The sequence below is a fragment of the Belnapia sp. F-4-1 genome, assembly GCF_000802185.1.
Lineage (GTDB): Bacteria > Pseudomonadota > Alphaproteobacteria > Acetobacterales > Acetobacteraceae > Belnapia.
In genome coordinates this window covers 1,178,545-1,232,685 of record NZ_KN676113.1, presented here as the reverse complement: position 1 = coordinate 1,232,685, position 54,141 = coordinate 1,178,545, and the positions used below count along the sequence as shown (strand labels likewise).

59 protein-coding genes and 2 tRNA genes (2 of these 61 cut by a window edge) are annotated in these 54,141 nt (G+C 69.1%); 29 read left to right on the top strand and 32 right to left on the bottom strand.

All coding sequences use genetic code 11. The annotated features are described in order from the left end of the window. On the top strand, positions 1-26 hold the 3' portion of the coding sequence (locus tag LH62_RS06045) for a tripartite tricarboxylate transporter substrate-binding protein (protein ID WP_043359953.1). The gene continues 958 nt to the left of window position 1, outside the view; 26 of the gene's 984 nt are visible here — the last part of the coding sequence; its start codon lies off the left edge, out of view; its stop codon occupies positions 24-26. On the opposite strand, the gene LH62_RS06040 is transcribed toward LH62_RS06045, so the two are convergent. Together LH62_RS06040 and LH62_RS06035 are read right to left on the bottom strand one after the other, a co-directional pair. Next, positions 23-301: a cupin domain-containing protein gene (locus LH62_RS06040; RefSeq protein WP_043359951.1), complete on the bottom strand. Its 279-nt coding sequence runs from the start codon at positions 299-301 to the stop codon at positions 23-25. The genes LH62_RS06045 and LH62_RS06040 overlap by 4 nt on opposite strands. A gap of 10 nt (positions 302-311) precedes the next feature. Next, positions 312-1,280 (bottom strand): hydroxyacid dehydrogenase, encoded by a 969-nt coding sequence (locus tag LH62_RS06035; RefSeq protein ID WP_043359950.1) that lies wholly within the window; start codon positions 1,278-1,280, stop codon positions 312-314. A 284-nt stretch (positions 1,281-1,564) separates the two neighbouring features. Here LH62_RS06035 and LH62_RS06030 point away from each other — a divergent pair, with 284 nt between their 5' ends. Then, a complete protein-coding gene (locus tag LH62_RS06030) occupies positions 1,565-3,154 on the top strand; it encodes a 2-isopropylmalate synthase (RefSeq protein ID WP_043359949.1) in 1,590 nt (529 codons plus the stop codon). A 64-nt stretch (positions 3,155-3,218) separates the two neighbouring features. On the opposite strand, the gene LH62_RS06025 is transcribed toward LH62_RS06030, so the two are convergent. The 3 genes from LH62_RS06025 to LH62_RS06015 all read right to left on the bottom strand — a co-directional run bounded on the left by LH62_RS06025 (position 3,219) and on the right by LH62_RS06015 (position 4,688). Continuing rightward, positions 3,219-3,485 carry a NepR family anti-sigma factor gene (locus LH62_RS06025; RefSeq protein WP_369796740.1) on the bottom strand — a complete coding sequence of 89 codons (267 nt, stop codon included), beginning with the start codon at positions 3,483-3,485 and terminating at the stop codon, positions 3,219-3,221. Positions 3,486-3,491: 6 nt separating this feature from the next. After that, the gene (locus LH62_RS06020; protein WP_052213759.1) at positions 3,492-4,100 is read right to left on the bottom strand and encodes a sigma-70 family RNA polymerase sigma factor; all 609 of its coding nucleotides are present in this window, start codon (positions 4,098-4,100) and stop codon (positions 3,492-3,494) included. A gap of 72 nt (positions 4,101-4,172) precedes the next feature. Beyond that, positions 4,173-4,688: a sigma-70 family RNA polymerase sigma factor gene (locus LH62_RS06015; protein ID WP_236552486.1), complete on the bottom strand. Its 516-nt coding sequence runs from the start codon at positions 4,686-4,688 to the stop codon at positions 4,173-4,175. A 69-nt stretch (positions 4,689-4,757) separates the two neighbouring features. Between LH62_RS06015 and LH62_RS06010 the strand changes: the two genes are divergently transcribed. The 4 genes from LH62_RS06010 to LH62_RS05995 all read left to right on the top strand — a co-directional run bounded on the left by LH62_RS06010 (position 4,758) and on the right by LH62_RS05995 (position 8,391). Further along, entirely contained in the window at positions 4,758-5,504 is a 747-nt protein-coding gene (locus LH62_RS06010) for a PhyR family response regulator anti-anti-sigma factor (RefSeq protein ID WP_043365263.1), read from the top strand. Positions 5,505-5,717: 213 nt separating this feature from the next. Continuing rightward, positions 5,718-5,882, top strand: a complete 165-nt coding sequence (locus LH62_RS29065; RefSeq protein ID WP_043359947.1) for a DUF1328 domain-containing protein — start codon at positions 5,718-5,720, stop codon at positions 5,880-5,882. Next, positions 5,879-6,547, top strand: coding sequence for a hypothetical protein (locus LH62_RS06000; protein WP_144404391.1), 669 nt, complete (start codon positions 5,879-5,881; stop codon positions 6,545-6,547). Before LH62_RS29065 ends, LH62_RS06000 begins: the two co-directional genes overlap by 4 nt. A gap of 2 nt (positions 6,548-6,549) precedes the next feature. Continuing rightward, on the top strand, positions 6,550-8,391 hold the full coding sequence (locus LH62_RS05995; RefSeq protein ID WP_052213758.1) for an ABC transporter ATP-binding protein/permease: 1,842 nt from the start codon (positions 6,550-6,552) through the stop codon (positions 8,389-8,391). Positions 8,392-8,484: 93 nt separating this feature from the next. Here the strand turns inward: LH62_RS05995 and LH62_RS05990 are convergent, their stop codons facing one another. Next, complete coding sequence (locus tag LH62_RS05990; RefSeq protein ID WP_043359945.1) at positions 8,485-8,721, bottom strand: hypothetical protein; 237 nt, start codon at positions 8,719-8,721, stop codon at positions 8,485-8,487. Between the two features lie 233 nt (positions 8,722-8,954). On the opposite strand from LH62_RS05990, the gene LH62_RS05985 reads away from it, so the two are divergent. From LH62_RS05985 to LH62_RS05960, 6 genes are all read left to right on the top strand, one after another. Further along, positions 8,955-9,998, top strand: a complete 1,044-nt coding sequence (locus LH62_RS05985; RefSeq protein ID WP_043359944.1) for a rod shape-determining protein — start codon at positions 8,955-8,957, stop codon at positions 9,996-9,998. A 55-nt stretch (positions 9,999-10,053) separates the two neighbouring features. Continuing rightward, a complete protein-coding gene (gene mreC / locus LH62_RS05980; protein ID WP_043359943.1) occupies positions 10,054-10,917 on the top strand; it encodes a rod shape-determining protein MreC in 864 nt (287 codons plus the stop codon). A gap of 6 nt (positions 10,918-10,923) precedes the next feature. Next, the gene (gene mreD, locus LH62_RS30155; RefSeq protein ID WP_043359942.1) at positions 10,924-11,457 is read left to right on the top strand and encodes a rod shape-determining protein MreD; all 534 of its coding nucleotides are present in this window, start codon (positions 10,924-10,926) and stop codon (positions 11,455-11,457) included. After that, on the top strand, positions 11,454-13,373 hold the full coding sequence (gene mrdA, locus LH62_RS05970; RefSeq protein WP_082012372.1) for a penicillin-binding protein 2: 1,920 nt from the start codon (positions 11,454-11,456) through the stop codon (positions 13,371-13,373). Before mreD ends, mrdA begins: the two co-directional genes overlap by 4 nt. Further along, a complete protein-coding gene (rodA, locus tag LH62_RS05965; RefSeq protein WP_043359941.1) occupies positions 13,370-14,524 on the top strand; it encodes a rod shape-determining protein RodA in 1,155 nt (384 codons plus the stop codon). Before mrdA ends, rodA begins: the two co-directional genes overlap by 4 nt. A gap of 55 nt (positions 14,525-14,579) precedes the next feature. Beyond that, positions 14,580-14,655 (top strand) — tRNA-Lys (locus LH62_RS05960). Positions 14,656-15,031: 376 nt separating this feature from the next. Here the strand turns inward: LH62_RS05960 and LH62_RS05955 are convergent. Further along, entirely contained in the window at positions 15,032-16,240 is a 1,209-nt protein-coding gene (locus LH62_RS05955; protein ID WP_144404390.1) for a hypothetical protein, read from the bottom strand. A 428-nt stretch (positions 16,241-16,668) separates the two neighbouring features. On the opposite strand from LH62_RS05955, the gene LH62_RS30150 reads away from it, so the two are divergent. The 3 genes from LH62_RS30150 to LH62_RS31010 all read left to right on the top strand — a co-directional run bounded on the left by LH62_RS30150 (position 16,669) and on the right by LH62_RS31010 (position 17,712). After that, entirely contained in the window at positions 16,669-16,950 is a 282-nt protein-coding gene (locus LH62_RS30150) for a hypothetical protein (protein WP_144404389.1), read from the top strand. A gap of 285 nt (positions 16,951-17,235) precedes the next feature. Further along, positions 17,236-17,436, top strand: coding sequence for a hypothetical protein (locus tag LH62_RS05950; protein ID WP_043359939.1), 201 nt, complete (start codon positions 17,236-17,238; stop codon positions 17,434-17,436). Positions 17,437-17,541: 105 nt separating this feature from the next. Then, a complete protein-coding gene (locus LH62_RS31010; RefSeq protein ID WP_160299778.1) occupies positions 17,542-17,712 on the top strand; it encodes a hypothetical protein in 171 nt (56 codons plus the stop codon). 98 nt (positions 17,713-17,810) lie between these two features. Here LH62_RS31010 and LH62_RS31005 read toward each other — a convergent pair whose 3' ends face one another. Next, positions 17,811-17,969, bottom strand: coding sequence for a hypothetical protein (locus tag LH62_RS31005; RefSeq protein ID WP_160299777.1), 159 nt, complete (start codon positions 17,967-17,969; stop codon positions 17,811-17,813). 280 nt (positions 17,970-18,249) lie between these two features. Between LH62_RS31005 and LH62_RS05945 the strand changes: the two genes are divergently transcribed. Beyond that, positions 18,250-19,224, top strand: coding sequence for a tripartite tricarboxylate transporter substrate binding protein (locus LH62_RS05945; protein ID WP_043359937.1), 975 nt, complete (start codon positions 18,250-18,252; stop codon positions 19,222-19,224). A 16-nt stretch (positions 19,225-19,240) separates the two neighbouring features. Here LH62_RS05945 and LH62_RS05940 read toward each other — a convergent pair whose 3' ends face one another. From LH62_RS05940 to LH62_RS05925, 4 genes are all read right to left on the bottom strand, one after another. Continuing rightward, positions 19,241-19,462: a biotin/lipoyl-binding carrier protein gene (locus tag LH62_RS05940; protein WP_043359936.1), complete on the bottom strand. Its 222-nt coding sequence runs from the start codon at positions 19,460-19,462 to the stop codon at positions 19,241-19,243. A 38-nt stretch (positions 19,463-19,500) separates the two neighbouring features. After that, positions 19,501-19,860, bottom strand: coding sequence for a DUF427 domain-containing protein (locus LH62_RS05935; RefSeq protein ID WP_043359935.1), 360 nt, complete (start codon positions 19,858-19,860; stop codon positions 19,501-19,503). 81 nt (positions 19,861-19,941) lie between these two features. Beyond that, positions 19,942-20,409 (bottom strand): dUTP diphosphatase, encoded by a 468-nt coding sequence (gene dut, locus LH62_RS05930; protein WP_043359934.1) that lies wholly within the window; start codon positions 20,407-20,409, stop codon positions 19,942-19,944. 59 nt (positions 20,410-20,468) lie between these two features. Next, a complete protein-coding gene (locus tag LH62_RS05925; protein WP_043359932.1) occupies positions 20,469-20,708 on the bottom strand; it encodes a hypothetical protein in 240 nt (79 codons plus the stop codon). Between the two features lie 349 nt (positions 20,709-21,057). Between LH62_RS05925 and LH62_RS05920 the strand changes: the two genes are divergently transcribed. Together LH62_RS05920 and LH62_RS05915 are read left to right on the top strand one after the other, a co-directional pair. After that, positions 21,058-21,402: an Hpt domain-containing protein gene (locus LH62_RS05920; protein WP_043359930.1), complete on the top strand. Its 345-nt coding sequence runs from the start codon at positions 21,058-21,060 to the stop codon at positions 21,400-21,402. Further along, positions 21,399-22,832 (top strand): sigma-54 dependent transcriptional regulator, encoded by a 1,434-nt coding sequence (locus LH62_RS05915; RefSeq protein WP_043359927.1) that lies wholly within the window; start codon positions 21,399-21,401, stop codon positions 22,830-22,832. The genes LH62_RS05920 and LH62_RS05915 overlap by 4 nt, the downstream gene beginning before the upstream one ends. A gap of 2 nt (positions 22,833-22,834) precedes the next feature. On the opposite strand, the gene LH62_RS05910 is transcribed toward LH62_RS05915, so the two are convergent. Next, entirely contained in the window at positions 22,835-23,707 is an 873-nt protein-coding gene (locus tag LH62_RS05910) for a LysR substrate-binding domain-containing protein (RefSeq protein ID WP_052213757.1), read from the bottom strand. A gap of 107 nt (positions 23,708-23,814) precedes the next feature. On the opposite strand from LH62_RS05910, the gene LH62_RS05905 reads away from it, so the two are divergent. Continuing rightward, positions 23,815-24,435, top strand: coding sequence for a pyridoxamine 5'-phosphate oxidase family protein (locus tag LH62_RS05905; RefSeq protein WP_043359921.1), 621 nt, complete (start codon positions 23,815-23,817; stop codon positions 24,433-24,435). A 4-nt stretch (positions 24,436-24,439) separates the two neighbouring features. On the opposite strand, the gene LH62_RS05900 is transcribed toward LH62_RS05905, so the two are convergent. Next, entirely contained in the window at positions 24,440-25,417 is a 978-nt protein-coding gene (locus LH62_RS05900) for an MORN repeat-containing protein (RefSeq protein ID WP_043359919.1), read from the bottom strand. Further along, positions 25,414-27,231, bottom strand: a complete 1,818-nt coding sequence (locus LH62_RS05895) for a serine/threonine-protein kinase (protein ID WP_052213756.1) — start codon at positions 27,229-27,231, stop codon at positions 25,414-25,416. Before LH62_RS05895 ends, LH62_RS05900 begins: the two co-directional genes overlap by 4 nt. A 371-nt stretch (positions 27,232-27,602) precedes the next feature. Here LH62_RS05895 and LH62_RS05890 point away from each other — a divergent pair, with 371 nt between their 5' ends. Next, entirely contained in the window at positions 27,603-28,655 is a 1,053-nt protein-coding gene (locus LH62_RS05890) for a glycosyltransferase family 2 protein (RefSeq protein ID WP_201445428.1), read from the top strand. Positions 28,656-28,707: 52 nt separating this feature from the next. Here LH62_RS05890 and LH62_RS05885 read toward each other — a convergent pair whose 3' ends face one another. Genes LH62_RS05885 through LH62_RS05860 form a run of 6 tightly spaced genes read right to left on the bottom strand, consistent with a single transcriptional unit; the run spans position 28,708 to position 34,603 of the window. Further along, on the bottom strand, positions 28,708-29,793 hold the full coding sequence (locus LH62_RS05885; RefSeq protein WP_043359917.1) for a glycosyltransferase family 2 protein: 1,086 nt from the start codon (positions 29,791-29,793) through the stop codon (positions 28,708-28,710). Next, positions 29,780-30,484 (bottom strand): GNAT family N-acetyltransferase, encoded by a 705-nt coding sequence (locus LH62_RS05880; protein ID WP_043359915.1) that lies wholly within the window; start codon positions 30,482-30,484, stop codon positions 29,780-29,782. Before LH62_RS05880 ends, LH62_RS05885 begins: the two co-directional genes overlap by 14 nt. Further along, positions 30,484-31,653: an acyltransferase family protein gene (locus LH62_RS05875; RefSeq protein WP_052213754.1), complete on the bottom strand. Its 1,170-nt coding sequence runs from the start codon at positions 31,651-31,653 to the stop codon at positions 30,484-30,486. The genes LH62_RS05880 and LH62_RS05875 overlap by 1 nt, the downstream gene beginning before the upstream one ends. 24 nt (positions 31,654-31,677) lie before the next feature. Continuing rightward, a complete protein-coding gene (locus LH62_RS05870) occupies positions 31,678-33,336 on the bottom strand; it encodes a serine aminopeptidase domain-containing protein (protein WP_052213753.1) in 1,659 nt (552 codons plus the stop codon). Between the two features lie 23 nt (positions 33,337-33,359). Continuing rightward, the gene (locus LH62_RS05865) at positions 33,360-34,298 is read right to left on the bottom strand and encodes an amino acid--[acyl-carrier-protein] ligase (protein WP_052213752.1); all 939 of its coding nucleotides are present in this window, start codon (positions 34,296-34,298) and stop codon (positions 33,360-33,362) included. Further along, positions 34,295-34,603, bottom strand: coding sequence for an acyl carrier protein (locus LH62_RS05860; RefSeq protein ID WP_052213751.1), 309 nt, complete (start codon positions 34,601-34,603; stop codon positions 34,295-34,297). Before LH62_RS05860 ends, LH62_RS05865 begins: the two co-directional genes overlap by 4 nt. Here LH62_RS05860 and LH62_RS31445 point away from each other — a divergent pair. After that, on the top strand, positions 34,595-34,795 hold the full coding sequence (locus LH62_RS31445; RefSeq protein ID WP_201445427.1) for a hypothetical protein: 201 nt from the start codon (positions 34,595-34,597) through the stop codon (positions 34,793-34,795). The genes LH62_RS05860 and LH62_RS31445 overlap by 9 nt on opposite strands. Positions 34,796-34,797: 2 nt before the next feature. Here LH62_RS31445 and LH62_RS05855 read toward each other — a convergent pair whose 3' ends face one another. From LH62_RS05855 to LH62_RS05830, 6 genes are all read right to left on the bottom strand, one after another. Next, a complete protein-coding gene (locus tag LH62_RS05855; RefSeq protein ID WP_052213750.1) occupies positions 34,798-35,850 on the bottom strand; it encodes a hypothetical protein in 1,053 nt (350 codons plus the stop codon). A 4-nt stretch (positions 35,851-35,854) separates the two neighbouring features. After that, positions 35,855-36,103, bottom strand: a complete 249-nt coding sequence (locus tag LH62_RS05850) for an acyl carrier protein (protein WP_043359910.1) — start codon at positions 36,101-36,103, stop codon at positions 35,855-35,857. Continuing rightward, a complete protein-coding gene (locus tag LH62_RS05845; RefSeq protein ID WP_052213749.1) occupies positions 36,100-38,013 on the bottom strand; it encodes an HAD-IIIC family phosphatase in 1,914 nt (637 codons plus the stop codon). The genes LH62_RS05850 and LH62_RS05845 overlap by 4 nt, the downstream gene beginning before the upstream one ends. 7 nt (positions 38,014-38,020) lie before the next feature. Then, positions 38,021-39,634, bottom strand: coding sequence for an MBOAT family protein (locus LH62_RS05840; RefSeq protein WP_043359905.1), 1,614 nt, complete (start codon positions 39,632-39,634; stop codon positions 38,021-38,023). 158 nt (positions 39,635-39,792) lie between these two features. Beyond that, on the bottom strand, positions 39,793-40,773 hold the full coding sequence (locus tag LH62_RS05835) for a hypothetical protein (protein WP_043359903.1): 981 nt from the start codon (positions 40,771-40,773) through the stop codon (positions 39,793-39,795). A gap of 30 nt (positions 40,774-40,803) precedes the next feature. Beyond that, positions 40,804-41,340 carry an adenine phosphoribosyltransferase gene (locus LH62_RS05830; protein ID WP_043359901.1) on the bottom strand — a complete coding sequence of 179 codons (537 nt, stop codon included), beginning with the start codon at positions 41,338-41,340 and terminating at the stop codon, positions 40,804-40,806. Between the two features lie 132 nt (positions 41,341-41,472). Between LH62_RS05830 and LH62_RS05825 the strand changes: the two genes are divergently transcribed. After that, positions 41,473-41,661, top strand: coding sequence for a DUF2842 domain-containing protein (locus LH62_RS05825; protein ID WP_043359899.1), 189 nt, complete (start codon positions 41,473-41,475; stop codon positions 41,659-41,661). 48 nt (positions 41,662-41,709) lie between these two features. Here LH62_RS05825 and LH62_RS05820 read toward each other — a convergent pair. Further along, positions 41,710-41,786: transfer RNA gene (locus LH62_RS05820), tRNA-Pro, on the bottom strand. Between the two features lie 65 nt (positions 41,787-41,851). Further along, positions 41,852-42,436, bottom strand: coding sequence for a TIGR00730 family Rossman fold protein (locus LH62_RS05815; protein ID WP_043359898.1), 585 nt, complete (start codon positions 42,434-42,436; stop codon positions 41,852-41,854). 145 nt (positions 42,437-42,581) lie between these two features. On the opposite strand from LH62_RS05815, the gene LH62_RS05810 reads away from it, so the two are divergent. The 7 genes from LH62_RS05810 to LH62_RS05780 all read left to right on the top strand — a co-directional run bounded on the left by LH62_RS05810 (position 42,582) and on the right by LH62_RS05780 (position 50,088). After that, complete coding sequence (locus tag LH62_RS05810) at positions 42,582-43,016, top strand: cytochrome c (RefSeq protein ID WP_043359896.1); 435 nt, start codon at positions 42,582-42,584, stop codon at positions 43,014-43,016. A gap of 82 nt (positions 43,017-43,098) precedes the next feature. Further along, entirely contained in the window at positions 43,099-44,454 is a 1,356-nt protein-coding gene (gene lysA / locus LH62_RS05805) for a diaminopimelate decarboxylase (RefSeq protein ID WP_043359891.1), read from the top strand. Then, the gene (locus tag LH62_RS05800; RefSeq protein ID WP_052213748.1) at positions 44,427-47,027 is read left to right on the top strand and encodes a DUF4175 domain-containing protein; all 2,601 of its coding nucleotides are present in this window, start codon (positions 44,427-44,429) and stop codon (positions 47,025-47,027) included. The genes lysA and LH62_RS05800 overlap by 28 nt, the downstream gene beginning before the upstream one ends. Beyond that, a complete protein-coding gene (locus LH62_RS05795) occupies positions 47,027-47,980 on the top strand; it encodes a cation diffusion facilitator family transporter (RefSeq protein WP_043359888.1) in 954 nt (317 codons plus the stop codon). Before LH62_RS05800 ends, LH62_RS05795 begins: the two co-directional genes overlap by 1 nt. A gap of 74 nt (positions 47,981-48,054) precedes the next feature. After that, on the top strand, positions 48,055-49,224 hold the full coding sequence (locus LH62_RS05790; protein WP_043359886.1) for a zinc-dependent alcohol dehydrogenase: 1,170 nt from the start codon (positions 48,055-48,057) through the stop codon (positions 49,222-49,224). Next, entirely contained in the window at positions 49,221-49,733 is a 513-nt protein-coding gene (locus tag LH62_RS05785) for a hypothetical protein (protein ID WP_043359884.1), read from the top strand. Before LH62_RS05790 ends, LH62_RS05785 begins: the two co-directional genes overlap by 4 nt. A 94-nt stretch (positions 49,734-49,827) precedes the next feature. Further along, entirely contained in the window at positions 49,828-50,088 is a 261-nt protein-coding gene (locus LH62_RS05780) for a hypothetical protein (protein ID WP_043342021.1), read from the top strand. A gap of 41 nt (positions 50,089-50,129) precedes the next feature. Here the strand turns inward: LH62_RS05780 and LH62_RS05775 are convergent, their stop codons facing one another. From LH62_RS05775 to LH62_RS05765, 3 genes are all read right to left on the bottom strand, one after another. Continuing rightward, positions 50,130-50,546 (bottom strand): tellurite resistance TerB family protein, encoded by a 417-nt coding sequence (locus tag LH62_RS05775; protein ID WP_043342020.1) that lies wholly within the window; start codon positions 50,544-50,546, stop codon positions 50,130-50,132. 62 nt (positions 50,547-50,608) lie between these two features. Then, positions 50,609-53,401: an ATP-dependent DNA helicase gene (locus LH62_RS05770; protein ID WP_043359882.1), complete on the bottom strand. Its 2,793-nt coding sequence runs from the start codon at positions 53,399-53,401 to the stop codon at positions 50,609-50,611. A gap of 81 nt (positions 53,402-53,482) precedes the next feature. After that, positions 53,483-54,141, bottom strand: the 3' portion of a protein-coding gene (locus LH62_RS05765) for a D-cysteine desulfhydrase (protein ID WP_043359880.1). The gene runs 358 nt beyond the window's last position; only the last 659 of its 1,017 coding nucleotides appear in the window; the start codon falls outside the window, past its right edge — the gene reads right to left on this strand; its stop codon occupies positions 53,483-53,485.

Here is a 54,141-nt window from a genome sequence, read left to right as displayed (position 1 = left end):
GCGGGTTCCGGCCTGAGGAGACCTAGGCCGGCTTGTGGCGGCGGCCGGCGATGTAGTCGGCGCCCTCGGGCCCGGCCAGTTCGGCATGGCGGTGCCCGGCCGGGACGCTGAAGACATCGCCGGGGCCATGGGTGGTGGCCCGGCCGTCGCGCGTCAGGGTGAAGGCACCGCCCGTCACCAGCAGCTTGGCATCGAAGGGGTGGCTGTGCTCCGGCACGACCTGGCCGGGCGGGAGGCTGCGGTCGAGGACCTCAGTGAAGCCCTCCGAGCGCAGGAGGTCGGCGAAGTCCCTGGCGTCCATGCGGCCTCTCCTACCGGGCGATCTCGCCATTCACCATGAAGGCCGGGTCGCGCTTGCCGTCCAGCACGTCGAGGATGTTGCGCGCCGCCTGGCGGGCCATGCGGGCGAGGCCTTCCTCCGTGCTCGCCGCATTATGCGGGCTGACGACCACATTGGGCAGCGCATAGAGCGGGTTGGTGGCGGTCGAGGGCTCCACCTCCAGCACGTCGAGCCCGGCGCCGTGCAGCCGGCCGGATTCGAGCGCGGCGACCAGGGCGGCTTCCTCCACGATCGGGCCGCGGGCGGTGTTGACCAGAATAGCGCCGGGCTTCAGCGCGGCGAAGGCGGCGCTGTCCATCAAGTGGTGGGTAACGGGCGAGAGCGGGCAGTGCAGCGTCACCACATCCGCCTCGGCGAGGCCGGCCTGGATGTCGCGGATGGGGGTGAAGCCGTCGGCGGCGATACGGGCCGGGTGGAAGCCGGGATCCATCACCATGACCTTCATCTGGAAGGCGCGGCAGTAATTGGCGACGCGGCTGCCGATGCGGCCGTAGCCCACCACCAGGACGGAGCGGCCGGCGAGGTCGACCATGCCGGGGCCGCCCTTGGCCCACCAGCCGCCGCCCTTGACGATCTGGTCGTTGTCCAGCGCCCGGCGGGCGACGGCGAGCATCAGCATCATCGCATGCTCGGCGACGCTGAGGTCGTTGGCGCCGTTCACCACCATCACCGGGATGTCGCGCTCCGTGCAGGCGGGGATGTCGACCGTGTCGAAGCCGACACCGTAGCGGGAGACGACCTTCAGCCGCGGCGCGACGGCCAGCGCCGCGCGGTCCACCCGCTCCAGCCAGCAGAGCACGGCGTCCGCCGAGGAAAGGTGCTGGTGGAACTGCTCGACCGGCGGATCCTGCAGGGTGACGATGTCGAGGTCGCCTCGTTCTGCCAGCACCGCCTGGCCGGCAGGGTGCAGGGCGCGGCAGAGCAGAATGCGGTGCGGCATGGAGTCGGTCCTCCCGGGGATTGTGGTGGGATGGTGAAACCATCGGCGCTCCGCGCCAAGGCCCCTTGCCGCAAGGGCGGGGCACGGCTAGGTTGCGGGTCCCATGACCTTGCGCGCGCCCCTGTCCGGCCTGGTGAGCGGTTTCGCCGCCGGCCGCGTGCGCCCGCTGATCGGCCTCCTTCTCCTTCGACTTACCCGCCCCTGGGCGTGACGCTCGGCTGACGGCCGGCATCGCTCAGGGGAGACTGAGCGAGAGGCTGCGCGAGCACGAAGGAAACAGATCCATGGCCATCACCCATCCCAGCTTCGGCACGCTGGACGACAACCGCATCATCTTCTTCGACACCACCCTGCGGGACGGCGAGCAGTCGCCCGGCTTCTCGATGAACCTCGAGGAGAAGCTGCGCATGGCGGAGGCGCTGGCCGAACTCGGCGTCGATGTCATCGAGGCGGGCTTCGCCATCGCCTCGCCGGGCGATTTCGAGAGCGTGCAGTCGATCGCGCGGAAATTCGCCAAGGACGGGCCGGTGGTCGCCAGCCTCGGCCGTGCCAACCCGGCCGATATCCTGCGCAGCGCCGAGGCGCTGAAGCCCGCCGCCCGCAAGCGCATCCACATCGTCCTGGCGACCTCCGAGCTGCATATGCGCGTCAAGCTGCGGATGACGCCGGAAGAGGTGTTGGACTTGACCACCAGCAGCGTCAGCCTCGGCCGCCAGCACAGCGACGATGTGGAGTGGTCCGCCGAGGATGGCAGCCGCTCCGACCCCGACTTCCTCTGCCGCTGCGTCGAGGCGGCGATCAAGGCAGGCGCCACCACCATCAACATTCCCGACACGGTCGGCTATTCGATGCCGGAGGACATGGCGCGGATCTTCCGCGACCTGCGCAACCGGGTGCCGGGGATCGAGAAGGTCATCCTCTCGGCGCACAACCACAACGACCTCGGCATGGCGGTGGCCAATACCGTCGCTGCCATCCAGGCCGGCGTGCGGCAGATCGAGAGCACGATCAACGGCATCGGCGAGCGAGCCGGCAACGCCTCGCTCGAGGAGGTGGCGATGGCGCTGCGGACGCGGCGGGATGCGCTGCCCTACACCAACAACATCGTCAGCCAGAAGCTGCTGCGCACCAGCAAGCTGCTGGCGACCATTACCGGCTTCGACGTGCAGCCGAACAAGGCGATCGTGGGCCGCAACGCCTTCGCGCATGAGAGCGGCATTCACCAGGACGGCGTGCTGAAGGATGCCTCGACCTACGAGATCATGACGCCGGAAAGCGTCGGCTGGACCAAGAACAGCCTGGTGCTCGGCAAGCATTCCGGCCGGGCGGCCTTCCGCGACAAGCTGGCGGCGCTCGGCTACACGGTCGGCGACAACCAGCTGAACGACGCCTTCCGCCGCTTCAAGGACCTCGCCGACCGCAAGAAGGTGGTCTATGACGAGGATGTCGTGGCTCTGGTCGATGACGAGGTGGTGCGCGGCAACGACCGGGTGAAGCTGCTGGCGCTGACGGTGGCCACCGGCCTCGGCACCAAGCCGATGGCGACGCTGGCGCTCGAGGTGGATGGCGAGCATTGCGACGGCATGGCGAGCGGCGACGGGGCAGTGGACGCCACATTCAATGCCATCCGCAACGCCTTCCCGCATGACGTGGCGCTGAAGCTCTACGCGGTGCAGAGCGTGACGGGCGGGACGGATGCGCAGGCGCGCGTCACGGTGCGGATGGAGGAGGGGGGCAAGCTGGTCGATGGCCAGGGCGCCGATACCGACACCATCGTCGCCTCGGCCCGGGCCTATGTGCACGCGTTGAACAAGCTGCTGGTGAAGCGCGAGCGGACGGCGCCGGCCGAGATCACCCCAGCGCTGTCGGCCTGAGCGCATGAAAAAGGCCCCGGCCGGCCGGCCGGGGCCCTGATAGGGCGCCTCGAAGTGGGGCGCGCTACTTCTTCTCCGAGGAGGACTGGTCCTCCTCGATCAGGCGCAGGAGCTCATCTGGGATCGGCTCGCGCGCCACAGTGTCGTAGAGCTGGTGCAGCCCACGCCGCAGCCAGACATCGAAGGCCTGGTCCACCTCCTTGCCCTCCTGCTCGATACCGGGCTCTGCCGGGGTGTTCGCGCGTTTCTTGTCCGTCTTGCCCATCATCCCGGCCGCCAAGGACGGGCTGGTGGCGCGCCGTTCCAGCAGCGCCACCCCACTCCGTGTCATATTACACTATACCACAGAGCGGATTTCGCCAACGACCGTATCGGTCCGGTCGCGCTGCGCGCCGGGCCGCAGCTCGCCAGCCGGCTGGTCCTCGCCCATCAGCCAGGCCTGGAGCTGGCGGCGGGCGCGGAAGACGCGGCTCTTCGCGGTGCCAACGGCGCAGCCGGTGGCCTGGGCGACTTCCTCGTAGGAGAGGCCCTGGAGAACCACCATGAACAGCGCCTCGCGCTGGTCGGAGGGCAGGCGGCCGAGGGCGCGGCTCAGCTCCTTGAGGACGAGGCGGTCCTCATGCGCGCCGCTGACGGCGAAGGCGGACATCGGCAGATCCTCGATGTCAGTCGTCTCGCGCTGCTTGCGGAGCGTGGAGATGAAGCGGTTGCGCAGGATGCGATGCATCCAGGCGGCGAAATTGGTGCCGGGAGTGAAGCTGTCCTTGGCCGCCAGGGCGTTGGCGACGGCATCCTGCACCAGATCCTCCGCAGCGGCCCGGTTGCGCGTCAGCGCCAGGGCCTGGACCCGCAGCTTCGGCAGCAGGGCGACCAGCTGGCCATGGAATTCGGCAGCGGTGCTGACGGCGTGGGCGGGCTTCGCGGTGGTTTCGGTGTGTCCGTCCATGGTCGTCCGGTCCCTCTTGCTTCGTCTGATGAGGAGTGACCGGCAGGAGCGGATGGATGCATCACGCGCGCGTCAGAGCATCACAGGATCGGGAGGTTGCTTTTCCAGTGCTTCGGCGAGCAACCGGCGGGCACGGGAGACGCGGGCCTTCATGGTGCCGAGCGGCACGGCGCAGATTTCGGCGGCTTCCTGGTGCGACAAACCCTGGGCGCCCACCAGGATCACCGCCTCGCGCAACAGCGGCGGCAGCTCGCGCAATGCCCGCGTCAGGTCGCGCATGCGGCCGGGGACTTCCTGCTCGGCGGGGGCTTCCGGCTCCTCAGGCATGGCTTCGGCGAGGCGGCGTTCGCGGCGGCGCGAGCGGAGCTGCTCATGGAAGGTGTTGCGGATGACGGCGAGGCACCAGGCGCGAAGATCCACGCCCTCCGACCTGCCGTCGAGCGAGCGCAGGGTGCGCAGCACCGCCTCCTGCACCAGATCGTCTGCCTCGGTGCGCGAGCCCGAGAGGTACCGGGCGAAAGCCCGGAGTTCGGGCAACAATTGCGCGAGCGCCGTGCGCAACCCGCGATCCATGGCTTGTTCGGTCACGACATGCTCAATATCACCGCCTTAGGGGTGCGATAAGGATATCCATCGCCTGTGCAGGATGAGAAAGGCATGAGCGCCATCGACCGGGCGGGAATGATCAAGGCGTTGCCTTATGCGCGCCGCTATGCCCGCGCGCTGACCGGAACCCAGGCTCAGGGCGACGCAATGGTGGCGGATGCGCTGCGCAAGGTGATGACGCAGCAATTCCCCGAGGAAATGACGCCGCGTACCATATTGTACGGCGCGGTCGGCGACGCTGTCCGTGCCGTGGACTCCGGACCAAGGATCGATCCCGCCGGGCTGACCTTGCAGCAGCGCATGCTGCTGCTGCTGACCGCGCTGGAGGAGCAGCCCTTGACCGCCGCGGCCGCAGCTTGCCGCATCGCCCCCGCCGAGGCGGAGGCGGAGTTGCTCGTAGCCCGCGACGGGCTGCGCACCGGCGTCACCGCCCGGGTGCTTATCATCGAGGACGAGCCGATCATCGCCCTTGACATCCAGGAGCTGGTGGAGCGTTGCGGCCACAGCGTCGTCGGCATCGCCGCGACGGAAACCGAGGCGGTGGAGTTGGCGCGGGCGGAGCGGCCGGGGCTGGTGCTGGCCGATATCAACCTCGGCGCCGGTGGCGACGGAGCGAGCGCGGTCGCCCGCATCTTGCGCGACCTGACGGCGCCGGTGATCTTCGTCACCGCCTATCCGGAGCGGCTGCTGACCGGCGAGGCGGTGGAGCCGGCTTTCGTCATCACCAAGCCGTTCGACCCGACGACGCTGGCTGTCGCCACTTACCAAGCGGTGACGCGTGGCGTGCGGCCGGTTTGAAGCGTCCCTAAGGACCGCTTCACTGGGGCGGGTAGTCCCTCGAACCCAAGGTTCCGCACCGCCTTCTGCGGCAAGGTTGCGGAGGGGCGTCAGGAAATGGCCGGTTTTGAGCGGGTTTGATGTGACACAGGTTCGTTAACTGGGGCGCTCGTTGGGCTTAGGCAACCGAGCGGAGGTGGCGGCGTTTTGCTGGCACACCCTGCGGAGGATGCCATGCTCTACTGGACCTTGATCTTCCTTGTTGTCGCTCTTGTCGCTGGGTTGTTCGGCTTCGGCGGCATCGCCTCGGCCTCGGCCGGCATTGCCAAGATCCTTTTCACCATCTTCATCGTGCTGTTCCTCGTCTCTCTGATTTTCGGGGTCATCCGCGGCGCATGAGGCTCGGGAGGCGCGGCCTGATCGCTGTTCTGGTCGCCGCGCCCTTGGGTGGCGCGGCGTGGGCGCAGACCGTAGCGGGCCGGCGGGGCGAGCCGGATCTCTGGTTCGATCCGACCCAGCTTCCCTCCTTCACCGGCACCGTCGAGCGATACCTGCCCAATCCGCGCGGCGAGGTGGATGGGCTGATCTTCAAGGAAGGCCCACAGGTGGTCTTCCCGCCTGATGTGGCGGAGGCGGTGCGGCGGGACGCGCCCACCGGGAAGTCCGTCATCATTTGGGGCATCCGGGCGCGGCGCGCGCCCGTCATCACCATGCTGGCCTTCGCCCCGAGCTCGGATTCGACGCCCGTGGTGGTGGACCGCTTCTACTGGCGTCTTGGCGGGCGGGCGGCGCAGGAGGGCAGCCCGTTGCTCCGCCTCTCCGGCACGGTCAAGCAGCCCTATTACACGCCGCAGGGCGATGTGGCGGGCGCGATCCTTGACGATGGCAGCGTCGTGCTGGTGCCGGCCGCCGCCGTAGACACCGTTCAGGACATGTTGAAATCGGGCCAGGCGCTGGCTGCCTCCGGACCGGGGCGGGAAGGGCCCGATGGACGCGCACTGCTCGCCCAGCAGCTCGGCCCGGCGCCCGATGCGCTGCAGCCCCTCCCCGGCTTGCAGCGCTGACCATGTCCGATGATGACGACCGCCGGGAGGATGGCGGCAAGCCCGGTTTCATGGCCAGCTTCTGGCGGCTCACCTCGCAGTATTACCGGGGCGAGGAGCGAAGGCGGGCCTGGTGGCTGACTGCCGGCGTCCTGGTGCTGACGCTGCTGCAGATCGCCGTGCAGGTGCGGTTCAACATCTGGAACCGCGACTTCTTCAACGCCCTCGAATCGCGCGACCGCGATGCCTTCTTCGGCCAGCTTGGCCTGTTCATGGCCCTCACCATCGGCAGCATGGTGACGGCGGTCTTCCAGCTCTACATGCGGCAGATGCTGCAACTCCACTGGCGGGAATGGCTGGTGAAGCGGTTGCAGCACCGCTGGCTGGAGGGCGGGCGGCACTACCGCATCAACTTCCTGCCGGATGCCGCGGACAACCCGGACCAGCGGATCAGCGAGAACACGCGCTGGGCGACGGCGATCGCGGTCGACATGGCGGTGGGGCTGGTCAGCTCCGTGCTGATGCTCATTTCCTTCGTCGGCATCCTGTGGACCCTGTCCGGGCCGTTGCATGTGGCGCTCGGCGGCAGCGAGTTCGAGATCCCGGGCTACATGGTCTTCTCGGCACTCCTTTATGCAGGCATCGGCTCGGCGCTGACCTGGTTCATCGGGCGGCCGATGGTCGAGGCCAATATCCGGCGGAACGAGGCGGAGAGCGACCATCGCTTCGTCCTGGTGCGGCTGCGCGAGAGTAGCGAGGGCATCGCGCTGATCGGCGGCGAGGCGGATGAGGAGCGCGGCCTGCAACGTGCGTTCGGCCAGGTGGCGCGATCCATGCTCGACCTGATGCGGAGCGAGCGGCGGTTGATGTGGCTGACTTCGGCCTATGGGATGCTGCTGACGGTCTTCCCGGTGCTCGTCGCCAGCCCAAGGTACTTCGCCGGCGCCATCACGCTCGGCGTACTGATGCAGATCTCCTCAGCCTTCGGGCAGGTGACCAGCAGCCTCAACTGGTTCGTCGACAACTTCCCGCGCCTGGCCGATTGGCGCAGCCATGTGGCACGCGTTGTGGAGCTGGAGGAGACGCTGGACGGGGCCGATGTCAGCGAATCGGATACCGTAATCGAGATCGAGGAAGGGCCGGATGAGCACGGGCGGGAGGTGCTGGCCTTCCGCGACCTCCAGATCGCCCAGGCCGATGGCACGCTGGTGATCGAAGAGGCGAATGCCGAGATTGCGCCTGGCGAACGGGTATTGATCCTCGGCGAGAGCGGCAGCGGGAAGTCGACGCTGTTCCGGGCAATTGCAGGGCTCTGGCCTTGGGGCTCGGGGGCAATTCGGATTCCCCGCAGGGCATCGATGATGTTCATGCCGCAACGGCCCTATTTGCCGCTCGGCACGCTGCATGCGGCGCTGACCTATCCTGCGCCGGCCGAGGAGTTCCCGCGCGAGGCGGTGCAGGCGGCGCTTGAGCGCTGCGCGTTGGAAGGGCTGGTGCCGCGGCTGGACGAGGAGGAACGGTGGGACCGCATTCTCTCCCTTGGCGAGCAGCAGCGCCTTGCCTTCGCCCGGCTGCTGCTGCACCGGCCGGGCTGGGTTTTCATGGATGAGGCGACGGCGGCGCTCGACGAGGCAAACCAGGATGCCATGATGCGGATGTTTGGCGAGGAACTGGCCGGGAGCGCGTTGGTGTCGATCGGGCATCGGCCGGGGCTCGACGCCTATCACGATCGTACGCTGAAACTGGCACCGGGGACGGAAGGGGCCCGGCTGGGGCGGCGGCGCCCGCGCCGCAAGACGAGTCAGCGCAACCCCATCCGACGCCTCTTCCGCCGTAAGTCCCTCAAGGCCGGCAAGCCGAATTGAAGAAGGGGCCAGATGGCCCCTCGATGATGCGGTCACTCGATGGTGGCAAGGGTCAGGGGGAATGCGCCGGGCTGGCGCATTCCCCGATAAACCTCAGCGCCAGGCCGGCCGGCCGAGATTGACGTCCCGTCCGCTGGTGAGCGCGCCGCCCGCGGCGCCTGCCGCGCCGCCGATCAATGCACCGGTGCCGACGCCGCCGCCGGTCAGCGCCGCGACGCCCGCGCCCGCGCCCGCGCCGAGCAGACCGCCCGAGACGGCCCGGTCGCCGGTGCGGTAGCCGCAGGCCCCGAGGGCAAGGGTGGCCAGGAGAAGAATGGTTGCCTTCCGCATGGTTTGGGTCTCCCGTGTTTCCGGGGCCACAACGCATGACGTTCCGCTTAGGTTGCGGTCTGCCCTGGTCGCAGCCTCGTGGGGCCACGGAGAGGAAGCTTGAGCGGCGCGCCTCAGGGCGGTAAGGGCACGGAATCCGCTACACCTCGCGGACTGGTGATTTCGGACTCCGACACAACCTTCTGGTTGGCGGGCGAGACAGCCGGTGGCGCGATCAGGAAGGTTGCCTTCGCATGTTCTCTCGCCTGTTCGGCTTCCTTTCCGCCGACATGGCCATCGACCTCGGGACCGCGAATACGCTGGTCTATGTGAAGGGTCGGGGCATCGTGCTGAACGAGCCGAGCGTCGTCGCCATCGCCGATCTCCGTGGCCGCAAGCAGGTGCTGGCCGTAGGCGAGGAAGCGAAGATGATGCTGGGCCGCACCCCCGGCAACATCGCCGCCATCCGGCCGCTGCGCGACGGCGTGATCGCCGATTTCGAGGTGGCGGAGGAGATGATCAAGCATTTCATCCGCAAGGTGCATAACCGGCGGAGCTTCGCCTCGCCGCTGATCATCGTCTGCGTGCCGTCGGGCAGCACGGCGGTGGAGCGGCGGGCAATCCAGGAGAGCGCCGAGAGCGCAGGCGCCCGGAAAGTGCTGCTGATCGAGGAGCCGATGGCGGCGGCGATCGGCGCCGGGCTGCCGGTGACGGAGCCTTCCGGCTCTATGGTCGTCGATATCGGCGGCGGCACGACGGAGGTGGCGGTCATCTCGCTCGGCGGCATCGTCTATGCGCGAAGCGTCCGCGTCGGCGGCGACAAGATGGACGAGGCGATCATTTCGTATATCCGCCGCCAGTTCAACCTGCTGATCGGCGAAAGCAGTTCCGAGCGGATCAAGATGGAGATCGGCGCCGCTGCGACGCCGGACCATGGCGAGGACGGGCCGGTCACCGAGGTAAGGGGGCGCGACCTGATGAACGGCGTGCCGCGCGAAGTCTATGTCTCTCAGCGGCAGATCGCCGAGAGCTTGGCGGAGCCGGTGACGGCGATCGTCGAGGCGGTAAAAGTGGCGCTGGAAAACACGCCGCCGGAGCTGGCGGCCGATATCGTGGACAAGGGCATCGTCCTCACCGGGGGCGGGGCGTTGCTGCACCGGCTGGACGAGGTGCTGCGGGCCTCGACGGGCCTGCCGGTGGTGGTGGCGGAGGAGCCGCTCTCCTGCGTCGCCCTCGGCACCGGTCGGGCGCTGGAGGAGACGAAGAAACTCCGTCAGGTGTTGAGTTCCATGTATTGAGGCCCAATTAGTTTTCGCGAGTAGCAGGGTTCAACCCAGGGATCCAGGAGGCGGCGTGATCCGGCTCAGCATTCCGCTTCGGCAGGCCCTGTCCCGCTTGTCCCTGCCAGTGCTGATCGCGCTGGCTTTCGGAACCATGCTGCTGGGCAAGGCCGATGCGCTGCTGGCGGAGCGGGCGCGGATGGCGCTGGCCGATGCGCTGGCGCCGATCTGGTCCATCCTGCAACAGCCTGTGGCGTCGGTGCGGGGGACGGTGCAGGAGGCCGAATTTCTGCTCAGCCTGCGGGCGGAGAATGCCCGGCTGCGCGAGGAAAACGAGCGGTTGCGGCGTTGGCAGGCGACAGCACTGGCGCTCGAGGCGGAGAATGCGGTGCTGCAGCGGCAGCTCCGTTTCATGCCCGAGGCGGCGCCGGCCTTCCAGACTGTGCGCGTCGTCGCCGACGGCGGCGGTATCTATGCACGGGCGGTGCTGCTCGGCATCGGGCCCAATCATGGCGTCAGGAAGGGACAGATCGCCCTCGACGAGCGCGGGCTGGTCGGGCGGGTGACCGAGGTGGGGCTGCGCTCCGCACGCCTCCTGCTGGCGACCGACATGAACAGCCGCATCCCGGTGGTGCTGGAAGGCAGCCGGGCGCGGGCGATGATGGTCGGCACCAACGGCGCCCGGCCGCGCTTGCAGCATTGGCCTGAGGGTTCAGTGCCGGAGGAGGGCGAGCGCATCGTCACCAGCGCCGAGGCGGCGGCCTTTCCGGCCGGGCTGCCGGTCGGCATCGTCCGCCGCAGCGAGGGCGGGGCGCCGGAGGTGGAGCTCTTCGCCCGGCTGGACCGGCTGGATGTGGTGCGGCTCTTCGATTACGGGCTGGGCGGCATCCTGCCGCCGGAAGCGGTGGCGCGGCCCGAGCCGCGGCCCAGGCGGTAGCGCGCCATGAGAGGGCGCCCCGCCTCCGCCATGGGGTTGCTGCGCCAGGTTGACGCGGTGGCCCGGGCCGCTTTCCCCACGAGCTTGACTGCCCTGCTGATGGTGCTGGCGGCGGTGCCGGTGGGCCTGCCCGGCCTGGTGCCGGCAGTGGCGCTGCCCTGCATCGTCTTCTGGTCGGTGTTCCGCCCGGCCGCACTGCCGCCGCTGGCGGTGTTCGGGCTGGGGCTGCTCGGCGACCTGCTGAGCTTCGCTCCTGTCGGCTCCGGCGTGCTGACCCTGCTGGTGGTGGTGGGGCTGGTGACGCGGTGGCGCCGCTTCCTGGTGAAGCAGTCCTTCCTTGCCGTCTGGCTGGCCTATTGCGGCGTGGCACTGGGAGCGGCGGCGCTGGAGTGGCTGTTGCAGGTGGTGCTGGGGTGGCGCGTGGTGCCGGTGGCGCCAGGATTCTACCAAGCGCTGATGAGCGCAGGGCTCTATCCGGGCCTCGCCTGGATCATGAGCCGCATCCATGAAGCCATGAGTCGCGCGGAGAGCGCGCCATGAGACTCTGGCGCAGGGCGGAGCGACGGATCGGCAGCGGCAAGCCGGGCTGGTCCGGCTTCCAGGGCGTGCGCCGCGAGGAGGAGCGCCGGCGGGGCGTCTTCACCCGCCGGACGCTGCTGCTCGGGGCGGGGCAGCTCGGGCTGTTCGGCTTCCTCGCTAGCAGGCTCTACCGGCTGCAATCGGAGGAGGGCGAGCGCTATGCGACCCTTGCCGAGGAGAACCGCGTCTCCGCCCGGCTGATCCCGCCGCCGCGCGGGCGCATCCTCGACCGCAACGGGCAGGTGGTGGCGGGCAACCAGCTGAACTGGCGGGCCCTGCTGGTGGCCGAGCAGACCCAGGATGTGGCGGCGACGCTCGATACCTTCTCGCGCATCGTGCCGCTGACCGAGCAGGAGCGGGCACGGATCGAGCGCGAGCTGCGGCGGCGGCGGCGCTTCGTGCCGGTGGCGGTGCGGGAGTTCCTCAGCTGGGAGGACATGGCGCGGATCGAGGTGAATGCGCCGGATTTGCCGGGCATCCTGATCGATGTCGGCACCACGCGGCTCTACCCGGAGGGGGAGCACCTGTCGCATCTCGTCGGCTATGTGGCGCCGCCTGCCGAGCGGGACATGGATGGCGACCCGCTGCTGGAGCTGCCCGGCATCCGCGTCGGGCGAGCCGGGATCGAGCGCCATCACGACCTGCTGCTGCGCGGCCGGGCGGGGGCGGTGCAGCTGGAGGTCAATGCGGTCGGACGGGTGATCCGCGAGCTGGACCGGCGGGAGGGCGTGCCGGGGCAGGATGTGCAGCTCTCGGTCGATGCCGGGTTGCAGAAGGCGCTGCGCGGCCGGATCGAGGAAGGCACCAGCGTCGTCGTCATGGATGCGCGGAACGGCGAGGTGCTGGCCATGGCCTCGCAGCCCTCCTTCGACCCGAATGTGTTCAACGCCGGCGTCTCGGCTGCGCAATGGCGGCAATGGACGTCGAACCGGGCGACGCCGCTGATCAACAAGGCGACCAACGGGCTCTACGCGCCGGGCTCCACCTTCAAGATGATCGTCGGGCTCGCCGGGCTGGAGGCGCGGGTGGTGGCACCGGGCGACCGGGTTTTCTGCCCGGGCCATATGGATCTCGGCGACACGCGCTTCCATTGCTGGCAGCGGCATGGGCACGGCTCGCTCGACTTGCGGGGCGCCGTCAAGCTGTCCTGCGACGTCTATTTCTATGAGATCGCCAGGCGCGTCGGCATCGACCGGATCGCCGCCATGGCCAATCGCTTCGGGCTTGGGGTGGACCTCGACATCGAGTTGCCGGGGACGAAGAGGGGGCTGGTGCCGACCCGGGCCTGGCGGCAGGCGCAGGGCAAGCCGTGGAACCTCGGCGATACCATCGTGCATGGCATCGGCCAGGGCTTCTATCAACTGACGCCCTTGCAACTCGCCACCATGACGGCGCGGCTGGCGACGGGGCGGGCGGTGCAGCCGCATCTGACGCGGATGGTCGGCGGCAAGCCGGGGCGCGGCGGCAGGCCCGAGGACTGGCCAAGCCTCGGCATCCCGGAGCGGGATTTGAAGCTGATGCGCGAGGGGATGTGGGCGGTGGTCAATGAGCCGGGGGGCACGGCGCTCGGGGCCCGGCTGCCGCCGGCGCTCGGGGTGATGGCGGGCAAGACGGGCTCGGTCCAGGTGCGCCGCGTGAGCCGGGAGCAGCGGGAGCGCGGCTTCAAGGCGGAGAACCAGCCGCGGGAGTGGCGGCCGCACGCGCTCTTCGTCGCCTTCGCGCCTTATGACAACCCGCTCTATGCCGTGAGCGTCGTGGTGGAGCATGGCATGAGCGGTGCCGGAGCCGCGGCGCCGCTGGCCCGCGATGCGATGGTGGAGGTGTTCAACCGGCTGCGCCCGGCGCCGGGCCAGCGGGTGGCCGAGGCGGGACGATGAGCGGCGTCACCTACGAGCGCCGGCTGCTGACGCGGGATCGCGGCTTCGGCCTCTTGCAGAAGCTCTGGCTGATCCCCTGGAGCTTCGTGCTGCTGCTCTGCGCCATCGCGGCCGTCGGCTATGTGGCGCTCTATTCGGCGGGCGGCGGGTCGGCGGAACCCTATGCGGCGAAGCATGCGCTGCGCTTCGGCTTCGGCCTGGTGCTGATGCTTTCCATCGCCATGGTCGACATCCGCTTCATCGCGCGGCTGGCCTGGGTAGGCTATGCGACGGGCATCGCGCTGCTGGTGCTGGTGCTGCTGCACGGCAATGTGGGGAAGGGGGCGCAGCGCTGGATCGATATCGGGCCCTTGCAGCTGCAGCCTTCGGAGCTGATGAAGATCATGCTGGTGCTCGGCCTCGCGGCCTGGTTCCAGCGGGCGAGCTGGGAGCGGATGGGCAACCTGCTCTTCCTCATCCCGCCCGGGCTGGCGGTGCTGCTGCCGGTCGGGCTGATCCTGAAGCAGCCTAATCTGGGCACGGCGCTCATCACCGGGATGGTGGGGGGGGCGGTGTTCCTCGCGGCCGGGACGCGGTGGTGGAAATTCGCGCTGGCCGCCGGCGGCGTCGCGGTGGCGGCGCCGATCGCCTATGACCATCTGCACGACTACCAGCGGGCACGCATCACCACCTTCCTCGACCCGGAGAGCGACCCGCTGGGGGCGGGGTACAACATCATCCAGTCGAAGATCGCGCTCGGCTCGGGCGGGTTGTGGGGCAAGGGCTTCCTGCAGGGGACGCAGGGGCACCTCAATTTCCTGCCCGAGAAGCAGACCGACTTCATCTTCACGATGATCGCCGAGGAATTCGGTTTGGTTGGGGCGCTGGCGGTGCTCGGGCTGCTCTCGCTGGTGCTGGTCTTCTGCTTCGCGGTCGCGCTGCGTTGCCGCCACCAATTCGGGCGGCTGATCGCGGTCGGGCTCGGGACCAACTTCTTTCTCTATGTCTTTGTCAATGTGGCGATGGTGACGGGCTCCATCCCTGTCGGCGGGGTGCCGCTGCCGCTGATCTCCCATGGCGGCTCGGCCATGCTGACGACCATGCTGGGCTTCGGGCTGCTGATCTCGGTGTATGTCCACCGGGATGCGGAATTCGCTTCGGCACGCGATTGAGTGCGGATAGGGGCTGGACAAAGCCGCAGCGGGCGTTAGAAAGCGCCTCCCGGTGGGGCGCCTAGCTCAGTTGGTAGAGCAGCTGACTCTTAATCAGCGGGTCGTAGGTTCGAATCCTACGGCGCCCACCAATCCATTCAAAAGCTTAAGCGCCGCGTGGACCGCCTGCGGCCAAGTGCATTTGTCTGCAGACCCGCCAAGCGGTATTTGGCTTCGGTTGGTTGGCTAACGAAATCGCTGCATGGCACAGGAGTAAGCGCAAGCCCACCCGAGGGCTCAGCCCGTTCTGCCCCTTAGTCCCGAACTGCCGACGCCCAGCGTGTTACCTTCCGCACTAATCCTTCTGGCGGCGTCGGTTGGGCCGGGCTGCCAAGTGTGGCAGGACAAGCGGTGTGGCCCTTACAAAACTAAATGTGGAAATTTGTATAGGTAGCAACTGTTTAAAGGTCGCTAGGCCGTTGTTCGTGGCCAAAACCATCTAGATTTTGGCCACGACGGTCGCTCCGGTTAGCCGAGCAAATCGTAGCTAGATGAATCGGGCACGTAGAACCCCACTCCCTCGTAGTTATAGGTCGGAAGCGTTTGCTGCACAATATTACGTTCTAGCACCGAAGGGGTATAGAAGTGGACCCCCGTGGCTGTGTTGTAGAAACGATACACCTCTGTAAGACCGCCACCATCTTTGTCGGATGCGTAAAAGCCTACACCTTCGTAGTTATAGGTCGAGGAAAGGTTGGCGATCACACTGTCCCGCTCTGCCGCAGATGGCGTGAAGAAGTGGGTGTTAGTTTGCGTGTTGTAGAAACGATAGAGGGGATCGGCGCCCTCCTGTTGCGGCACCGCTTGAAAGCCAACACCCTCATAGCGGTAGTCGGGTAGCGTGTTCTGGACGATGTCGCGCTCCGCAGCAGAAGCCGTGAAGAAGTGGGCCTTCGTGACGGCATTGTAGAAGCGATGTACGGGAGTAGGCGGCAGGTCCGGAGGAGGAGCGGGGATGTTGGGGTCGTCGTTCAGGATAGCGACGGCGGCCGAGTACTTGGCGATCGGATTGTACTGCGTACCGGAATAGAACTGCGTGGCTGAGGTCGAGGTCGCATTCGTGATCGACACCTCAAACGTTTCCGCAGCCTCGATGGTGGCGTCGTTGTTGAAGCGCACCTCGATCGTCTTGCGTGTCTCGTTTACTGCGAACTGGACAACCTGCGTCCCGAACTGCGTGGCGAGATCGGTTTGATCGACCGGGGTTGTGCCTGTCGGAGCGATCCGCACCTCGACGTTCGTCACCATCGAAAGATCGTCGCCCGCTCTGTCGATGTCGAAGCGGAACACGCGATCGGCGGCGTTTTCGAGGATAGTCGCATCTCGCGCGTTGATGGCGACGGAGGGCAACGAATCATTGTTCACCAACGGGGCGCTGTAATAGGTGGTGTTCAGTGCCGCGTTGTTGATCGGCGAGAAGCTGAACGCGTACCACTCATTCGGCTCATAGACCTTGTCATCCGCCGTTGCGAAGGTGCGGAACTGAACCGCGTCGCCTCCAGGGACAAAATTGACGGTTTGCTCGGCAGTGCTGATGTTGGGGCTGGCAGGAGTAATGAGCACGGACTCTTGGAGGTTTGGATCGGACGACTCGATCCTCCACTGGATCTCCTGCCCTTCGTCGATCCTTGGATAACCGTTCCAATCGAGAGGACGATTGGGTCTGATTGTCAGCATGTAAAGTCCTCTGCGTTGAACCAATTTTTGGTCACGCATGATGCTGGCAGTTTTTTCGCAGTCACCCAAGATCACAATGACTTGTTAACGAATAGATGGTCGTAATAAAAATTACGATCACCTATCTGGTGAAACATAACTTTCGATCTACACTCCTGACTTGATTCAAAAGGAGATCATGCACCGGCCGCAAGTCTGCCGGGTACATACAGTGCGCCGGGTGCCTCCCTAATATCTTTGCCGCGGAGCTTCGTCGGAAACGCCGGGATCACATCTGGGCCGCAGAGGACAGCGCCGCACGATTCGCAACCCGCTTGCTCTCGCCGTGACGCTGTGTGCACTCGCCAGCGCGGCATCTGCACAAACGCCGCTGCACGCGCTTCCAGGCCTGGACCCCGCCGGGGTGCGTGGGATGCGCTTCATATGCCGTGACGGCTGCTGGGGGCGGCATTCATCTGTTTGAAGGGCAGTCAGTAGGCGTCGTCGATCCGAAGCAGACCGTCACAGTGGCCGAGGTGAGGCGGGCATTAGAGAACAACGCGCTTCAGGCCGAACGCCGCTTCGCAGAGCCATTTATCGTCTCGGGCACGTTGCAATTGGCCCCCTGGCAAGCCGATCGTGCCATCGTCGTCGGCTTCAAGGAAAGGGCGCGACCAATCGCGTGCGGCGAGCACTTCCTGGAACCTCGCTTCCGGACATGGGAGACATGACAGGTGGCTTGACATCTGGCGCTGCACAAGCCGGGCTCCTGGCCAAGTACGCCGAAGTTGTCGCCGGCTGTAACCCTGGGGCAGCAGTATCGCCCTGCTCTTTACACTTACTCTTAATCAGCGGGTCATAGGTTCGAATCCTATGGCGCCCACCATTTCCTTCCTTACAGCCATCCATCCCATCGATAATGATTATTTCCCCTCTGCCTTGGACCGGGTGCCGGCCTGCGCGCATCTTCCCCTGCGTCACCGGTTCGGTGGTGGCATGGTGGAGGGAGGCTTTCGGTGAGGCATGGTGGCGTGATTGGGTTGTTGCTCGCGGTGGGCGTGGTGACGCTGTCCTCGAGCCTCGTGCCAGAGCCGGTCAACCGCGACGAGGCTGTGCGGCTCGAGCGGAGCATCCTCAGCCTGGCCGATGATGACAGCGCCCCTTCCCACGGTGCCGAGGCTTGGCTTGAAGCGGTGGGGCGGGCTGCACGACGGTAAGGGCGTATGACGGAATTCTTTTCTTTCAATATATTACATTCAATTGCTATGGATCGATGGCGCTGATTGGCGTTACCATGCTGCATCGCAGCAAGGCTATTCAGGATGAGCACACAGACCGTCTTCTCCGACGCGTCACTCGCCGCCGCGGACCGGCGTGAGGCAGGGCGCACTCCCGCCGCCGAAGCCGCCCGTGTAGAGCGCGCCTTCCTGGCCACGGTCGGCCTGCTTGCCGGGCTGGAGGTCGGCCTACTCGCCTTCTGGCTGATCGGCTAGAAGGGCCTGCCCGCTGCGCCGTTAAGTTGATCCGGCCGGGTGTCTTATGAGGCAGGTTCAACTCCGGCGTTGCGTGGCGTAACCCACGCTTTCGGGTCTTAATTCTTCCGAGCGAGCCTAGCAGCGAAGCGGTCCTGCAGGCGGCGGCGCTTCTGGTGCAGGAAGACGTATTGGGCCAGGCGGCGGATGATGGTCGGCGCGAGGATCATCCCTGCGATCACGAGGCCGCACAACCAAACCCAATCGTTCCCGCTCACCGCGCCATCCTTCTGCCGGACCAGCCAGCGCCTGTCATCGGCCAGGGTCTAGGCGGATAAGCCCTGCCATGCCAACCACGGGTGCGGCAGCGCGCCGATGGCACGGAGACGTGTAGACGTCGCCGCCTGTTGCCGTGACGGTGGCACGTGCTTTGTCAAAGCAAGCCGGGCTCGGGTTGGAGTCGCTTCCATTCGCCCCGGCTCGTGGAAGCTGCTTTTGACTGGTGTTTGCTCAACTGAAATCGCTCCAGCGGAGTGAGTCCTGATTTAGCGGGGACCGATGACCGTTTCACGCCGTACGCTTCTGGGCGCCCTGCCGCTGCTGGCCGCGCCGTCCCTTGCGCATGCCCAATCCGGGCCCTGGCCGAACCGGCCGGTGCGGCTGATCATCCCCTTCCCACCCGGCGCCTCGACCGATGCGGTAGGTCGGACCACGGCGGCGGTGATCGGGGCCCGCATCGGGCAGCCGGTCGTCGCCGAGAACAGGGCCGGGGCAGGCGGTAATATCGGCGCCGAGGCCGCGGCGAAATCCGATCCGGACGGTTATACCCTGCTCGTCGCCACCATCAGCGCCGCGGTGATGGGGCCACATCTGTACGCCAGGCTCGGCTATGATCCGATGAAGGACCTAGTGCCGGTGGCGCGCACCTGCCACACGCCGAACTGCATCGTCGCCCGGCCGGACCTGCCGGTCGGCACTTTGCGGGAGGCGCTGGACCTCGCCCGGCGGCAGCCGCTGACCTATGGCAGCCCAGGCAACGGCACCTCCGGCCATCTGATCGCTGAGTCGCTGAACCATGCGGCTGGCACCAGCATGCAGCAGGTGCCCTATCGCGGCACCGGCCCCCTGCTGGCCGACCTGCTCGCCGGGCGCCTCGACCTCGCCTGCGACAACCTGCCCGCCTATGTGCAGCAGGCGCGCGAGGGCAAGCTGAAGCTACTGGCGGTGGCCAGCGAGGAGCGCTGGTATTCCGCGCCCGAGGTGCCGACCGTCGCCGAAGCGGCCGGGTTGCCTGGCTTCGCTGCCATGATCTGGTGGGGCGTGCAGGCCCCGGCCGGGACGCCGGCGCCGATTCTTGACCGGGTGGCGGCGGCGGTGCTGGAGGGCTTCGCCACACCGGAGATTCGCGAACGGCTGCGGAGCTACAGCATCGAGCCGGCGCCGCTCGGTGGGGCGGAATTCGGCCGCTTCGTCGGGGTCGAATACCGCCGCTGGGGTGATGTCGTCCGGGATGCGAAGATCCGGCTGGATTGAGTCCAGGCGCGGCGGTTCAGGCGTCGAGCAGCAGCACGACCTGACCTTCCTGCACCTCGTCGCCCTCGGCGACGAGGATGGACTTCACTGTGCCGGCGCGTGGCGACTCGACCGGGATCTCCATCTTCATCGATTCGAGGATCATCAACACGTCGCCCTCTGCAACCTGCTGCCCGGGCGATGCCTCGATCTTCCAGACGGCGGCTGTGAGTTCGACGCGTACGCGCAATTCGGCCATGCAATCCTCCCCCGCGATGCGGTCAGGCAGAGCATAGCCTAGCCGATCTCGATAGCGTCCACCCGGTCCGGGTAGAAAGCCAGGTAGCCCTTGATCGCGGCCATGGCGGGGTAGGGAGATTCGTAGCTCCAGACCGCGTTCTCGGCCTGCCTGCCGCTGGCGGCGATGCTGTAGTAGCTGGCATCGCCCTTGTAGGGGCAATGGGTGCTGCGGGGCGTGCGGGCCAGCATCTCCATCGCCGCATCCTCGCGTGGGATGTACTGCACGGCGGGGTAGCTTGCTTCCTGCAGGGTCAGCGCCCGGCTCGTCTCCGCCACCACCTGGCCACCGAGGATGACGCGCACGCGCTGCGGCGTTGGCATGATGGTGATGGGGTGATCCGGCCCTGGCAGCTTCATGGCGGCGCTCCTCCGTGATGGCCCCGGATATCGCCGGCGCGGAGGCGAATTCCAAGTCCCGGCGGAGCGGCCGGCCGCTTCTCAGCCGGTCGAGCCGAAGCCGCCGGCGCCGCGGGTGGAATCCGTGGAAAATTCCTCCACCACGGCGAAATCCGGGCGGAGGATGGGGACGAAGACCATCTGCGCAAAGCGCTCGCCCGGCGTGACGGTGATGGGCTCGCCGCCGGGCGGGTTGCGGTTCCAGGCGCTGACCAGGATCGGGCCGGTGTAGTCGGCATCGATCAGCCCGACGAGGTTGCCGAGCACCAGCCCCTTCCGGTGCCCGAGGCCGGAACGCGGCAGCACCAGCGCCGCCATGCCGCTATCGGCCATGTGCAGGGCGATGCCGCTCGAGATCAGCGCCGGGGCCGCGCCCGGTTCCAGCACCAGGGGCTCATCGAGGCAGGCATGCAAGTCAACGGCCGCGGCCAGGCCGGTCTGGTAGCGGGGCAGGCCCCATTGGCGCAGCCGCTCGTCCAGCAGCTTCAATTCGATCACCGGATTGCCCATGCCTGCCTCTCCCTGTCGCGGCGACCGGTGATAGAGCAAGGGCCGCGAGGGCGGAACGCTCAAGGGAGGATGGCACGCGCGAGGCTTTCCCGTCCCTTGCGGGCGAGGCTGCGCCAGGCACGCACGCCAGGGCTGTCCGGCGTGCCGAGCAGCATCCCAGGCCAGAGATGGGCTGCGGCGGGCAGGGGCAAGCCGGCGGCGGGCAGGACGGCATGCGCAGGCATCGCCAGGCCATGCAGCGAGGAGGCGGCGAAGCCGCCGTTCAGGGCAATGGCGAGGAGCGGCAGGGTCCAGCGCATTCGATCCTCCCGGTGGCGGGCGTGGGCGGGAGGGACAAGGCAGGCGGCATGCCAGGCAGGAGCGGCCGGAAACGGGGCCGTTTTGCCGCGGTCTGCAAGTCCCTCCGCCTGGCGGTTTGCAGAATGCGATAACCTTGCGCGCAACCCATCGGGGTATCGTCCTGCGCAGCCCCTTGGCTTGCTGCCGGAGCTTGTCGCTTTCTTAAAGCGGGTCGTTGCCGCTCAACATAGGTCCTGCAACGCTGCGCGCCGGCGACCACGCCGGGCACCGCCGGCCCTGCCTCAGCTTGTTGCAGTAGTGATCGGTTCTTGATTGACACAAAATCCGCAAAATGCGACACACGCCGCCGTGAGCGCGATCGATCCCCAAATCGCCGACCAGTTGGCCCAGGATCTCCCTCCGGCCGATTTTCGGCGCATCATCGAGACCTTCGAGGATGATCTTGGCCGGTTGGCGCGGCAGCTGGAGGCGGCTGCCATCGCCGGGAATTGGGATGGCTACCAGCGCGCCGCCCATAGCCTGGCCGGGGAGGCCGCAGCGGTCGGCGCCACCACCCTGGAACAGGCTGCGCGCGTCGCCATGGACCCACGCTCGCCGCATCCGCCGGCGGTGGTGGTGCCGGTCATCCGGGACCGGGCCCAGGCAGCCTTGCAGGAATTGTCCGCCCTCGCGGCGCGCTCCGAAGGCCGATGAAAGGCGGCGTCGGGCGCGTCCTCCTGGTCGAGGACACGCCCACCCAGGTGGAGATCGTGCGGTCGCACCTGCGGGATCTCGGGCACGAGATCCGCACTGTCGGGACCGCGACCGAAGCCCTCGCCCAGGCTCGCGCCTGGGACCCGGACGCCATCCTGCTCGACCTCGAATTGCCGGATTTCCCCGGCCTCGAGGTGCTGAAGGTGTTGCGGGCCGAAGGCTCTGAAACCGCGGTCATCATTATCACCGCCAATGCCTCGATGAATACCGCGGTCGAGGTGATGCGGGCCGGAGCCACGGATTTCCTGCCGAAGCCCTACCCGAAGGCGAAGCTCGTCTTCACCCTGCAGAATGCGATGGAGAAGCGCGCCCTCGTCATCGAGAAGCGGGCGTTGGAGAGCGAATTGCAGGCGGCCCGGGCGCTGACGGCGCGGCAGGGCTACATGGGCTTCATCGGCGCCTCGCCGGCGATGCAGGCGGTCTATCGCACCATCGAGAGCGTTGCCTCCAGCCGGGCGAACATCTTCATCACTGGCGAGAGCGGCACGGGCAAGGAGTTGGCGGCGGAGGCGGTGCACAAGGCCTCGCCGCGCGCCGGGCGACCTTTCGTCGCGCTGAACTGCGGCGCCATCCCGCGCGACCTGTTGGAGAGCGAGATCTTCGGCCATGTGAAGGGTGCCTTCACCGGGGCGACGGAAAACCGCGCCGGCGCCGCCATGCAGGCGGATGGCGGCACGCTCTTCCTCGACGAGATCGGCGAGATGCCGCTCGAGATGCAGGTGAAGCTGCTGCGCTTCGTGCAGACCGGCAGCGTCCAGCCGGTCGGCGGCTCGCGGCAGGAGCGGGTGGATGTGCGCTTCGTCTGCGCCACCAACCGCGACCCGCTGGCCGAGGTGGAAGCCGGGCGGTTCCGCGAGGATCTCTACTACAGGCTCTATGTGGTGCCGATCGAGCTGCCGCCGCTACGCCACCGCGGCGGGGATGTGCTGCTGGTCGCCCGCGCCTTCCTCGCCCAGTTCAGCCGGGAGGAGCGCAAGCGCTTCCGTCGCTTCTCGCCCGAGGCGGAGGCGGCGATCCTCGCCTATCCCTGGCCCGGCAATGTGCGGCAGCTGCAGAATGTGGTGCGCAACGTCGTCGTGCTGCACGAGGGCGAGCAGGTGGAGGCAGCGATGCTGCCGGCTCCCCTGTTGCGCGCCGCGTCGCGTGGGGCCGAGGGGATGTCCGTTCCCATGGCGGAGCCGCTGATGCCGGTGGCGCCGCCGGCCCTGGAGATCATGCCGCTGGCCGAGATGGAGCGGCGGCTGATCCTCGCCGCGCTGGACCACACCGGGCGGGACGTGCCGCGCGCCGCCTCGCTGCTGGAAATCAACGCCTCGACCATCTACCGGAAGCTCCAGGCCTGGCGCGGGCCGAAGCGGGCGGCGGGCTGAGCTCAGCCAAGCGTTCCGCGCAGCCAGTCGACAAAGGCGCGGGCGGCAGGCGACGTGGCGCGGGGCGAGGTCGGCAGGGCGGCCAGGCCTTCGGGGAAAGGGACGAAGTCGCAAGGGGCGAGCAGGCGGCCGGAGGCCAGTTCCTCTCGCACCAGGCGCTGCTCGACCAGGGCGATGCCGAGCCCGGCCAGCGCCGCCTCGATGCAAAGATGGGTGTGGGGAAAGCGCAGCTCGTCCCGACAATCCAGCACCCGGCCGGCGCGCTGCGCCCAGATCGGCCAGGCGCGGTCAATATGCTCGTGGGCGATGCGGGTGCCGGCGGCGAGGCAGCCAGGTCCTGCCTCCACCGGATAGTCCGGCGCACAGACGGGGCCGAAGGCGATCGGGCCGAGCGGGATGGCGCGGGCCTGCTCGCCGGGCGGGTAATGGCCGCGATTCCAGGCGATCACCAGGTCGGCGCCCTCATGGCGGAGGGCGCGGGCGGTGGTCATGGAGAGGCGGAGGCGCAGCGCGGGCTGGGCCCGGTAGAAGCCCGGCAGGCGTGGGACCAGCCAGCGCATGGCGAAGCTGGCGCTGCAGGCCACGTGCAGGGACGGGCCGCCCGCCGTTTCGCGGAGGGCCATCCAGCCCGCCTCCAGCCCGTCCAGCGCCGCAGCAACGGTGCGGCGCAACGCCTCGCCCTCGGCATTGAGGCGGAGGCCGGTGCCCGCCTTGTCGAAGAGGGGTAGGCCAGCCGCTTCCTGCAGGGCCTGGATCTGACGGCTGACTGCGCCATGGGTGCGGCCCAACTCTTCCGCAGCGCGGGTGACGGATCCGAGCCGTGCCGTCGCCTCGAAGGCGCGAAGGGCGGCGAGAGGCGGCAGGCCGCGCGGCATGAGGTTTCCTTTGTGAGTTTCGTTCACCGATCCGGCAGCCGAAATCGATAGTCGCGTGGCGGCTGCTTCGTCTAGCCATGCAGCCGCAACGAGCCAGGAGGGTGGGCATGACGGTCATCACCAGCAGCGCGGAGTTGGAGGCGATCTATGGGTCGCTGGATTCGGTGGGCGAGGCCTCGACAGCCAAGGTGGCGGATCATGTGACGCCGTCCTATGCCCGCTTCATCGAGGCGGCGCCCTTCCTTGCGCTGGCGACGGTGGGGCCGGAAGGGCTCGACTGCTCGCCACGCGGGGACCGGCCGGGCTTCGTCCGCATCGCCGACCCGAAGACGCTGCTGCTGCCCGATAGGCGCGGCAACAACCGCATCGACAGCCTGCGCAACGTCGTGCGGGACCCACGGGTCGGGCTGATGTTCCTCATCCCCGGCAGCGGCAATGCGCTGCGCATCAACGGCATCGCGGAGGTCGAGACGGACCCGGCGCTGTGCGACAGTTTCGCGGTGGAGGGGAAGGCGCCGCGCTCGGTGCTCGTGATCCGGGTGGGCGAGGTCTACTTCCAATGTGCCCGGGCGATTATCCGCGCCGGGCTGTGGCGGCCGGAGAGCCAGGTCGGCCCTCGCAGCCTCCCGACGCCAGGGGCGATCCTCGCCGAGATGAGCGAGGGTCGGGTCGGCGGCGAGGCCTATGACACCGCTTGGCCGGCGCGGGCGCAGGATAGCATGTGGTGAGCTATCAACAGGCGCCCGGTCCGGCGAGGACGCGATAGATGCCGCGTTCGGTCGCAAGGCAGCCGCCGGTGATCCGCCCCTCGAAGCGCGTGCCGTCGGCGGCGATGAGCACGCCGGGGCCGCTTGGCAGGTCGTCGACGAACTGGCCGATGAAGCGGGTGCCGTTGCTGTAGGTCTCGGTGCCCTGGCCGTTGCGGCGGTCGCCCCGCCATTCGCCCTCATAGACGCCGCCGGACCAGGTCATGGTGCCGCGGCCCTCGCGCTTGTCGTTGCGCCACTCGCCCTGGTAGCGGTCGCCGCTCGGGTATATCTGCAGGCCGCGGCCGTTGCGGCGGTCCTCGCGCCATTGGCCAGAATAGACGCCGTAGCCGTCCTGCTGGCGGCCCTCGCCGCTGCGGACGCCGTTCGCCCACTGGCCGTCGTAATCGGGCCCGCGCGGCCAGGTCCGGACGCCCCGGCCATTCGGCAGGTTGTTGCGGATCTCGCCGCGATAGGTGCTGGCATCGCCGAAGCGGATCTGGCCGGCCTTGGCCTCGCCGGCGTTGAATTCCGCCTCGACCTGGGTGCCGCCGGTCATGGCGATGGTGGCCGGGCCTTCCAGCTTGCCGTCCTTGAACTGTCCCTGGGTGAGGCTGACCACCGCCTCGCCCTTCCGCCGCAGCAGCTCCCCCGTGCCGCTGGCTGCGCCGTTGCGGCAGGCGCCGGACCATTCGAGGCTCTCGCCGGGCTGGAGATCGGGCGCCCAGATGCCGCAGCGGCTGCGGGTATCGGCGACCAGGCCACGCGACGGCTCGGCCGGGGCGGCGGGCGGCGGCGGGAGGGAGGGGGCGGAGTCTTGCGGCGGACGGGGGCGAGGGGCGGGGCGCGTGGCGGGTGGGGCCGAGCGGGTGCTGCTGGGAGGCGGCGCGGGCGGATCCTCGAAGGTCACCGCGGCCCAGGCAGGCCAGGCGAGCAGCAGCAGTGCGGACAGGATGCGCTTCATCGGCCGGGGACCGTCCGCAGCAGCACCACCCGCACCGCGACGCGGCCCGCTTGCTGGGCGTCGCGCAGGGCGCCGGCCAGGGCGATGTTGAAATCCTCGAGCGGCTCCGGGCGGCGTCGCTGCTGGAAGAGGGGTGCTTCGGAGGCGATAACGACCAGCATGTCGGTTCCGAAGGGCGCCGTCGCCACCCAGCGGCTGCCGTCGCCGAAGACGGGGCTGGTGCCCGGCGGCTGCGGGGTGCCGCCCTGGACGAGATGCCCGACTTCACCCGCCTCGCTCACATAGGCCACGTGCAGCCGCGCCGGCCAGGGCGGGGTGGTAACGTTGAAGCGCAGGCCCTGGCCCTCGCGCAGCGGGTTGGCGCTGGTGAAGGTGAGATTGGGCGCGTCATCTCCCAGGATGGCGAAGGGGCGGACGATGTCGAGCGTCCGGCAATAGGGGCCGTCGAAGCTGTCGAGGGCGATCCGCGTCGCACCGGGCGGCAGGCCGGAGGCGCCCAGGTCGCGACGCATGGCCTCGGCGACAGCGGTGCTGGCGAGGCCGGTGACGGAGAGGCCACCTCGGCCGGCCGGGGTGGCCTGAACCAGGCTGCACGGCATGGTGCGAAGCATGGCGGCAATGGTTGTCGCATCCGGAGCGGGAGGCGGCGCCGGGCTCGGCGCCGGAGGCACGGGGGGCGGGGCAGGAGCGGGGACGAGCGGCGGCTGCTCCGGCGGCTGGGGCAGAGGGAGCGGCGGTGCGCCGTTGTGGGGCTGCCGCGGCGCGTGGGAAGCGCGGTCGCCGCCGAGCATGAGGCTGCCGGCCACCAGCAGGGCGAGCACCACTGCGCCGCCGCCGAGGGCCGGCAGCAACAGGCGACGGGTCCGCGGCGGCTCCTGCAGCAGCGGGCGCGGCGGCGGGCGGACGACGGTGCCATCCTCCGGCGGCTCCGGGGACCGGCGGAAGGGGGAAGCGAGAGCAGCCTGCACCGGTGTGCCTGCCGTCACGGCCGCTGCCGCCTGTTGCAGCGCGACGGCAAATTCCGCGGCGGAGGCGAAGCGGTCTTCCGGCGCCTTTGCCATGGCGCGGGCGACGATGGCATCGATCGCCGGCGTGCCGGTCGGCGACGGGCCGATGCGCGAGGGAGGCACCGGGTCGGTATTCAGCACCTTCTGCATGATGGAGGTGATGCCGCCGGAGAAGGGCTTCTCGCCCGAAAGCAGCTGGTAGAGCACCACGCCGGCGGCCCACAGGTCGGCGCGCTGGTCGACGGTTTCGCCGCGGAGCTGCTCCGGCGCCATGTAGGCCGGCGTGCCCATCATGGTGCCGACATGCGTCATCGAGGAATTCTCGAGCCGCGCGATGCCGAAATCGGCAATCTTCAGCGTGCCCGATGGGGTGAGCATCAGGTTGGCTGGCTTGATATCGCGGTGGACGACGCCCTTGGCGTGGGAATAGCCGAGCCCGTCGAGCAGCTGCGTCATCAGCTGCACGACGCGCGGCAGAGGCAGCTTCTCGCCCCTGTCGAGCAGCGACTTCAGCGAGCCGCCCTCGACCAGCTCCATGATGATCCAGGCCTGCTCGGCATTCTCCCCATAGTCGAAGACGGAGACGATGTTCGGGTGATTGAGCCCGCCCGCGGCCCGTGCGCCGCGCCGGAACCGGGCCATGGCGTCGGCGGTTTCTGCATCCTCGACGGGCGGCAAGGTCACGACCTTCACCGCGACCCGGCGTTCGATCAGCTTGTCGAAAGCCTCGTGCACGATGGTGCCGGCACCGGTGCCAAGCGTGCCACGCAGCTCGTATCGGCCGGCGATATCCACTTGGACGTTCATGACCTAGCCGCGCTTCCGCAGGCCCGAGGGGCGGACCTCACCATCAGCGCGCCATCACCCAGCATCGCCAGCCACCAAACACGGAGAGAGACAAGCTTGCAAGGGCGAACAAATCCGGGCAAGCGCCTGCTGGGCGTCAGGACCCATATTGGCCAAATTGTTACTCAAATCGCCCGGAATTCGCCAAATAGTTTAATATCGATGCCAAAAACATTCCTGGCGTTGGGCGACGCATGCTCTCCCCGCAACGTGACGCAGGGCATCCTGGAAGTTTGCCGTCAAGGAACGAATCTCACGGCCTCGTCGATTGCGAGGATGAAACAGGAGGCAGACATTCCACCTCAGATCAACGTCGAAGACGAGCGGCAGGCATGTCCATGACCCTCCAGCCAAGCTATACGGATACCAGGCCGCAGGGGCAGAGCGTTTCCGTCACCGCCTGCATCTGCACGCATAACCGTACACATTATCTGCGCCACTGCCTCGAGAGCCTGCGGCAGCAGAGCGTGGGACCGGATGCCTTCGACATTGTCGTCGTGGACAGCAAGTCCTCACCGGCTGCGGCGGCGGAGATCCAGCATCTCGTCGCCGAATCGCCGAATGCGCAGCTCATCCGCGTGGAAGAAGCGGGCCTCAGCCTCGCCCGCAATGCCGGTGCGCTCGCAGCCCGGGGCGATTACGTGGCCTATATTGACGACGACGCGCTGGCGGCGCCCGACTGGATCGAGCAGATCATGCGGGTGGTGCAGGAGCTGCCGGTGCGGCCGGCCGTGCTCAGCGGCCGCGCCCTGCCGATCTGGGAAGCGCCCCTGCCCGGCTGGTGGCCGGACAGCCTGCGCGGCATCCTTACCATCACCGAATGGGAGGGGCGCGGCGAGTACCGCACCTCCGAGGTGCCGGCGGAGCTTGGCCCCTATGGTGCCAACCTGGTGATCGAGCGCGCGGCGCTGCTGGCGGTATCCGGCTTCGCCGAGGATCTCGGCCGCCGTGGCGGGCTGCTGCTGTCCGACGAGGATGTGCATCTGGCCTGGAAGCTGCAGGATAGCGGCCGCTCCGCCCGACACGATTCGCGCATCACCGTGCACCATTGCATCCAGGCGGTGCGCCTGACGCCCAACTGGTTGTTGCAGCGGCTTTACTGGCAGGGCGCCTCCTCGGTGCTGACGCGGCTGATGCTCGGACACAACCGCCTTGTCTGGAGCGAATTACCGCGGCGACTGGCGCTGGTGGTCGCGTTGGCGCCGCTGGCCCTGATGCCGGCGGAGAGCAGTGCCATGATCGGCCCGCGCTGGCGGCTGGCCTATGCGCAGGGCTTCGTCAGCATGGCCCTCGGTGAGTTGCGGATCCGCGCGAAGAAGGCCGGTATCCGGGTGAACGCCCATACCCTGCCGGAGAGCGCCGCACCGCGCGGCGCGATGGGCTGAGACGCCCTGGGCGACGACCTGCGATCACCGGATCGCGGGTCGTCGCCTTGACTTATGTCGTGGCGGGGAGCCTTGCCTCTGCGCGGTCCTCGGCCCAGGCCAGCGTGTCCTGCAGCAGGCCGAGCGACCGAAGCTGCTCCGGGCCCTCGTAGCGCAGGCTGCGCGGCCCGTGCAGGGTGAAGTCCGGATCGCGCTTCAACGCCGCGAGGTAGCGGCGGTATTCCACCGACCCGTCGTAATGCGCGTTGCGCGTGACGGCATCCAGCACGCGAGCATGGAAGTCCTGCAGGAATTTGAAGTGGAGCAGCACGCCGCTCGGCTGCTCCGTGGCAAGGGCGAGCGGCGCGACAGCGTGCGCCGAGCGGAATTCCATCCCCTCGCGCCAGCGCAGCAGCGGCAGCTTCGTCAGGTTGGGCGAGCGAAGCGGGGCCATGCGGGCGTACCAGGCAGCACGGCGCAGCGGCGGCAGGCGCCAGCCGAGATTGTAGAGCTTCTGGTGCAGGAAGCGCCCCGGGCGGGAAGGAATGGCCTCAGGGAAGAAAAGGCGTTCGCGGATGCCGCCATAGGTGGCGATATACGGGCAATTCGGCTCGGGCTCCTGCCTCAGCCGCGGCGGCTCGAACCAGGGGGCGGCCTCCAGCAAATCCTGCCCGGCTTCATAATGGACTGCGTGCAGGGGTTCGCGCGGGAAGCAATCCAGCATGATCGTCAGCAGGCCTTCGGACCCCAGCCCTTCGAGATGGCGGCACAGGCGGGGCAGGGCGCCAGGCACGTCGCTGCCGGGAAAAACCAGCATTTCATCAGCATCGAAGAGCATCACCCAACGACCGCGGGCATGGCGGTCCAGCAAGGCGTTCACCCAGTCGATGCCGAAACTGGCCTCGGCGAAGCTGCCAGGCGCCTCGACGACGTGCACGCGCGGGGTGCGGAGCGCGATGTCGCGCGTGGCATCCGTCGAGCGGTTGTCGATCAGCAGGATGGGGCCGACGCCGAGGCGCCGTGCGTGCCGGATCGCGGCCCCAAGGCGAAGCGCCTCGTTTCTGGCGACGACGATGCCGATGACCTCGCCCGGTGCGGGATCGGGGGGAGGGCCAGCAAATCGCAGACCGAAGGGCAGGGCTTCCTTAGGCGGTGTCATGCTGGTCCTTGGGACGGTGCAGGCGTTCGAGCGCCTGGCCCGATGCATCGAAATTGGCATCGCGCAGCCAGTGGGCGATGGCGGCGCGGCGCTCCGGCCATTCGTCATCGAGCAGAGAGAAATAGGCGGTGTCGCGGCGATGGGCGCGCACGACCATATGGGCCCGCAGCACGCCTTCGAGCCGGAAGCCAAGGCGCTCAGCCGCACGGCAGGAGGCAGTGTTCAGCGTGTTGCACTTCCAGGCGATGCGGCGGTAGCCGAGGCTGAAGGCCAGGTCGATCAGTAGGAACATGGCTTCGGTCGATGCCCGGGTGCGGGCGAGCCCGGGCGGGAACCAGATATTGCCGAGCTCGATCGCCGCATCGGCCGGGCGGATGTCGAGCAGAGCGAGCCAGCCGGCCGCGTGTCCCGGCCTGCCATCGGCGTCATGCGGGCAAACTGCCCAAACCAGCTCGCCCTTGCTGACGGCCATGAAGCGGAGCGTACCGGCGAAGGCGGCACGGTCAGCGAAGGGACCGAAAGGCAGCCAGCGCCAGCTTTCCGGCGCATCGCGCGCGATGGGCCAGAGCTCCTCCGCATGCGCCGTGGCCAGGGGCGCCAGCGTGACGCTGGTACCGGTGATGGGTGCATGTTCCGGCCGAGGCCGTGGCGTCGGGTCGACCGGCTGGCCGAGGAGGTCCGTCTCGCTCATCAGACGAAACGCCGGCCGCCGGCGAGGAAGGCGTAAAGGCCGGGCGAGAGGCGGAAGATCACCGCCGCACCGAGCGCCGCGACCGATATCGTGACGGCGACGCTGGCAGCGTAATGCGCGAGCATCCACGCATCCGTCTCAGCCGGCACCAGGCCCCAGAGCAGGTACTTCACGAAGATGATGATGGGAAAATGGGAGGCATGCAGGAAGAAGGCGAAGCCGCCGTAGCGGGCGAAGAATCCGCCGATCTGCGTCGTAGCCAGGCGCAGGCAGAGGCCCCAGCATGCAACGACGCCGAGCGGGCGGGCGAGCCGCGTCGCCAGGTCGAGCATGTCCTCATGCGGTGGCGTGGTCGGGTCGAGCCAGAGTGGCGCCAGGGCCCGTGCCGCCATCAACAGGGCATAGGTAACCAGCAGGAGCTGGGTCGTGCGCCAGGAGATGTTCAGCGGCACCTGCCGCATCCGGGCGAAGCCGCCGAGGAAGAAGAAGAACAGCACGTCGGTGCGGATGAAGATGCCGAAGGTGAAGTCGCACACCCAGGAGGCGCCGAGCACCGCCACGCCCGCGAGGGGCGCATGGCGCAGGATGAGCCAGAGCAGCGGGCTCACCAGGACCGACAGGAAGAGGTCCCGCACGAACCAGAACTGGAAGGCGGTCGGCAGGCCGGTCAGACCGAAAATCCCATCGAGCAGGCCGAAGAAGCTGGGTTCGTCGAAATCGAAACGGAATTCACCGAGCAGGCCCGTGGTTGGAGCGACCGCGTGCAGGATGAAGCCGATTGCGATCGTGGCGAGGCTCCAGGTGATGAGCGGCAACAGGAGGGAGAGGATGCGGCCTCGCATCCGCCGCGCGATGGTCCGCAAGGGGTGATCGGTCAGGCCGAAGAACAGCCAGCCGGAAATGGTGCTCAGCAACGGCACTGCGCTGAAGAAGAACAGCAGTATGAAGCTGTTCACGAAGGTGGCGAAGGAGTGTTGATCCGGGTCGAACCCGGTGAAGGGAGAGACCCGGCTGTTCGGAAAGGAGAAGTAGTGCAGGAAGACGAGGCCGATGACGAGTACCACGCGGGCGACCTCGATCGTCGTCGGCAGGCTGGCGGACAGGCTGCGCGAGGCCTCGGCCTGCGCGACAGGTCTTCCGGACGAAAAGGCGGGCTGGAGGATGGCCATGGCATCGGTCCCGGGCTGTTCTTGTTATGACGGATGGATGGGCGTGGTGAGGGCGAGTTGTCGTGGCGTGGCCGCAGGGCGAGATTGCGCGTGGTGCTGCAACAGCTCCTCCTCGACAGCGCCGATGAGCTCGTCCTGCATGCTCCGCGGATTGATGGCGTGGTCTGTGCCGCTGAGGATGAGGGTGCGGACCGGCGCGCGCCGCGGAAGGTGCCGGCCCCCGCGCCCGAAATGCGCGCGCAGCTCGCGGATCGAGCGGTCGCGTTCGCTATAGACAAGGCAGAGGGTCGTGCCGCGCGCCTGCAATTGCCGCAGCCAACGGCCAGCGCGGTCAAGGCCGCTCTCGAGGCCAAGCCGCTCGGCGAGGAGGCGGTCGGCTTCGGCAAAGCTTCGGCGAACCGCCATGCGGAGCTTGCGCCACCTGGGATTCTCGCCGGGCGGCGGCCCGCCATCGAGGTCCGGCGCGCCGCCCGCGGCGCGATCGAAGGCAGGCAGGTTGGCGATGGCGAGGCCGGCGACCCGGGCATCCCGCAGCGCGGTCTGGAACGCGTGGTGCCCGCCGGAGCAGACACCGACGACCAGGCTGCGCCGAAAGCCTTGATGCTCCAGCAGGTCGAGCCCGGCGAGCGCATCGAGTGTCGGCGTGTCGCCGAACAGGGCCTCAGCGCGCTCTTCGTCGCTGACCGTGCCGCTTTCGCCGATGCCGTGGGAGTCCATGCGCAACGAGGCGAAGCCAAGCTCGGCCAGGCGGCGCGCCATGCGCACCGCGATGCGGCCATTGCCGATATGGTGGTTGGCGCCGGTATTCAGGATCAGCACGCCGGTGGGCTGCGGCTCCGACGGCCTGCACAGGATGCCGGCAAGCTGCTCCTCCCCGCCGAAGCGCAGGACGCGCTCCTCGATGCCGGGCGCAACGGGGAGGCGGTCGGTCACGGCGGCGGTGCCCGGCGGTGGCGCTCCGTCCTTAGCCAACCAGCGGGCGACATTGTCGAAGAACGGTCTGGGCGGGATGCTGAGCTGGGCGTGGCGGAGGAAATCGGCCTGGCCTTCGAAAGGCAGTGCCGTCACCGTTACGCCAAGATCGGGCAGGGTGGCCGGCCTCGGCGGCTCGGCAAGCAGGATGCGGCCGGGCCGTGCCTGGCGCAGCAGGATGCCAAGATCAAGACCGCGCAGGTCGGCGATGTCGGTATCGTGCAGGCGGAAGCCGGCTGATTCGAGCCAGCCCGGCTCGGGCGTGGCCTCGCCGGCGGCACGGGCGCCAAGCAGCAACTCCCGGCCATGGGCGCGACCGGACCAGACGGGCGCCAGGAGCACCATGTCGGCGAGGCTGCCCGGGCGGCGCGCGGCGCTGGCGGCCGCGAGCAACGCGCCAAGCCTCAAGCCACCGAGGCTGACGGCCTTCAGGCCGAGCGTGGCGCGCATCCAGTCGCAGGCGGCATCGATGCCGGCGAGCCAGTCCGCAAGCCGGTGCGGCGCTTCCTCGCCCGCCGAGTCGCCGGTGCCGGGATAGTCGAAGCGCAGCACCGGCGTGCCGGCGGCGGCGACCTGCTCGGCAAGGACGCGCAGCCCCGCATGAGTGCAGATCAACTCATAGCCGAAGGGCGGGCAGAGCACGAGGCCATGCGCCGCCCCCTGTGCCGGATGCAGCCAGCCGCGGCAGCCGTGGAAGGCGACCGGGATCATCGGCGGCTACCTCCGTTCCCCGCTCAGGCCCGAGGCCAGAGCGTCATGCTTACGGCCTCGGGCCAGGCATCGATATCGAAGCCATGCTGCCGCAGCAGGGCGAGCGCCACACGCTCCAGGCCGAAGCCGGCGCAGCCGGTGTGCGCCGGCTCGCCATCCGCGCCGCGGATGCCGTAAGCATCGGCGAAGTGGTGGACATGGTAGTTGAAGCTCCCGCAGGCGCTGAGCTTGTCGGGGTTGGAAATCGGTACGAGGATTTCGAACTTGAGGCGCTGGCTGCGCTGGCCATTCGCCATGAGCATGCCGGGGCGGCCGAAGAAGGGATCGTTCGCCAGGTCCGTCGTCGCAGGCAGGCCCATGAGGCGGAACATCTCCAGGGCGCGTGTCATCCAATGCGACTGGAAGGCACGAATGCGCTCCGGCGTGCCGAAACAGACCTGCTCGCGCTGACGGAACATCTGCATGCGCGCGGGATCGATCGAGGGTTCACGACGGAAGCAATAGGAGGAGGAGTCGACCAGCCAGCCCTCCGCCGGAAGCGGGCCGCGCGCGGCGATGATCGGATAGACCGGGTAGCAGGAGGCCGGCGTCAGCACGACATCGGCAGGCTGCTGCGCCGCAGTCCAGCCACCTTCCTCCGGCGTGCAGGCGAGCACGCGCTTGTGCTCGCGGTCATCGCCGCAGAAGCAATGCACGGTGCCGACGAGCTGCGGCATGTTCTTGAAGTAGCCGCTCGCCTCGAAGCCGCTGCGCGTCATGATCGGCGGAAAGCGCATGAGCTCCGCCTTGTCGTCGGCGGAAAGGCGGCCGATCAACCGGTCGACGGCATCGACCAGGGACTCGAAGGTGGCGCTGCGGCCGTAAAGGCCATCAACGCCGGTTGCGAAGAGCAGGCCGCGAGTGAACAATTCCTGGCGGAAGTCGTCGGCGCTGAGGCGGGGGGCGAGTTCGATGGTGCTCACTGCACGGTCTCCTGGGCAACGGGCCAGCCATTGGCATCGACTGCCTTGCCGCCGCCGGACGCCGCATCCTTCTGCAGGCCTTCCAGCACGCGCACGATGGCGTTGATGGAGGAGAAGCTGTCGCGCGTCAGGGCCGTCTCGGGAAACTCGACGCCGAGCGCATTCTCGAGGCCGATCATCACCTCCACCGTGCCGTAGGAGGAGAGGCCGGCATCGAAGAGGTCCGCATCGTTGCTGAGCGCATCGGCGCGACCAGCGAGGTCGCTAACGCCCTTTAGGACATTTCGAACGGTTTCATGCAGCACGGGGCGATCTCCAGCGAACAACAATCATTATTTGAGAAAATGCGTCGATTATCAACTCAAGATGGCTTTATCGACTTGCAGGATTGCATCGGCGGCAAGGCGTATCGCCATGGGCGTTCATGGAGATACGCCCCGCTGTCCCGGCAATCGTATCACATGACAGTGGGTGGCGGCGTGATGCCGCCACCCTGATGTCAGTTACCCGCCTTCACGCTTGCATTACGCGAGGGGAGCGAGAGGCTGGACTGCGGGCCTGGCGGCTGGGCTGCGGCGCTGTCGAACGCCCGCTGCAGCGCTGCGGTGAAGCGTGGCACGCCCGCCCAGCGGAGATGGATGGCATCGAAGAATTCCTCTTCGGAGGCTTTGTAGGACTGGTTGCTGTCCCAGTACTGTGCGCCGCTCTCGCCGAGCGCCGTGCGGATGGCTGCCGAGAACTGGCCCAATACGGCGCCGTCCGCGTCGTGCGCCGTCCGCCAAGTGGGATGCAGCGGCGTCATTGCGACCATCAGCCGCTTGCCATCGCCCTGCACCCGGTCGGCCAGCTGCGACAGCGAGGAAAGGCAGGCGGGGTCCGGCCCATCGACGGCGCCGTAGAGCAGCTGCCCACGCCCTTCCCCCACCGCGAGTGGCCCGCTGCCGAACCGGTCGAAGACCAGCGGGTCGGTGCGGTTCGCGCCGGAGCGTTTGTCGGCGATGGTGACGGCATTGCGCGCCAGCGAGGACAGGGAAAAGTAGCGCGTGTAATAGAACCAGGGCGTCGCCTGGCCGAAGACGTAGTCGTCGACATCGTCGCGGTCGAAGACGGCGGTGGGCTTGCTGTCGCAGTCCTGGAAGTCCTGCGGCGAGGCGATCATCACCACGTCCTGCACTGAGGGGTAGTGGTCGAGCAGCCAGTCGGCGACGAAACCTGTCTGGTTGACGCTCAGGCCGCAGAAGCCGCCGTTCAGCGGTTCTGTCTGCGGCGCGGCCTTCACCAGGGTCTCGCCGTCGAAGTGGCGCCAGGCGACGGAGGAGCCGACGACCAGCAGGGTGGGCGCGCCGGGCTGCGTCTTCCGCAGGACATGCAGCTTCTCGTCGATGCACAACGAATTGCTGAAGGCCGGCGGCGGCAGGTTGCCCGCTGCCGACAGCGTCAGCAGGGCGCCGTAATAGAGGGCGAACATCCCCAGCAACGAGCCGAAGAAGGCCAGCAGGTAGCCAGGCCGCACCGGCTTCGGTGCAGCCTGGGCGATCGGCGTTTCGGACATGGCGTCATGCGCCTTTCCGTCTGGTGGCGATCAGCTGGACGAAATCGCCCACATTGTGCAACGACTCCAACTCGGCCGTGCGGAAGCGGATGCCGAAGCGCGTCTCCGCCGCGACCACAAGGTTGACATGCGCCTGGCTATCCCAGCCAGGAATGTCATCGGCGGTGGTCGTGGGCGTGAGGGTGATGTCGTCATCGTCGAAAACATCGCGGAAGACCTGCGTCAGCGCCGCGTAGATTTCCTTGTCGTTCATGTGGTGTCCAAGGCGATGGGGTGGGCGAACGGCCTTGAGCCGCGAGTCTCGTACCGCCAGACCAGCGTCCCATCGGGGCGATCCGGCAAGGGCGCCATCGGCGCGAAGCCGAGGCGAGGATAATGCTCCGCCACCATGCCATTGCGGGCGGTGGGGCGATACTCACCAATAAGCGCGGTGATGCCCTGGCGCCTTGCGTAGTCCGACAGCACCTGCAAGGTCGCCTCCTCGACCTTGCGGCCGAGCACGCGGCAGCTCATCAACCAGGTGTCTATCAGCCATTCGCCGGGGCGCAGCGCGGCGTCCGGGCGGGCGAGCACGACGCTGATGAGGCCATTGTCGCCGAAGCGATCGGCAAGGCGAAGCGAAAGCGCCAGCGAGTCCGGGTCCGCCGCCAGGGCCTGCATCTCGGCCTCGGTATAACGGCGGGTGGTGAGATTGAACTGGTTGGTCTTGTTGACGAGCTGCGTGGCCCGCGGCAGCTCGGCTGGGCCGATCGGGCGCGCGGTCAGCACCATCTCGAGGCTGCGGAGATAGCCTTCGAGGTCGGTCGTCTGGTCCAGCACGGCCTGCCGCGCGGCGTTCGCCGCATAGCTGCGGCCCCGCGCGGCATCGTCGGCAGTGAAGCCGGCCGTCTCGAAATAGCCGGCAGCGGCGAGCCATGCCGGGTAGAGCGCCGCATCGTCCGGCAACTCCGGCACGGCGACATCCGGCAGCTCGCGGCGGATGATATCGCGCTCGGCCGGATTGTCGTCGACGAAGACCAGGGCGTCGAGGCCGATGTTCAGCTGCTTGGCGATCTGGCGGAGGTTGCCCGCCTTGTCGTTCCAGTTGGCAAGGAAGGCGGCGATGTCGCCGCGCTTCAGCGCCATCTCCGGGTGGTTGGCGAATGCCGCCTCGGCGACTGCGGAGTCGTTCTTGCTGCACACGGCAAGGATGATGCCACGCCGACCGAGCTGAGCCGCATAGCGCTGCACGGCGAGGAAGGCCTCGCCGGTCGGGTTGCCCTGGCCGAGCTTGATGCCCTCGATGCCGTCATCGCCGATGACGCCGCCCCACAGCGTGTTGTCGAGGTCGAGCACCAGGCATTTGCGCGTCCGGCCCAGCACGGCCCCGGCGATGCGGGCGACAAGGTCGCCATGCAGCGGCGCCATCGTCGGGCTGACGAGTTGCTTTGCCTGATGCCAGCGCACCGGGTCGGCGAGGCCATCGGCCGGGCCCTGGCCGGCCATCTGTGCGGCGAGGTCGAGCAGCAGCACGCCATCCTCGCGCGCGGCGGCGCGGAGACCGGCATTCAGCCGATCGAGCAGGCTGCGCGGCGCGGCGGGCACCATCGCTTCGTAACTGCCGAAGAGCGGCGGGCTGGCGGGAACCAGCAGCTGCTGCACCACCTGCGCGTTGAACCGTTCCTTCGCCCGGCGCCAGAGATGGCGCAGCTCGGCGATGCGGGCGGCGACGGCCTCCTCCACCGCGCTCTCCGGCGAGTCGAGCGGCAGGTCGAGGGGTGAATCCTGCGCATCGAGGGCGAGCAGGATCAGCTGCGGCGCGAAGGCGGCCAGCGCCGGATCGTCGCCGAGCAGCGATTGGCGGTAGCTGCCATAGGGAGCGACGTGCACCGACAAGGCGAGGCCGCGGTGCAGGCCAGCGACGCGGATGCCGGGCACCAGGTGATCGACCGTGTGCGAGGCAAGGATGGCAAGCCGCAGGGGAACCAGGCCGAGTTGTGCCGGGGTCGCTGCCAGACCTGCCTCGGCCAGCCGGTCCAGCCGGCCGGTCGCGGTGAAGTCGCGGCGAAACCCGGCAAGGTGCATGGCCCGAGCGAGCCGCTCGCCCGGGTCGGCGATCCGCCGGGCGATGGAAAGCGCCGCGCCGAGATCGTCATGCACCGGAAGCCAAGCGAGCTGTTCCATGGCGGCCTCAGAACTGGAAATAGAGGAATTCGGTCGGCGCCGAGGAGAAGGTCTGCATCAGCACGAAGAAGCTGAGCACGCCGAGCGCGACGCCGTAGATCGGCGCCGGCCGCCAAGTCATCGCAGGCAGGATCGCCTGCACCCAGGCCGGGCGGCCGCGCCAGCCGAGCGCGGTGCGGAACTGCAGCATGAATTGCTGGGTGTTGGGCATGAACCAGACGAAGGCCAGCAACCCGATGATCGACGCCCAGTCCTCGATCTGGACGAACTGCCCGGCCCCGACCGCCAGCCCGTGGCCCGCGACAATCTCCGCGACGAGCGGCAGGTCGGCGAAGCTCGCCGGCACGACGACGCCGTGCAGGCCGACCATGCCGGCCAGCAGGTTCAGCGCCGCCGGCACGTTCTCGGCGCGGAAGAAGACCAGGGCCACGACGACGCAGACGAAGGTCAGCAGCACGGAGGACGCGTGCGGCAGCAGGCGGTCGTCATCTAGCTTCCAGCCCCAGCTCGCCTTCAGCGCACGCCAGCCATGAGCGATGACGAGATAGACACCATGCAGCACGCCGAAGACGACGAACTGCCAGCCTGCACCGTGCCAGACGCCCGAGATGAACATGGTCAGGATGGTCGGCCAGGCGACCAGGGCGAGGAAGGTACCGGGCGTCATCTTCCCGCGGCGCGGCAGGGGCTTGCCGGCGGCGGCGCGGGCGCGCGTCGCCCGCAGCACGATGGGGTTGTAGATGTAGGCCGTCAGGAAGCGCGTCAGCGTCATGTGCCAGCGCGACCAAAACTCGATGACGTTGCGCGCCTTGAAGGGGCTGTCGAAATTCGGCGGGAAGCTGATGCCGAAGAGCAGGCCGAGGCCGATCGCCATGTCGGTATAGCCGGAGAAGTCGAAGTAGATCTGCAGCGCATAGGCCAGCGCACCGCCCCAGGCATCGAGCAGCGGGAGACCCTGGCCGTCCGCGGCCGCGGCGAAGGCCGGGCTTGCCACGGTGCCGAGGGGATCGGCCAGGACGACCTTCTTCGCCAGGCCCAGGCCGAAGAGGGTCAGGCCGATCGAGATGTTGTCGAAGCGGGGACGGAAATTCTCCGGATTGCCGAACTGGCTCAGCATCTCCCTGTGGTGGGTGATCGGGCCGGCGATCAGATGCGGGAAGAACGTGATGAACAAGCAATAGTTTAGGAAATCGTGCTCAACGACGGCTCCATCATGCGCGTCGCTGAGATAGGCGATCTGCTGAAAGGTGAAGAAGGAGATGGCGAGCGGCAGGACGATCTCGTTGAGATGCCAATCGAAGCCAAAGGCGGTGTCGATGTTGGTCAGCAAAAAGGTAGTATATTTGAAGTACAGAAGCGGCAAAAGGTTGCCAACGACACCAAGAACAAGAACGACCCTCGAAGGCTTCCGCGCAAGATAGCTGCCCAGGATGTAGTTGGCAAGAATGCTGGTCGCCAGCATGGGCACACACCAGGGATTCCACCAGCCGTAGAAGACCAGGGATGAAAGCGTCAGCCACCCGGCCGCGATCCGTCTTTGCCCGAGGCTGGCGAAGACCAGGAAGCCGAGCAGCACGATCGGCAGGAAGCCAAGGATGAATGTAACTGAACTGAAGACCATCGGCCCGTTCTTTTCTGAATAGATTTTCGCTGCGGCGATAGCCTATCGCAATATATGCCCATCCAAAAAGACGCGGCTTCACAAACAGAAAAGCTTCCGGCTTCTTATCGGATAAGTGATGGCACTATTCCGGCTTGAACTTCGGGTGAGCAGCAAGGTCAGTCTGGCTTCCAGCGCAGCCGACGGAACAGCCATTCCCGATAGGCAAGAACCGCTTCGGGTGGCGGTGCGAGCGGACTGAAGACCGGAGCGAGGTCGGCCCCGGCGCTGAGCCGGATGCCGGGACTGAGCGTCGCGCGCTCCTCCTCCAGCCAGCGCTGCGCAGCTGCACGCCAGAGCGCCACCAAGTCACCCGGCGTCAGCGCCGGCAGCAGCACCGCGCCAAGCAGCCGGGCATTGGCCGCGGCGGCGAGCAGGCCGGCGCGGAGCGTGGAGTCGCCGCCGGTGGCAAGTTCGGTGACGGCAGGCACCTCGGGCAGACTCGGGTCGCGCTGCTCATCCAGCACGAACCATGGCTGGGCACCAAGCGCGGCAAGGCGGGCCAGCCCATTGCCGCCCTGCATCACCACCGCCTCCACCATGCCCTGAGCAAGTGCCGTGTCGGCGCGCGCTCCGGCAAGGCCGAGGACGGGTGTGGCGGCATGGCCTATCAGGTCGAGGCCGAGCAGGGCCGCGGCGCCCGCCTGATCAGGGGCGGCGAGGCCGAGGCGAAGCGGGGCCGTGGCCGCGGGTGGCCGGCCCCGTCCGGCCAGCAGCGCCGGCCCTTGTGCGGCGCAGACCGGGACCCAGCCGGCGCCGTCGAAGCGGGCGCGCTGGTCGCCGACCAGCCGGGCCTGGGCCGCAGCGCCCGGCAGCACCAGGAGGCTGCGGCCATCCGGCGCGGCGGCGGTGGCGAAGCGGTTCGCGGCGGTCACGCCATCCGGCCCACCGAGGACGCTGCGCTCCAGCATCACGGCGGCGGTGCTGCCGCGGGCCAGCGCGGCGGCCAGCCGATTCGACCAGTCGGCGAGCGGCCCGTCCTCGGGGCCCGGGACCAGCAGGGTGGCGGTCGCCGGCAACAGGGCGAAGGCCGGCGCGGGCAGGGCGGCGAGAGCGGTGGCGAGCAGCCTCCGGCGGGTCGGTCGCGCGCCTTGCGCCATGCTATGCCTCCCTCGCCTGGGCGGGAACCTCTACTCGTCGTAGCGCAGCAGGGTCTCGCAGGGGAGGTCAAGCCGGGCGCGGCCGTTGAGGAAGGCAAGCTCGATCAGCGCGGCAACGGCCGGCACCTCCGCCCCCGCCTGGCGCAGCAGGCCGATGCCGGCCGCCATGGTTCCGCCGGTTGCCAGCAGGTCGTCGAGCAGCACCACGCGCTGGCCGGGCTTCACGGCATCGGCCTGCATCTCGATCCGGTCGGTGCCGTACTCCAGAGCGTAGTCGAGGCCGATCGTCTCGCCCGGCAGCTTGCGCGGCTTGCGCAGCATGACGAAGCCGAGCCCAAGCTCCAGCGCCAGCGGGGCGGCGACCAGGAAGCCGCGGCTCTCGATGCCGGCCAGCACATCGGGCTTGTAGGGGCCGATCCTCGACGCCAGCCGCTCCATCGCCGCGCGCCAGGCGGGACCGTGCCGGAGGAGGGTCGAGATGTCGTAGAACAGGATGCCAGGCTTCGGGAAATCCGGGATCCCGCGGATATGCGCGCGGAGATCGAGATCGGGGTGGGTCTCGGGCATGGCCTGTCCTTCGGTGGGCGTGCCACCGGGTCCCGGCGGCGGCGCCAATAAGCACCGGGCGGGGGGAAGGCGCAACGGCCGGGCCGCGATTCGGGACTTGGCGCCGGCGTAGGGCTGGGCCATTTGCGGGGCATGTCCCGTGCCTCCATCGCCACGCTGGTCGGCCTTGCCGGCTTCCTCGCCTACGTCATCGCCGTGGTGACGCTGGCCGACCATGTGCTGCAGATGCATTGGGCGGTGCAGGCGCTGTTCTTCCTAGTCGCCGGCACGGTCTGGGCCTTCCCGGCCAGCAAGCTGATCCTGTGGGCTGGGGGCAAGTAAGGAAAAACCCCGCCAGCGGGGCTGGCGGGGTTTCCGGCGAGGCCGACTTGGTCGGAGCGAGAGGATTCGAACCTCCGGCCCCTGCGTCCCGAACACAGTGCTCTACCAGGCTGAGCTACGCTCCGCTGGTCGGCTCGTCGCCGCGGGAGGCGGCCATATAGCGGCCGGGCCCGGCCGCGGCAAGGGGGGATCAGAGGCGGCGCGCCGGGGCGCCCTCGCCGGCCGGGCTCTCGCGCAGCAGCGCCATGGCGGCCGGGACGTCGGGCGCCACGGCGAAGAGCTGCCGCGTTTCCTTGCCGGCAAAGCCGGCCGAGACCAGGTGATCGACCAGTGCTAGGAAGGGCTGCGCCCAGCCGGCGATGTCGAGCAGGATGATCGGCTTGTCGTGCAGGCCGAGCTGGCGCCAGGTCAGCACCTCCATCAGCTCGTCCATGGTGCCGAGGCCGCCGGAAAGGGCAATGAAGGCATCGGTCATCTCGTACATGCGGGTCTTGCGGCTGTGCATGCCGTCGGTGACCTCGAGCTCGGTGACCTTCGGGTGGGGGCGCTCGATCCGCGTCAGGAATTCGGGGATGACGCCATATACCGGCCCGCCGGCGGCGATGGCGGCCTCCGCCACCATTCCCATCAGCCCGACGCCGCCGCCGCCATAGACCAGGGCGAGCCCTGCCTCGGCCAGGGCGCGGCCAAGCGCCTCGGCCGCCGCCGCATGGACCGGGTCGGCGCCGGGGCGGCTGCCGCAGAAGACGGCGACGGATCGGATGGGCTCTGGCATCGGGTGAACTCCGGGTGCGGTCCGGCTGCAACGCGGCGGCGCCTTCCGGTATCCGGTGCGGCGTCGTTACAGTCCGAGGCTTGCCAATGGAAGGGGCAGCCATGCCATGATCGCAATCATGGGTTTAAGGTTAGGGAATTCTCGCATGGCATGGCGGATGATGATGTCGGCGCTGGCATTGCTGGCGCTGGGAGGAACGGCTTTGGCGCAGGGTGATGTCATCGCCGAGCGCCGGGCCGGGCTGAAGCGTATGGGCGCGCATATGGATGCGATCAAGCCCGTGGCGGAGGCACGGGGCGACGTGAAGGCGCTGGAGCCGCGGATCGACGACATGATCGCCTGGTTCCGCACCATGCCGACGCGCTTCCCGCCCGGCTCCGACCGAGGCGATACCAAGTCGCTGCCCGCGGTCTGGTCCGAGCGTGCCGGCTTTGATGCGGCAAACACCCGCATGCTCGGCCAGCTCGACGTGCTGAAGGCGGCCGCCGCCTCGGGCGATGCGGCGGCCTTCGCTACTGCCTTCCAGGCGACCGGGCCGCAATTCTGCGGCGGCTGCCACCGCACCTACCGGGCGCGCTGAGGCCCGGCCGTCGCGGTCCGGAGCCGCGACGGCCCCCAAGCGGGCGCTTGTCGCGCAGCCCCGTGGCGCCGCACAATGGGGGATGGTTTCCCCTCTTCCCCTCGCGCAGTCCGATGCCGACCCGAGCTTCGCCGAGATGCTGGCCGCCCGGCCGCATCTTTCCCTCCATGCCCTCGACGGATTGACGGTGGAGGAGGTGCCGCTGGCGCGCATCGCCGCCGTGGCCGGCACGCCGAGTTGGGTCTATTCCGCCGGGGCGCTCAGGCGCCGGGCGCGGGCGCTGAAAGCTGCGCTGGCGGCAGCGGGGCTGCGGGCCTCGGTGCATTACGCGGTGAAGGCCAACGGCAACCTCGCCGTGCTGCGGGTGCTGGCGGCCGAAGGACTCGGCGCCGATGTCGTCAGCGAGGGGGAGCTGAGGCTGGCGCGCGCCGCCGGCATCCCGGCCTCCGCCATCGTCTTCTCCGGCGTCGGCAAGACGGAGCGGGAGCTGCGCCTCGCCATTGCGGAAGATATCGCGCAGATCAACATCGAAAGCGCGGAGGAGGCGGCCATGCTCTCGGCGCTGGCCGCCTCGCTCGGGCGGGTGGCGCGGGTCGGGCTGCGGGTCAATCCGGATGTCGATGCTCGGACCCATGCCAAGATCACCACCGGCAGGTCGGAGAACAAGTTCGGCGTCGCCTTCGAGGATGCGCCGGCGCTCTATGCCCGCCTCGCCGCGCTGCCGGGGCTGCGGCCGGTCGGCATCGCCATGCATATCGGCAGCCAGATCACCAGCGGCATGGCGGCCTATCGCGCCGCCTACGCGCGGATGGCGGAGATGGCGCAGGCGCTGATGGCGCGCGGCCTGCCGGTGGAGCATCTCGACTGCGGCGGCGGCCTCGGCATCCCCTACCGGGACGAGCCGGCACCCTCGCCCGAGGCCCTGGCGGGGGCGATCGCCGCCACGCTCGGCCCGCTTGGCCTGCCGGTGATGCTGGAGCCGGGACGCTGGATCGCGGGGCCGCCCGGCCTGCTGCTGAGTTCCATCGTGTTGCAGAAGCAGGGGGCGGGGCGGCGTTTCCTGGTGCTCGACGCCGGGATGAACGACCTAGTGCGGCCGGCCATGTACGACGCCTGGCATGGCATCCTCCCCGTCGCGCCGGCGGATTGCGCCGCTGCGCTCAGTCCGGCCGATGTGGTCGGGCCGGTCTGCGAGACGGGCGACACCTTTGCGCGGGGCCGTGCGTTGCCATCTCTGCAACCGGGGGCGCTGGTCGCCTTCCTTGATGCGGGAGCCTATGGGGCGGTGATGAGCGGCACCTACAATGCGCGTCCCCTGGCGGCGGAAGTCCTGGTCGATGGCACCCGCTTCGCCGTGGTGCGGGAGCGGCAGGGCTTCGAGGCGATGCTGGCCGGGCAGCGGACGCCCGATTGGCTGGCCGGCGGGGGCGCTCCCTGAGCCCGGAGCGCCTCGCCGCGGCGCTGGCCCGCCGGCGCCGCCTGGCGCAGCTGGCCTTGCTGTGGGAAGGGTTGTGGCCCCGGCTCTGGCCGGTGCTGGCGGTGCTCGGCCTGTTCCTGGTCCTGGCCCTCTTCGATGTGCCGCGGCAATTGCCGGCGGTGCTGCACATCCTGCTGCTGCTGGGCTTCGCCGCGGCGCTCGGCCTGGCCGGGTGGCGGGCTGTCCGCGGCTTCATCCTGCCCGGCGAGGCGGCGGCGGAGCGGCGGTTGGAGCGGGAATCGGGATTGCGGCACCGGCCGCTGGCGGCGCTGGCCGACCGGCCCGCGGGCGACGATCCGGCGGCGCTGGCGCTCTGGCGGGTGCATCAGCAAAGGGCGGCGGCGCAGATCGGCCGGCTGCGGATCGGGACGCCGCGGCCCGGCTTGCCGGCACGTGATCCGCGGGCACTGCGGGCGGCGCTCGTCGTCGGGCTGGTCGCGGCCTTCGTCGTGGCCGGAGGCGAAACCGGGGAGAGACTGCGGCGGGCGGTCAGTCCGGCCTTCGCCGACTCGGCCACCGGGCCGGGGCTGCGGATCGAGGCCTGGGTGACGCCGCCGGCCTATACGGGGGCACCGCCGGTCTTCCTCGACCCGTCCGGTGGCAGTGTGACGGTGCCGGCGGGCAGCCGTTTGCAGGTCTCGCTCTCCGGCGGCGGAGGCAGCGTGCCCGAATTGCTGGCCGATGGGATGGCGACGCCCTTCCAGGCCCTGGATGCCGCGAGCTTCAGCGCGGAGATGCCGCTGGAGCGCGGGCTGCGGCTGGCCGTCCGCCGCGGTGGCGCGGAACTGGCCCATTGGTCGCTCAGCGTGCAGGCCGATGCGCCGCCCTCCGTTGCCTTCGCCGAGCCGCCGGGCCGGACGCAGCGCGGCCTCGGCACGCGGATGCCCTGGCGGGCGGAGGATGACTGGGGCCTTGCCGGACTGCGCGCCGAGCTTCGGCTGAAGGCGCGGCCCGAGGCGGCGGCGCTGGTGCTCGACCTGCCCCTGCCCGGCGGCAACCCGAAGACGGCACGCGGCACGGCGCAGCCCGACCTTTCCGCCCATCCCTGGGCCGGGTTGGAGGTGGAGGCGCGGCTCACCGCGCGCGACGGCGCCGGGCAGGAGGGCATCTCCGAGCCGGCGACCCTCACCCTGCCGGAGCGGAGCTTCAACCATCCGGTCGCGAAGCGGCTGATCGTCATCCGCCGCGAGCTGTCGGTGGAGCCGGAGCGCCGCACCCCCGCCCGCCGGGCGCTGGAGGAGGTGGCCGAGGCGCCGGAGGCCTTCGAGCACGATACCGCAACCTATCTCGCCCTCCGCGTCGCCCGTGGCCGGCTGTTGAACGACCGCCGGCCGGAGGCGGTGCGGGAGGTGCAGGACATCCTTTGGGAAGCCGCGCTGGCGCTGGAGGAAGGTCGCGACGGCCGCACCGCCCGCGCCTTGCAACAGGCGCGCGAGGCGCTGCGCGAGGCGCTCGACCAGGCCGAGCGGCAGCAGCAGGAGGCCCGCGAGAACCCCGAGCGGGCACCGGAGCAGGCTGAGCAGCGCGCCGAGGTGCAGCGTCGCATCCAGGAACTGCGCGACGCCATCCGCCAGCACCTGGAGGCGCTGGCGGAGCGGCTGCAGCGCGAGAATGCCGAAGCGATGCCGGAAGGCAGCCAGAACCGGCTGATGGACCAGCGCGAGATGGATCGCCGCACCCGCCGCATGGAGGAGGCCGCCCGCGAGGGCCGCACCGAGGATGCGAAGAAGGAGCTCGCCGAGCTCGAGGAGATGCTGAAGGCGCTGGAGGAAGGTCGCAGCCAGCGCGCCGAAAGCCCCGAGCGCCAGCAGCGCCGCGAGCGCGGCCAGCAGCAGATGGGCGTCGTCCAGGATATGGTGAAGCGGCAGAGCGACATGCTCGATCGCAGCCACCAGCGTGCCGAGCAGGGCGACCGCGAGCGCAACCAGCGCAGCCGCCAGCAGCAGCGCCAGCAGGCGCCGCAGCAGGGCGCCGAGGCGCAGCAGCAGCCCGAGGCCGGACAGGATGGCCGCCGCCAGCGCGCCTTGCGCCGGGCGCTCGGCGAGCTGATGCAGCAATTCGGCGACCTCACCGGGGAGATCCCGGAGGGCCTAGGCCGCGCCGACCAGGCGATGCGCGAAGCGCAGGAGGCACTCGGCCGGGGCGGCGATCCGCGCAACGCCCAGCAGCAAGCGCTCCGCGCCTTGCAGGAGGGCGGCCGGCAGATGGCGCAGTCCATGCAGCGGCAGTTCGGCAGCCCGCAGCCGGGCGAGGGCGAGGAGGAGGGCGAGCCCGGCGACATGGCTGGCGAGAACCAGCCCGGCGGCCAGGGGCAGGACCAGGCGCAGGGCCAGGGCGAGGGGCGCGACCCGCTCGGCCGCCGCTCGCGCGACGTGAACGGCAATGCTGACAACGGCGCCGATACACGCGTGCCGGAGGAGGCGGAGATGCTCCGCACCCGCAAGCTCCAGGACGAGCTGCGCCGCCGCGGCGGCGAGCGGGAACGGCCGCCGGAGGAACTCGATTACATCGACAGGTTGCTGAAGCGCTTCTGATGCCGCACGGGGATCACCACCACGACCATGGGCACGGCCATGGGCACGATCACGGCCCCGGCCATTCCCATGGGCCGGCGCCGGGCGAGCGCGGCTTTGCCCTTGGCATCTCGCTCAATCTCGGCTTCGTCGCGCTGGAAGTGGCGGCGGGGCTCGTCGCCGGCTCCATGGCGCTGCTGGCGGATGCAGGGCACAACCTGTCCGACGTGCTCGGCCTGGTGCTGGCCTGGGTGGCGGTGCGGCTGGCGCGGCGGCTGCCGGGCGGGCGGCGGACCTATGGCTGGCATCGCGGCACCATCCTGGCGGCGCTCGGCAATGCCATGCTGCTGCTGGTTGCCGTCGGCGCCATCGCCCTGGAATCGGTGGAGCGGTTGATGGAGCCGGCACCGGTTGCCACCGGCTTCATGATGGCCGTGGCGGCGGCGGGCATCCTGGTCAATGGCGGCACGGCACTGCTCTTCGCCCGCGGGCGGGAGGCGGATATCAACCGGCGCGGCGCCTATCTGCACATGGTCGCCGATGCCGGCGTCTCGGCCGGCGTGGTGGTTGGCGGGCTGCTGATCCGGCTGACGGGGTGGGACTGGGTCGATCCGGTGGTCGGGCTGGTCATCGCCGGCGTCATCCTCGTTGGCACCTGGGGGTTGCTGCGGGAATCGGTCGACCTCGCCATGGATGTGGTGCCGCGGGGCATCGAGCCGGAGGCGGTGAGCGCCTGGCTGGCGGGGCAGCCGGGCGTCGCCGAGGTGCACGACCTGCATATCTGGGCGATCTCCACGACCGAGACGGCGCTGACCGCGCATCTGGTGCGGCCGGGCGCGGCGATGGATGACGGCTTCCTCACCGTCGTGCAGCGGGGCCTACGCGAGCGCTTCGGCATCGGCCATGCGACCTTGCAAGTGGAACAGGGCGACCCGGCGCATCCCTGCGCGCTCGCCCCCGCCGAGGCGCTGTAGCGCCGTTCCGCGCCCGGCCCGACAACCCGGACCGGTGGCATCGCGTTGCCTCCCCGACTGGGAGAGACATTCCGATGCGCGCACTCTGTTGGCATGGCAAGCAGGACATCCGCTGCGACACGGTCCCTGACCCGAAGATCGAGCATCCGCGTGATGCGATCATCAAGGTCACGTCCTGCGCGATCTGCGGTTCCGACCTGCATCTCTACGACAACTTCATGCCGGGCATGGAGAATGGCGACATCATGGGCCATGAGACCATGGGGATCGTCGAGGAGGTCGGGTCCGAGGTCACCAACCTGAAGAAGGGCGACCGCGTCGTCATTCCCTTCACCATCTTCTGCGGCGAGTGCGACCAGTGCCGGCGCGGCAACTTCTCCGTCTGCGAGCGGAGCAACCGCAACAAGTCGCTGGCCGATAAGGTCTTCGGTCATACCACCGCCGGGCTGTTCGGCTACACGCACCTGACCGGCGGCTATCCGGGCGGGCAGGCGGAATACCTGCGCGTGCCCTTCGCCGACAAGACCCACATCAAAGTGCCGCTCGGTGTCCCCGACGAGACGCTGCTCTTTCTCAGCGACATCTTCCCGACCGGCTGGCAGGCCGCGGTGCAGTGCGACATCCAGCCCGACGACACCGTCGCCATCTGGGGCTGCGGGCCGGTCGGGCAATTCGCCATCCGCTCCGCGCTGTTGCTGGGGGCGAAGCAGGTGATCGCCATCGACCGCGTGCCGGAGCGGCTGGCCATGGCCGAGGCGGGCGGTGCCACCACCATCGACTTCTCGAAGGACAGTGTGGTCGAGCGGCTGAATGAGCTGACGCGCGGCAAGGGCCCGGAGAAGTGCATCGACGCCGTGGGCATGGAAGCCCATGCGACGGCGACCATCGACAGCATGTATGACCGCGCCAAGCAGGCGGTGATGCTGGAGACCGACCGGCCTCATGTGCTGCGGGAGATGATGTATGTCTGCCGTCCCGCCGGCGTGCTTTCCATCCCCGGTGTCTATGGCGGGCTGCTCGACAAGGTCCCCTTCGGGATGGCGATGAACAAGGGCCTGACCTTCCGCATGGGCCAGACGCATGTGAACCGTTGGACCGACGACCTGCTGCGGCGGATCGAGATGGGGCAGATCGACCCCTCCTTCGTCATCACCCATACCGTCGGGCTGCAGGACGGGCCGAACATGTACAAGACCTTCCGCGACAAGCTGGACGGCTGCATCAAGGTGGTGCTGAAGCCATGAGCCGGACGCGCGGATCGAACCAGGCCCTGGCGCTGGCGCAGGGGCTCGGCTGGTTCAGCATCGCCCTCGGCGTGGCCGAAGTGCTGGCGCCGCATCGCGTCACCCGGGCGACCGGGCTGCACGGGCACGAGCGTCTGGTCTCCTCCTATGGCGTGCGGGAGATCGTCACCGGCATCGGGCTGCTGACGGCGAAGGACCCGACGCCCTGGGTCTGGGGCCGCGTCGGCGGCGATGCGCTCGATCTCGGCACGCTCGCGGCAGGCGTCGCGGGGCCGCAGCGGGAGCGTTCGGGTGTCGCCTTCCTGATGACGCTCGGCATCGCGGCGCTCGATGTCGCCTGCGCGCTGGCGTTGCGGCGGCCGTTGCCAGCGGCAATGGCAAGCTTCCGTCGGCGGAGCGGCCTGCCGAAGCCGCCCGGGGCGATGCGCGGCGCTGCGAGCGACTTCGTCGTACCGGCGGATTTCCGCACGCCGGAGGCGCTAAGGCCGCTGAACGAGAAGGCCGGCTGAAAGGCCGCCGTATCAAACCCGCCTCATATGGGACCGTTGTAGGAAGGCTGTCTGCGGGAGCCTCCTCCCAGGCCATACACAGGGATCAGTCATCATGAGCAAGCCGCATTCCCGGACCACCGAGAAGAACAACGACCATTCCGGCGGCGGCCCGGGCAGCAGCCACCAGGGCGGCTCGCATGGGCACGCGACACGCTCCGACGACAAGGCGAACAGCGACACGACGCGCGAGCCGGGCACGCCGACCAACCCGGACCGCTCCCGTGTCTCGGGCGGCGGGGGTGAGCGCGACGTCGCGCATACGCACGACACCGCCTACAAGAGCTCGAAGCACAGCAGCTCGAAGAACGACTGAGGCCGGCCGCTCCTGCGTGCTGCGGCACGCCGGGGCATTCCTCAGATCACTTGGTAGCGTGCCCGTGCCGCCCGCTCGATGGCGCCGGCGATGAGGCGGTCGATATCCATGGCGATGCGGAAGTCCTGGAGGAATTGCAGCTCTTCCTGCGTCAGGTCGCCATCCGCCGCAGCCACCTCGCAGGCCAGCAGATAAGCCGTCTCGCGCAGCCGGGCCGGCAGGGCCTCGCGGATCAAGGTGCAGGCGCGGTCCAGCCCGTCCGCTCGGTCGAGCAGGGTGAGGCAGGTCTCGGTGACGCTCGAGATGCCGTTCGGGTGGAAGTCGCTGAAGGCCGGCAGGGTCTGCACCAAGCGGGACATCATGGCGAGCTCGGCATCCGACATCATGCGGTCGGAGGCCGCCATCAGCACCATGGCGCAGACCAGCGCCTCCTGCGGATTGAAACGGGTGTTGGGCATGGGGGCCTCGCTTTCCTGCGGTTGGTCGCCCGGCCGGCGGGCGGCGTCAACCACCCGGCCTGTCACCCTTCTGCCAGGAAGGCACGCGTCTCCGCCACCACATCGGCGAGGCCGGTCCGCCGCAGCGGCACCCCCTCCGGCAGGCCGGCCAGCAGCCGGCTCGGGCAGGAGCGGTCGAGCAGGACGAAGACGCCCCGGTCATCCGCCCGACGGATTAGCCGGCCGAAGGCCTGGCGCAGCCGGTGCCGGGCCAGCGCATCGTCATAGCCCTTGGGGTCGCCGCCGGAGAGGTGGACGCGCCGCTCCCGGTGCAGGATGGAGGGGCGTGGCCAGGGCACCCGGTCGAAGACCAGCAGGCGGAGCGAGCGGCCAGGTACGTCGACGCCGTCGCGCATCGCATCCGTCCCGAGCAGGCAGGAATTCTCCTCGGCGCGGAAGACATCGACCAGCGTGGCGTTGTCCATCGCGTCCATGTGCTGGGCGTAGAGCGGGATGCCGGCCGCCTCCAGACGGGGCGCCATGTGGCGGAAACCGTCGCGCAGCCGGCGGATGGCGGTGAAGAGGCCCAACCCCCCACCGCCGGCCGCCAGGAAGAGCGCCCCCATCGCCGCCGAGACCTGGGCGGTGCGGGTCTTGTCCACATCCGTCACGACAAAGGCGCGGGTGCGGGCGGCATAGTCGAAGGGGGAGGGGAAGGCGGCGCGGATGGCCGGCGCCGCCAGGTGGCTGGCGCCGGTGCGCGCCTCGGCGGCGACCCAATCGGCCTCCTGGTCGCCGCCGAGGCCGGCATCGCGCAGCGTCGCCGAGGTGACGAGCAGCCCATGGGCCGGGGCGGCGACGGTGAGGGCGAATGGCGTCGTCGGGTCGAGCCAGTGGCGGTGCAAGCCGGCATCCACGTCCCGCCCCTCGCGGCGGGTCAGCGCCAGCCAGTCGACGAAGGCGCGGCGCTCGCCGGGGGCGGGCGGCGGCTCGCGGAGCGCCCGGAGCATGCCCTGCCAAGCGGCAAGCGGCATCAGCCCGCGGCGCTCGATGCCCTTGGCGGCGGTCTCGTAGCGGATGCGGTCGGCGGTCTCCAGCTCCTCCACCTCATCTTCGAGCCGGGCCATCAGCTTCTCGCGCAGCCGGGCCAGCGGCTCCTCGATGCGCTTGAGCGCGCGCTCCAGCGCCTCGCCGGCCTCGGGCAGGTCCTCGCCGAGCGGGTGGAGGTCGCATTCGACGTCGTAGAGCCCGTCCTCCTCACGCGCGCGGGCGAGGACCTGGCGGCGGGCGGCACGGAGGAAGGTCTCGGTCGGGTTGGATTGCCGCTCGGCGGCGGCCTCGGAGGCGGGCTCACGAGGTTCCTCCGAGAGGCGCGTCACCCAGCCGAGGCCGGGCAGGGCGCGGGCGGCGTGAAGGGCGGCTTCCATCGGCGGCAGCAGGTCGGGCAGGTCGCCGGCCAGCTCCTCGATGCGACGGCGGAGGCCGCGGGCGCGGCTGCGGCCGCCCTCGGCGCCGAGCAGCCAGCGGCGCAGCTCCGCCGTCTCGCCGCCGCACAACGCCGCGGAGAAGGCGGCATCGGCGGCGTCGAACAGGTGGTGTCCTTCGTCGAAGACGTAGCGGAGGGGCCGCGCATCCTCCGCCCCGCCCTGCGCCGCCTGGACCATCACCAGCGCATGGTTGGCGATGACGAGCGAGGCCGTGCGGGCGCGGCGGATGGAATGCTCGACATAGCATTGCTTGTAGCGCGGGCAGGCGGAGCGGATGCACTCGCCCCGGCGGTCGGCCAGCGGCCAGATGCTGGCGGGGCCGTGCAGCTCCGCTACCCAGCCGGGGAAGTCACCGGCCATCAGGTCGCCGTCGCGCGTTGCCAGGGCCCAGCGGGCGACGAGGGCGAGCGGCACCGCCATATCGGGATGGGTCGCCTGGCCCAGCATCTCGTCGAGGTTCAGCAGGCAGAGGTAGTTCTCCCGCCCCTTGCGGACGACGACGCGGCGGCGGCGCTCCTCCGGCTCGGGGTAGAGGCGGGCCAGCTCCTGGTCGATCTGGCGCTGGAGGTTGCGGGTGAAGGTGCTGATCCAGACCGGGGCGCCGTTGCGCTCGGCCCAGAGGCTGGCCGGAGCGATGTAGCCGAGGGTCTTGCCCGTGCCCGTGCCCGCCTCGGCCAGGACGAGATGCGGGGTGCCGCGATCCTCCCTTGGCGCGAAGGCGCCGCTGGCGGCGGAGGCATAGTCGGCCTGCTGCGGCCGCTGCTCCGAGCCCTCGCCGAGGATCTGGGCGAGGCGGGTGCGCGCCTCGCCGGGCGAGACATCGAAGCTGCCGGGGGGCTGGGCGGGGCCGGGGTCCTCCCAGTCGGGCAGGCGGCGCCAGACCTTGTAGGGGTCGAGGGAGGGCTTTTCCGCCTCGGCGCCGAGGGCGGCGAGGACGGACTCGGCCCAAGGCCAGCCGGCGATCTTCTTCATCTGAGCGGCGAGGATGGCGGCGTCGCGGTTCAGCGGCAGGTGGCGGCCGGCGGCGAGGTGGCGCAGCAGGATCGTCGCCATCTCCGGCAGCTGGGCTGCGGCGGCGGCGTCATCCGCCGGCAGGGGAAGGTCGAGCGCCATGGCGAGGCCGCGCGGCGTCGGCGCGGCCGGGCGGGCCGGCATGCAGAAGGCGAAGAGTTCCAGCAGGTCGAAAGCCAGGTCGAAGCGCGGCAGGTCGAGCCGGCGAGCGGCGGCCGGCGCATGGACCAGCAGCGGCGCCGCGCCGCCCAGCGCCTCGGCGAGGCCGGAGGCGGGCACCGCGAGCAACTCGCCATCCGGGGTGAGAAGCGTGGCGCGGCCGAGCCCGGCGATCAGGGCCGGGGCATCGGGCAGGAGAAGGCGCGGGGGCTGGGGCATGTGTTCGCGCTTTACCCCAGAACCCGCGCCGGGTCTTTAGAACTCCCCACAAAACCGCTTCGCAGTTTTGCGGGGGGCCGATTAGGCGGCGATGTCGCCGGGCAGGCCAAATGCCTCCGGATAGCCGAAAAGCCCCGCCTGCCCGCCGGTATGGAGGAAGACGACGTTCTGGTCCTTGGTGAACTGGCCCTTCTGGATCAGGTCGATCAGCCCTGCCATGCCCTTCCCCGAATAGACGGGGTCAAGGAGGATGCCCTCCTTCTGCGCCACCAGCTTCACCGCCTCGACCATGCCCTCGGTCGGGATGCCGTAGCCCTGGCCGACATAGTCGCAATTGGCGACGACATGCTCCGGCCTGATGATCCCTGGCAGGCCGAGATGGGCGGCTGTGCGCTCGGCCAGCGCCAGCACATTCGCCTCCTGCTTCGGCTTCGGCGCGCGGACGCCGATGCCGAGGACGGGGATGCCGCTGTTCAGTGCAACCAGCCCGGCGACCAGCCCCGCCTGGGTCCCGGCCGAGCCGGTGGCGTGGACGAGGTGGTCGATGCGCAGGCCCATCTCGGCCGCCTGGGCCACCAGCTCGAGCGCGGCGTTGACGTAGCCGAGCGCCCCGACCGGGTTGGAGCCGCCGCCCGGGATGACATAGGGCTTGCGCCCCTTGGCTCGTAGATCGGCGGCGACGGCCTCCATCTCCGCCTGCATGTCGACGCCACCAGGACGACGGGCGACCTGGGCGCCGT

Bases quoted from the DNA above. Each gene is read 5' to 3' on its own strand.
- LH62_RS06040 (WP_043359951.1), bottom strand. From the start codon at position 301: ATGGACGCCAGGGACTTCGCCGACCTCCTGCGCTCGGAGGGCTTCACT.
- LH62_RS06035 (WP_043359950.1), bottom strand. From the start codon at position 1,280: ATGCCGCACCGCATTCTGCTCTGCCGCGCCCTGCACCCTGCCGGCCAG.
- LH62_RS06030 (WP_043359949.1), top strand. From the start codon at position 1,565: ATGGCCATCACCCATCCCAGCTTCGGCACGCTGGACGACAACCGCATC.
- LH62_RS06025 (WP_369796740.1), bottom strand. From the start codon at position 3,485: ATGACACGGAGTGGGGTGGCGCTGCTGGAACGGCGCGCCACCAGCCCG.
- LH62_RS06020 (WP_052213759.1), bottom strand. From the start codon at position 4,100: ATGGACGGACACACCGAAACCACCGCGAAGCCCGCCCACGCCGTCAGC.
- LH62_RS06010 (WP_043365263.1), top strand. From the start codon at position 4,758: ATGAGCGCCATCGACCGGGCGGGAATGATCAAGGCGTTGCCTTATGCG.
- LH62_RS29065 (WP_043359947.1), top strand. From the start codon at position 5,718: ATGCTCTACTGGACCTTGATCTTCCTTGTTGTCGCTCTTGTCGCTGGG.
- LH62_RS06000 (WP_144404391.1), top strand. From the start codon at position 5,879: ATGAGGCTCGGGAGGCGCGGCCTGATCGCTGTTCTGGTCGCCGCGCCC.
- LH62_RS05995 (WP_052213758.1), top strand. From the start codon at position 6,550: ATGTCCGATGATGACGACCGCCGGGAGGATGGCGGCAAGCCCGGTTTC.
- LH62_RS05990 (WP_043359945.1), bottom strand. From the start codon at position 8,721: ATGCGGAAGGCAACCATTCTTCTCCTGGCCACCCTTGCCCTCGGGGCC.
- LH62_RS05985 (WP_043359944.1), top strand. From the start codon at position 8,955: ATGTTCTCTCGCCTGTTCGGCTTCCTTTCCGCCGACATGGCCATCGAC.
- mreD (WP_043359942.1), top strand. From the start codon at position 10,924: ATGAGAGGGCGCCCCGCCTCCGCCATGGGGTTGCTGCGCCAGGTTGAC.
- mrdA (WP_082012372.1), top strand. From the start codon at position 11,454: ATGAGACTCTGGCGCAGGGCGGAGCGACGGATCGGCAGCGGCAAGCCG.
- rodA (WP_043359941.1), top strand. From the start codon at position 13,370: ATGAGCGGCGTCACCTACGAGCGCCGGCTGCTGACGCGGGATCGCGGC.
- LH62_RS05955 (WP_144404390.1), bottom strand. From the start codon at position 16,240: ATGCTGACAATCAGACCCAATCGTCCTCTCGATTGGAACGGTTATCCA.
- LH62_RS31010 (WP_160299778.1), top strand. From the start codon at position 17,542: ATGAGCACACAGACCGTCTTCTCCGACGCGTCACTCGCCGCCGCGGAC.
- LH62_RS05945 (WP_043359937.1), top strand. From the start codon at position 18,250: ATGACCGTTTCACGCCGTACGCTTCTGGGCGCCCTGCCGCTGCTGGCC.
- LH62_RS05940 (WP_043359936.1), bottom strand. From the start codon at position 19,462: ATGGCCGAATTGCGCGTACGCGTCGAACTCACAGCCGCCGTCTGGAAG.
- LH62_RS05935 (WP_043359935.1), bottom strand. From the start codon at position 19,860: ATGAAGCTGCCAGGGCCGGATCACCCCATCACCATCATGCCAACGCCG.
- dut (WP_043359934.1), bottom strand. From the start codon at position 20,409: ATGGGCAATCCGGTGATCGAATTGAAGCTGCTGGACGAGCGGCTGCGC.
- LH62_RS05925 (WP_043359932.1), bottom strand. From the start codon at position 20,708: ATGCGCTGGACCCTGCCGCTCCTCGCCATTGCCCTGAACGGCGGCTTC.
- LH62_RS05915 (WP_043359927.1), top strand. From the start codon at position 21,399: ATGAAAGGCGGCGTCGGGCGCGTCCTCCTGGTCGAGGACACGCCCACC.
- LH62_RS05910 (WP_052213757.1), bottom strand. From the start codon at position 23,707: ATGCCGCGCGGCCTGCCGCCTCTCGCCGCCCTTCGCGCCTTCGAGGCG.
- LH62_RS05905 (WP_043359921.1), top strand. From the start codon at position 23,815: ATGACGGTCATCACCAGCAGCGCGGAGTTGGAGGCGATCTATGGGTCG.
- LH62_RS05900 (WP_043359919.1), bottom strand. From the start codon at position 25,417: ATGAAGCGCATCCTGTCCGCACTGCTGCTGCTCGCCTGGCCTGCCTGG.
- LH62_RS05895 (WP_052213756.1), bottom strand. From the start codon at position 27,231: ATGAACGTCCAAGTGGATATCGCCGGCCGATACGAGCTGCGTGGCACG.
- LH62_RS05890 (WP_201445428.1), top strand. From the start codon at position 27,603: ATGTCCATGACCCTCCAGCCAAGCTATACGGATACCAGGCCGCAGGGG.
- LH62_RS05885 (WP_043359917.1), bottom strand. From the start codon at position 29,793: ATGACACCGCCTAAGGAAGCCCTGCCCTTCGGTCTGCGATTTGCTGGC.
- LH62_RS05880 (WP_043359915.1), bottom strand. From the start codon at position 30,484: ATGAGCGAGACGGACCTCCTCGGCCAGCCGGTCGACCCGACGCCACGG.
- LH62_RS05875 (WP_052213754.1), bottom strand. From the start codon at position 31,653: ATGGCCATCCTCCAGCCCGCCTTTTCGTCCGGAAGACCTGTCGCGCAG.
- LH62_RS05870 (WP_052213753.1), bottom strand. From the start codon at position 33,336: ATGATCCCGGTCGCCTTCCACGGCTGCCGCGGCTGGCTGCATCCGGCA.
- LH62_RS31445 (WP_201445427.1), top strand. From the start codon at position 34,595: ATGCAGCACGGGGCGATCTCCAGCGAACAACAATCATTATTTGAGAAA.
- LH62_RS05855 (WP_052213750.1), bottom strand. From the start codon at position 35,850: ATGTCCGAAACGCCGATCGCCCAGGCTGCACCGAAGCCGGTGCGGCCT.
- LH62_RS05850 (WP_043359910.1), bottom strand. From the start codon at position 36,103: ATGAACGACAAGGAAATCTACGCGGCGCTGACGCAGGTCTTCCGCGAT.
- LH62_RS05845 (WP_052213749.1), bottom strand. From the start codon at position 38,013: ATGGAACAGCTCGCTTGGCTTCCGGTGCATGACGATCTCGGCGCGGCG.
- LH62_RS05840 (WP_043359905.1), bottom strand. From the start codon at position 39,634: ATGGTCTTCAGTTCAGTTACATTCATCCTTGGCTTCCTGCCGATCGTG.
- LH62_RS05835 (WP_043359903.1), bottom strand. From the start codon at position 40,773: ATGGCGCAAGGCGCGCGACCGACCCGCCGGAGGCTGCTCGCCACCGCT.
- LH62_RS05830 (WP_043359901.1), bottom strand. From the start codon at position 41,340: ATGCCCGAGACCCACCCCGATCTCGATCTCCGCGCGCATATCCGCGGG.
- LH62_RS05825 (WP_043359899.1), top strand. From the start codon at position 41,473: ATGTCCCGTGCCTCCATCGCCACGCTGGTCGGCCTTGCCGGCTTCCTC.
- LH62_RS05815 (WP_043359898.1), bottom strand. From the start codon at position 42,436: ATGCCAGAGCCCATCCGATCCGTCGCCGTCTTCTGCGGCAGCCGCCCC.
- LH62_RS05810 (WP_043359896.1), top strand. From the start codon at position 42,582: ATGGCATGGCGGATGATGATGTCGGCGCTGGCATTGCTGGCGCTGGGA.
- lysA (WP_043359891.1), top strand. From the start codon at position 43,099: ATGGTTTCCCCTCTTCCCCTCGCGCAGTCCGATGCCGACCCGAGCTTC.
- LH62_RS05795 (WP_043359888.1), top strand. From the start codon at position 47,027: ATGCCGCACGGGGATCACCACCACGACCATGGGCACGGCCATGGGCAC.
- LH62_RS05790 (WP_043359886.1), top strand. From the start codon at position 48,055: ATGCGCGCACTCTGTTGGCATGGCAAGCAGGACATCCGCTGCGACACG.
- LH62_RS05785 (WP_043359884.1), top strand. From the start codon at position 49,221: ATGAGCCGGACGCGCGGATCGAACCAGGCCCTGGCGCTGGCGCAGGGG.
- LH62_RS05780 (WP_043342021.1), top strand. From the start codon at position 49,828: ATGAGCAAGCCGCATTCCCGGACCACCGAGAAGAACAACGACCATTCC.
- LH62_RS05775 (WP_043342020.1), bottom strand. From the start codon at position 50,546: ATGCCCAACACCCGTTTCAATCCGCAGGAGGCGCTGGTCTGCGCCATG.
- LH62_RS05770 (WP_043359882.1), bottom strand. From the start codon at position 53,401: ATGCCCCAGCCCCCGCGCCTTCTCCTGCCCGATGCCCCGGCCCTGATC.